At 72.4% G+C, this 56,680-nt stretch carries 52 protein-coding genes, 2 tRNA genes and 2 pseudogenes (2 of these 56 running past the window's edge); 45 read left to right on the top strand and 11 right to left on the bottom strand.

What is annotated here, in order from left to right:
* The 5 genes from proB to ACGFQ9_RS27550 form a co-directional block, all read left to right on the top strand.
* Positions 1–3: the end of a glutamate 5-kinase gene (gene proB, locus ACGFQ9_RS27570; protein ID WP_393577420.1), read on the top strand. The gene continues 1,131 nt to the left of window position 1, outside the view; only the last 3 of its 1,134 coding nucleotides appear in the window; its start codon lies off the left edge, out of view; the stop codon is at positions 1–3.
* Between the two features lie 42 nt (positions 4–45).
* Entirely contained in the window at positions 46–483 is a 438-nt protein-coding gene (locus ACGFQ9_RS27565) for a hypothetical protein (RefSeq protein WP_393577571.1), read from the top strand.
* Between the two features lie 206 nt (positions 484–689).
* Positions 690–1,970, top strand: coding sequence for a glutamate-5-semialdehyde dehydrogenase (locus tag ACGFQ9_RS27560; protein ID WP_393577418.1), 1,281 nt, complete (start codon positions 690–692; stop codon positions 1,968–1,970).
* Positions 1,971–2,047: 77 nt separating this feature from the next.
* Complete coding sequence (locus ACGFQ9_RS27555; RefSeq protein WP_393577417.1) at positions 2,048–2,605, top strand: hypothetical protein; 558 nt, start codon at positions 2,048–2,050, stop codon at positions 2,603–2,605.
* A gap of 34 nt (positions 2,606–2,639) precedes the next feature.
* Positions 2,640–3,845, top strand: a complete 1,206-nt coding sequence (locus ACGFQ9_RS27550; RefSeq protein ID WP_393577415.1) for a hypothetical protein — start codon at positions 2,640–2,642, stop codon at positions 3,843–3,845.
* A 10-nt stretch (positions 3,846–3,855) separates the two neighbouring features.
* Here the strand turns inward: ACGFQ9_RS27550 and ACGFQ9_RS27545 are convergent, their stop codons facing one another.
* Positions 3,856–4,926, bottom strand: a complete 1,071-nt coding sequence (locus ACGFQ9_RS27545) for a M48 family metallopeptidase (protein WP_393577413.1) — start codon at positions 4,924–4,926, stop codon at positions 3,856–3,858.
* A gap of 141 nt (positions 4,927–5,067) precedes the next feature.
* On the opposite strand from ACGFQ9_RS27545, the gene ACGFQ9_RS27540 reads away from it, so the two are divergent.
* The 14 genes and pseudogenes from ACGFQ9_RS27540 (at position 5,068) to ACGFQ9_RS27475 (ending at position 19,695) form a co-directional block, all read left to right on the top strand.
* The gene (locus tag ACGFQ9_RS27540; RefSeq protein WP_393577411.1) at positions 5,068–5,235 is read left to right on the top strand and encodes a hypothetical protein; all 168 of its coding nucleotides are present in this window, start codon (positions 5,068–5,070) and stop codon (positions 5,233–5,235) included.
* Between the two features lie 50 nt (positions 5,236–5,285).
* Positions 5,286–5,903 (top strand): nicotinate-nucleotide adenylyltransferase, encoded by a 618-nt coding sequence (gene nadD / locus ACGFQ9_RS27535; RefSeq protein ID WP_393577409.1) that lies wholly within the window; start codon positions 5,286–5,288, stop codon positions 5,901–5,903.
* A 24-nt stretch (positions 5,904–5,927) separates the two neighbouring features.
* Positions 5,928–7,646 carry an LCP family protein gene (locus ACGFQ9_RS27530; protein WP_393577407.1) on the top strand — a complete coding sequence of 573 codons (1,719 nt, stop codon included), beginning with the start codon at positions 5,928–5,930 and terminating at the stop codon, positions 7,644–7,646.
* A gap of 98 nt (positions 7,647–7,744) precedes the next feature.
* Entirely contained in the window at positions 7,745–8,191 is a 447-nt protein-coding gene (gene rsfS / locus ACGFQ9_RS27525; RefSeq protein WP_393577406.1) for a ribosome silencing factor, read from the top strand.
* 26 nt (positions 8,192–8,217) lie between these two features.
* Positions 8,218–8,874: a histidine phosphatase family protein gene (locus tag ACGFQ9_RS27520; protein WP_393577404.1), complete on the top strand. Its 657-nt coding sequence runs from the start codon at positions 8,218–8,220 to the stop codon at positions 8,872–8,874.
* Positions 8,875–8,992: 118 nt separating this feature from the next.
* Positions 8,993–9,065 (top strand) — tRNA-Ala (locus ACGFQ9_RS27515).
* A gap of 148 nt (positions 9,066–9,213) precedes the next feature.
* Positions 9,214–9,447, top strand: a complete 234-nt coding sequence (locus ACGFQ9_RS27510; protein WP_393577402.1) for a hypothetical protein — start codon at positions 9,214–9,216, stop codon at positions 9,445–9,447.
* A gap of 127 nt (positions 9,448–9,574) precedes the next feature.
* Positions 9,575–9,647 (top strand) — tRNA-Ala (locus ACGFQ9_RS27505).
* Between the two features lie 258 nt (positions 9,648–9,905).
* Positions 9,906–12,776 (top strand): leucine--tRNA ligase, encoded by a 2,871-nt coding sequence (leuS, locus tag ACGFQ9_RS27500; RefSeq protein WP_393577401.1) that lies wholly within the window; start codon positions 9,906–9,908, stop codon positions 12,774–12,776.
* Positions 12,777–12,901: 125 nt separating this feature from the next.
* Entirely contained in the window at positions 12,902–13,636 is a 735-nt protein-coding gene (locus tag ACGFQ9_RS27495) for a hypothetical protein (protein ID WP_393577399.1), read from the top strand.
* 426 nt (positions 13,637–14,062) lie between these two features.
* On the top strand, positions 14,063–14,908 hold the full coding sequence (locus tag ACGFQ9_RS27490; protein WP_393577397.1) for a DegV family protein: 846 nt from the start codon (positions 14,063–14,065) through the stop codon (positions 14,906–14,908).
* Between the two features lie 590 nt (positions 14,909–15,498).
* Positions 15,499–16,059: a helix-hairpin-helix domain-containing protein gene (locus tag ACGFQ9_RS27485; protein ID WP_393577395.1), complete on the top strand. Its 561-nt coding sequence runs from the start codon at positions 15,499–15,501 to the stop codon at positions 16,057–16,059.
* A gap of 224 nt (positions 16,060–16,283) precedes the next feature.
* Positions 16,284–18,671 (top strand): annotated as a pseudogene (locus ACGFQ9_RS27480) (ComEC/Rec2 family competence protein); the annotation flags it as partial.
* 142 nt (positions 18,672–18,813) lie between these two features.
* Complete coding sequence (locus ACGFQ9_RS27475) at positions 18,814–19,695, top strand: YceI family protein (protein WP_393577393.1); 882 nt, start codon at positions 18,814–18,816, stop codon at positions 19,693–19,695.
* 69 nt (positions 19,696–19,764) lie between these two features.
* On the opposite strand, the gene ACGFQ9_RS27470 is transcribed toward ACGFQ9_RS27475, so the two are convergent.
* Positions 19,765–20,007: a hypothetical protein gene (locus ACGFQ9_RS27470; protein WP_393577391.1), complete on the bottom strand. Its 243-nt coding sequence runs from the start codon at positions 20,005–20,007 to the stop codon at positions 19,765–19,767.
* A gap of 56 nt (positions 20,008–20,063) precedes the next feature.
* Between ACGFQ9_RS27470 and holA the strand changes: the two genes are divergently transcribed.
* Positions 20,064–21,062 carry a DNA polymerase III subunit delta gene (gene holA / locus ACGFQ9_RS27465; RefSeq protein WP_393577569.1) on the top strand — a complete coding sequence of 333 codons (999 nt, stop codon included), beginning with the start codon at positions 20,064–20,066 and terminating at the stop codon, positions 21,060–21,062.
* Between the two features lie 194 nt (positions 21,063–21,256).
* On the opposite strand, the gene rpsT is transcribed toward holA, so the two are convergent.
* Positions 21,257–21,517 carry a 30S ribosomal protein S20 gene (gene rpsT, locus ACGFQ9_RS27460; protein ID WP_393577389.1) on the bottom strand — a complete coding sequence of 87 codons (261 nt, stop codon included), beginning with the start codon at positions 21,515–21,517 and terminating at the stop codon, positions 21,257–21,259.
* Positions 21,518–21,715: 198 nt separating this feature from the next.
* On the opposite strand from rpsT, the gene lepA reads away from it, so the two are divergent.
* The 4 genes from lepA (at position 21,716) to ACGFQ9_RS27440 (ending at position 27,710) form a co-directional block, all read left to right on the top strand.
* On the top strand, positions 21,716–23,581 hold the full coding sequence (lepA, locus tag ACGFQ9_RS27455) for a translation elongation factor 4 (RefSeq protein WP_393577388.1): 1,866 nt from the start codon (positions 21,716–21,718) through the stop codon (positions 23,579–23,581).
* A gap of 212 nt (positions 23,582–23,793) precedes the next feature.
* The gene (locus tag ACGFQ9_RS27450; protein ID WP_393577387.1) at positions 23,794–25,683 is read left to right on the top strand and encodes an AMP-dependent synthetase/ligase; all 1,890 of its coding nucleotides are present in this window, start codon (positions 23,794–23,796) and stop codon (positions 25,681–25,683) included.
* 116 nt (positions 25,684–25,799) lie between these two features.
* Positions 25,800–27,032 (top strand): radical SAM family heme chaperone HemW, encoded by a 1,233-nt coding sequence (gene hemW / locus ACGFQ9_RS27445; protein ID WP_393577385.1) that lies wholly within the window; start codon positions 25,800–25,802, stop codon positions 27,030–27,032.
* A 99-nt stretch (positions 27,033–27,131) separates the two neighbouring features.
* Positions 27,132–27,710 carry a Uma2 family endonuclease gene (locus tag ACGFQ9_RS27440; RefSeq protein ID WP_393577384.1) on the top strand — a complete coding sequence of 193 codons (579 nt, stop codon included), beginning with the start codon at positions 27,132–27,134 and terminating at the stop codon, positions 27,708–27,710.
* Here ACGFQ9_RS27440 and ACGFQ9_RS27435 read toward each other — a convergent pair.
* Both ACGFQ9_RS27435 and ACGFQ9_RS27430 read right to left on the bottom strand, forming a co-directional pair.
* Complete coding sequence (locus ACGFQ9_RS27435) at positions 27,688–28,500, bottom strand: DUF3097 domain-containing protein (RefSeq protein WP_393577382.1); 813 nt, start codon at positions 28,498–28,500, stop codon at positions 27,688–27,690. The two genes, ACGFQ9_RS27440 and ACGFQ9_RS27435, sit on opposite strands and share 23 nt — an antisense overlap.
* 54 nt (positions 28,501–28,554) lie before the next feature.
* Positions 28,555–29,286 carry an MBL fold metallo-hydrolase gene (locus ACGFQ9_RS27430; protein ID WP_393577381.1) on the bottom strand — a complete coding sequence of 244 codons (732 nt, stop codon included), beginning with the start codon at positions 29,284–29,286 and terminating at the stop codon, positions 28,555–28,557.
* A 191-nt stretch (positions 29,287–29,477) separates the two neighbouring features.
* Between ACGFQ9_RS27430 and hrcA the strand changes: the two genes are divergently transcribed.
* The 13 genes from hrcA (at position 29,478) to ACGFQ9_RS27365 (ending at position 41,029) form a co-directional block, all read left to right on the top strand.
* Entirely contained in the window at positions 29,478–30,494 is a 1,017-nt protein-coding gene (gene hrcA / locus ACGFQ9_RS27425; RefSeq protein WP_393577380.1) for a heat-inducible transcriptional repressor HrcA, read from the top strand.
* Entirely contained in the window at positions 30,495–31,631 is a 1,137-nt protein-coding gene (dnaJ, locus tag ACGFQ9_RS27420; RefSeq protein ID WP_393577378.1) for a molecular chaperone DnaJ, read from the top strand.
* Positions 31,632–31,754: 123 nt separating this feature from the next.
* On the top strand, positions 31,755–32,840 hold the full coding sequence (locus tag ACGFQ9_RS27415) for a nitronate monooxygenase (RefSeq protein WP_393577376.1): 1,086 nt from the start codon (positions 31,755–31,757) through the stop codon (positions 32,838–32,840).
* Positions 32,837–33,580: a 16S rRNA (uracil(1498)-N(3))-methyltransferase gene (locus tag ACGFQ9_RS27410; RefSeq protein ID WP_393577375.1), complete on the top strand. Its 744-nt coding sequence runs from the start codon at positions 32,837–32,839 to the stop codon at positions 33,578–33,580. The genes ACGFQ9_RS27415 and ACGFQ9_RS27410 overlap by 4 nt, the downstream gene beginning before the upstream one ends.
* A gap of 166 nt (positions 33,581–33,746) precedes the next feature.
* Positions 33,747–34,106: a histidine triad nucleotide-binding protein gene (locus ACGFQ9_RS27405; RefSeq protein WP_393577373.1), complete on the top strand. Its 360-nt coding sequence runs from the start codon at positions 33,747–33,749 to the stop codon at positions 34,104–34,106.
* A gap of 148 nt (positions 34,107–34,254) precedes the next feature.
* Positions 34,255–35,160 carry a ribonuclease Z gene (locus ACGFQ9_RS27400; protein WP_393577371.1) on the top strand — a complete coding sequence of 302 codons (906 nt, stop codon included), beginning with the start codon at positions 34,255–34,257 and terminating at the stop codon, positions 35,158–35,160.
* Between the two features lie 162 nt (positions 35,161–35,322).
* On the top strand, positions 35,323–36,468 hold the full coding sequence (locus ACGFQ9_RS27395) for a PfkB family carbohydrate kinase (protein ID WP_393577370.1): 1,146 nt from the start codon (positions 35,323–35,325) through the stop codon (positions 36,466–36,468).
* A 168-nt stretch (positions 36,469–36,636) separates the two neighbouring features.
* A complete protein-coding gene (locus tag ACGFQ9_RS27390) occupies positions 36,637–37,656 on the top strand; it encodes a PhoH family protein (protein ID WP_393577369.1) in 1,020 nt (339 codons plus the stop codon).
* 11 nt (positions 37,657–37,667) lie between these two features.
* Positions 37,668–38,165 (top strand): rRNA maturation RNase YbeY, encoded by a 498-nt coding sequence (ybeY, locus tag ACGFQ9_RS27385; RefSeq protein WP_393577368.1) that lies wholly within the window; start codon positions 37,668–37,670, stop codon positions 38,163–38,165.
* Positions 38,162–39,466: a hemolysin family protein gene (locus ACGFQ9_RS27380; protein WP_393577366.1), complete on the top strand. Its 1,305-nt coding sequence runs from the start codon at positions 38,162–38,164 to the stop codon at positions 39,464–39,466. The genes ybeY and ACGFQ9_RS27380 overlap by 4 nt, the downstream gene beginning before the upstream one ends.
* On the top strand, positions 39,463–39,819 hold the full coding sequence (locus ACGFQ9_RS27375; protein WP_393577364.1) for an MmcQ/YjbR family DNA-binding protein: 357 nt from the start codon (positions 39,463–39,465) through the stop codon (positions 39,817–39,819). Before ACGFQ9_RS27380 ends, ACGFQ9_RS27375 begins: the two co-directional genes overlap by 4 nt.
* Positions 39,820–39,957: 138 nt before the next feature.
* Positions 39,958–40,593, top strand: coding sequence for a hypothetical protein (locus ACGFQ9_RS27370; RefSeq protein ID WP_393577362.1), 636 nt, complete (start codon positions 39,958–39,960; stop codon positions 40,591–40,593).
* Between the two features lie 82 nt (positions 40,594–40,675).
* The gene (locus ACGFQ9_RS27365; RefSeq protein WP_393577361.1) at positions 40,676–41,029 is read left to right on the top strand and encodes a cytidine deaminase; all 354 of its coding nucleotides are present in this window, start codon (positions 40,676–40,678) and stop codon (positions 41,027–41,029) included.
* Positions 41,030–41,356: 327 nt separating this feature from the next.
* Here ACGFQ9_RS27365 and ACGFQ9_RS27360 read toward each other — a convergent pair whose 3' ends face one another.
* Complete coding sequence (locus ACGFQ9_RS27360) at positions 41,357–42,649, bottom strand: MFS transporter (protein WP_393577359.1); 1,293 nt, start codon at positions 42,647–42,649, stop codon at positions 41,357–41,359.
* Positions 42,650–42,852: 203 nt separating this feature from the next.
* Here ACGFQ9_RS27360 and ACGFQ9_RS27355 point away from each other — a divergent pair, with 203 nt between their 5' ends.
* From ACGFQ9_RS27355 to era, 4 genes and pseudogenes are all read left to right on the top strand, one after another.
* On the top strand, positions 42,853–43,899 hold the full coding sequence (locus ACGFQ9_RS27355; protein WP_393577568.1) for a GlxA family transcriptional regulator: 1,047 nt from the start codon (positions 42,853–42,855) through the stop codon (positions 43,897–43,899).
* Positions 43,900–43,964: 65 nt separating this feature from the next.
* Positions 43,965–45,266 (top strand): beta-xylosidase, encoded by a 1,302-nt coding sequence (locus ACGFQ9_RS27350; protein WP_393577357.1) that lies wholly within the window; start codon positions 43,965–43,967, stop codon positions 45,264–45,266.
* Positions 45,263–45,799, top strand: a pseudogene (locus ACGFQ9_RS27345) (WxL protein peptidoglycan domain-containing protein); the annotation flags it as partial. The gene ACGFQ9_RS27350 and the pseudogene ACGFQ9_RS27345, both read left to right, overlap by 4 nt.
* 555 nt (positions 45,800–46,354) lie before the next feature.
* Positions 46,355–47,305, top strand: coding sequence for a GTPase Era (gene era / locus ACGFQ9_RS27340; protein WP_393577566.1), 951 nt, complete (start codon positions 46,355–46,357; stop codon positions 47,303–47,305).
* Between the two features lie 106 nt (positions 47,306–47,411).
* Here era and ACGFQ9_RS27335 read toward each other — a convergent pair whose 3' ends face one another.
* Positions 47,412–48,086, bottom strand: coding sequence for a class I SAM-dependent methyltransferase (locus ACGFQ9_RS27335; protein WP_393577564.1), 675 nt, complete (start codon positions 48,084–48,086; stop codon positions 47,412–47,414).
* 140 nt (positions 48,087–48,226) lie between these two features.
* On the opposite strand from ACGFQ9_RS27335, the gene ACGFQ9_RS27330 reads away from it, so the two are divergent.
* Positions 48,227–49,030 (top strand): GNAT family N-acetyltransferase, encoded by an 804-nt coding sequence (locus ACGFQ9_RS27330; protein WP_393577356.1) that lies wholly within the window; start codon positions 48,227–48,229, stop codon positions 49,028–49,030.
* 16 nt (positions 49,031–49,046) lie between these two features.
* Here the strand turns inward: ACGFQ9_RS27330 and ACGFQ9_RS27325 are convergent, their stop codons facing one another.
* The gene (locus ACGFQ9_RS27325) at positions 49,047–49,331 is read right to left on the bottom strand and encodes a protealysin inhibitor emfourin (protein ID WP_393577355.1); all 285 of its coding nucleotides are present in this window, start codon (positions 49,329–49,331) and stop codon (positions 49,047–49,049) included.
* Positions 49,332–49,340: 9 nt separating this feature from the next.
* Entirely contained in the window at positions 49,341–50,411 is a 1,071-nt protein-coding gene (locus tag ACGFQ9_RS27320; RefSeq protein ID WP_393577353.1) for a M4 family metallopeptidase, read from the bottom strand.
* Between the two features lie 381 nt (positions 50,412–50,792).
* Here ACGFQ9_RS27320 and leuA point away from each other — a divergent pair, with 381 nt between their 5' ends.
* Positions 50,793–52,559, top strand: coding sequence for a 2-isopropylmalate synthase (leuA, locus tag ACGFQ9_RS27315; protein ID WP_393577352.1), 1,767 nt, complete (start codon positions 50,793–50,795; stop codon positions 52,557–52,559).
* A gap of 209 nt (positions 52,560–52,768) precedes the next feature.
* Here leuA and tnpA read toward each other — a convergent pair whose 3' ends face one another.
* Positions 52,769–53,197, bottom strand: a complete 429-nt coding sequence (gene tnpA, locus ACGFQ9_RS27310; RefSeq protein ID WP_393577350.1) for an IS200/IS605 family transposase — start codon at positions 53,195–53,197, stop codon at positions 52,769–52,771.
* Between the two features lie 241 nt (positions 53,198–53,438).
* Positions 53,439–54,197: an SDR family NAD(P)-dependent oxidoreductase gene (locus ACGFQ9_RS27305; RefSeq protein ID WP_393577348.1), complete on the bottom strand. Its 759-nt coding sequence runs from the start codon at positions 54,195–54,197 to the stop codon at positions 53,439–53,441.
* 161 nt (positions 54,198–54,358) lie between these two features.
* Between ACGFQ9_RS27305 and ACGFQ9_RS27300 the strand changes: the two genes are divergently transcribed.
* Positions 54,359–55,060 carry a TerB family tellurite resistance protein gene (locus tag ACGFQ9_RS27300; protein WP_393577347.1) on the top strand — a complete coding sequence of 234 codons (702 nt, stop codon included), beginning with the start codon at positions 54,359–54,361 and terminating at the stop codon, positions 55,058–55,060.
* Positions 55,061–55,712: 652 nt separating this feature from the next.
* On the top strand, positions 55,713–56,680 hold the 5' portion of the coding sequence (locus ACGFQ9_RS27295; protein ID WP_393577345.1) for a nucleobase:cation symporter-2 family protein. It continues 583 nt past the right edge of the window; the window shows 968 of its 1,551 coding nt (coding positions 1–968); it begins with the start codon at positions 55,713–55,715; its stop codon lies off the right edge, out of view.

Below are 56,680 nucleotides of genomic sequence, written 5' to 3'. Positions count from 1 at the left end.
TGAGGTTCTGCAAAACCGCCGCGAAACGGTCCCGGGACTGGTCAACTGTGGGTAACGGGCAGGCACGCAGGGCAGAGGAGCCGACTGGTGGGACGAGCGCTGACCAGCGTCGCGGGGGGCGGCGGTGAGGACGAGGACCATCAGTCCCGGCTGTGGCACGTCACCCTGAGCGTTTCCGGCAAGCCGGTGCCGCTGACCGAGGTCCGCCGCGGCCTCGAACAGCTGGCGCACGACCACCCCTTCCTCCTCACCAGCCGGTACGCCGACGACCACGCGGAGATCCGCTACTGGGAGGAGGCCCGCGACCTCCACGACGCCGCGGCCGTCGCCCTGCGGCTCTGGGGCGAACACCGCTCCTCGGCGAGGCTGCCGGCCTGGGAGATCGTCGGCCTGGAGGTCATCGACCGCGCGACCTACCACCAGCGCGTCGCGGAAGGCTACGGCCCACCCCCGGCCCACCCGGTCGGCGTCCACCCCTACTGACGCCTCCGAGGTGTGGGCAGGCGTTCCGCAGGGCGGAACGGGTGGGCACACGCCGGAGGAACGGCCGACCCGCCCGCCACGGCCGAGGCAACGGCCGGCACCCACACGGCAGGGCCCGTACCTCGGCGGCACCGCCCGGCGCGGCTCCCGTCTCGCGGGGTGGAAGCGCGCCGGTCAGGTGAAGGACGCGCACTACCCTGGACGGCATGACCTCGCTGAAGGAAGCCGCCGTCTCGCCCGTCACCGCCACCGCCCAGCGCGCCCGCACCGCCGCCGCGGACATCGCCCCGCTCCCGCGGTCCGCCAAGGACGCCGCCCTGCTGGCCATCGCCGACGCGCTGGAGGCCCGTACCGCCGAGATCGTCGAGGCGAACGCCCAGGACATCGCCAAGGCCCGGGCCGCCGGCACCAGCGAGACCGTCATCGACCGCCTCACCCTCACCCCCGACCGCGTCCGCGCCATCGCCTCCGACGTCCGCGACGTCGTCGCGCTCCCGGACCCGGTCGGCGAGGTCGTCCGCGGCTCGACCCTCCCCAACGGCATCGACCTGCGCCAGATCCGCGTCCCCCTCGGCGTCGTCGGCATCATCTACGAGGCCCGCCCGAACGTCACCGTCGACGCCGCCGCGCTCTGCCTGAAGTCCGGCAACGCGGTCCTGCTGCGCGGCAGCTCCTCCGCGTACGCCTCCAACACCGCCCTCGTCGGCATCCTCCGCGACGCCGTGGCGTCCACCGGCATCCCCGCGGACGCGATCCAGCTCGTGCCCGGCGAGTCCCGCGACTCCGTCCGCGAGCTGATGCGCGCCCGCGGCCTCGTCGACGTGCTCATCCCGCGCGGCGGAGCCTCCCTCATCAAGACCGTCGTCGAGGAGTCCACCGTCCCCGTCATCGAGACCGGCACCGGCAACTGCCACGTCTACGTGGACGCGCAGGCCGACCTCGACATGGCCGTGGACATCCTGATCAACTCCAAGGCGCAGCGGCCCTCCGTCTGCAACTCCGCCGAGACCCTCCTGGTCCACCAGGACATCGCCGCCGCCTTCCTGCCGCGCGCCCTCGACGCCCTCGCCGAAGCCGGCGTCACCGTCCACGGCGACGCGCGGGTCCTCGCCGCGGCGGAGGACAGCAAGGTCACCGCGCTGCCCGCGACCGACGAGGACTGGGCCGCGGAGTACCTCTCGTACGACATCGCGGCCGCCGTGGTCGGCTCCCTCGACGAGGCCGTCGGCCACATCCGCCGCTGGACCTCCGGCCACACCGAGGCCATCGTCACCACCTCGCAGGCCGCGGCCCGCCGCTTCACCCAGCTGGTCGACTCGACCACGGTCGCCGTGAACGCCTCCACCCGGTTCACCGACGGTGGCCAGTTCGGCTTCGGCGCGGAGATCGGCATCTCCACCCAGAAGCTGCACGCCCGCGGCCCGATGGGCCTCCCGGAGCTCACCTCCACCAAGTACATCGTCACCGGCGACGGTCACGTGCGGTAATCCCCTTCCGGACTCCGCGTGGCCGAATTCCGGCTTACCGCCTGCCCAAAACCCCTGCCCAGGTCTACGCTGGACCCGTGCCGGACGACGTGGGGGGCAAGCCGTTCCCGGACGACGGGGTGCCCGACGACGACCGCGGAGGCGCGGATCAGGACTTCGCCTCCGTGGTGTTCGACGAGGACTTCGTCCGGAACGCCGAGATCCATGAGCCGAGCGCGGCCGAGCGGCTGCGCGAGGCCGAAGCCGCCCGCGCGGCGGTCGCGGGCGGCCGCACGGCCGACGAGGACCCCTTCGAGGGGTACCCGTACGGGTGGCCCGACGGCCTGTCGGACGGTTACGGCCCCGACGACCTCCCGTACGGCGACAACGACGGCCCCTACGGTCACGCTTACGGCCCCTACGGCGGGTCCATGCGCCCCTACCGGGGCCGGTCCAGGTGGCTGCGCCCGGTGGCCTGGGTGCTCGCCGTGGTCATGGGCATCGGAATGGTCGCGCTGGCCTTCATCGCCGTCTACCGTGGAGCCTCGGGCAGCTCGGGCGACCCCGGACAGACCCCGCCCCCCGCGAGCAGGACGCCCCTGACGGAAGTCGGCGGCGGTGGCGCGTTTACGCACCCCGCCGTACGCCAACCCTGAAGGTACGACCTCCTCCCGGAGCAGGGAGACGCGCATGGCCGTGCCACGAGATCCACATGACGCCACCCCCGATCCCTTCGGCGGGGGCGAGGACGATTTCCGGTCGGACGAATACCGGTCGGTGGTGTTCGACGAGGGCTTCGTCCGGGCTGCGCGCCTCCAGGAGTTCTCCGCCGACGAACGCATGGGCGAACACGCCCGTGCCGTCCGCAGCCGCTCCGTCTGGTCCACCGGACGCAGCCGCACCAGCACCCCGGGCCGGGCCGCCCGCCAGGGCATGGTGCTGGTCCTGCTGATCGCGCTCGCCTTCGGCGCGGCCGTCTGGATGGGCCTGCGCAACCCCTACGTCGCCCCGCGCGGGAACCGACCCGAGGCGCTGACCAGCACGATCGTCCCGCTGGCCCCCGCCGGGACGGTGCCCGGCGGCCGGCCTTCCGAGCTGTTCGCACACAGCCCCGCGGACCAGTACCGGGTCGGCGCGGCCGGGATCACCCTTCCGGCGGTGCGCCGCACCCCGCACTTCACCGACACCCAGGTGGTCGCCGCCCTGAGCATCGCCAAGGACTACCTGGTGCAGTCCTCGCTGGACCCGGACGTGCTCGCCGGGGTGGCCTCCCGCCCGGTGCGGATCCTGCTCGACCCCGACCAGCTGGACCAGTTCGACCGCAGCATGACCTCGGTGGGCGGCGACGCGCGGCACGCCGCCACCGGCTGGCTGGTCCGCTTCGACCCCGGCACCGCCGTCGTGGCCGACTCCCGGGTCCGGGTGAAGGGCACCCTCGCCTTCGACGAGGTCGCCCCCGGGGTGCTGGAGGTGATCTCCGACCACACCTTCGTGTACGCGGTGCGTCCGGTCGACGCCGGCCAGGCCGCCACGGACGGCGCCTCGCTGTTCAGCGTCCGGCGGGAACTGCGGATGCGCTTCGACCGGGACGACCTGGTGGCCCGCCGCACCGAGCTGCTGGCCGCGTACGTGCAGGCCGGGCCGCACGACTGCGCCGCCGAGCCGTACACCGGCTTCAAACCGCTGCTCGCCGGGGCCGCGGCCACCGCCACGGGCCCGTCGGCCACCGACCCGTTCGCGGACGGCCGGGAACGGCGGGCGGGCGGGCTGTGCGGCGCACTGGCCACCCGGAACCCGACCGCGGCCCCGACGACGGAGCCGCAGCCTCAGGGCCCGGGGGTCCCGCAGGCCCCGGCTCCGGCCGGTTCCGTCCCGGCCGGAGCCACCGCCCCGTAGCAGCCGGAGGTCAGTCCCGCGCCGTGCCGCCGCCGTCCGCGGAGCCCTTCCCGTCCCGGCCGGCGCCCGCGAACTTGTCCCGCAGCGAGCCGGCCAGGTCGCCCGCCCCGCCCGCGATGTCGGTGACCAGCTTCATCAGCGGGTCCGAGCTCGTCCGCACCGAGTCCGCGTAGTGCGAGGCGGACTGCCGGAAGGAGTCCGTGACCGAGGTGTCCTTGTCCTCCTCGCGCCGCGGGTAGTGGCCGTCCATGATCCGCTGGAAGTCACGGCTCTCCGACCACTTCTTCAGCTCGGCGGCCCGCACCGTGGTGAAGGGGTGCGTCCGCGGCAGCATGTTGAGGATCTTCAGCACCGAGTCGCGCAGGTCGCCGCCCGCCTCGTACTCCTCGGCCTGCGCCAGGAACGCGTCCACGTTCATCTCGTGCAGGTGGTTGCCGCCGGCCAGCTTCATCAGGCCGCGCATCGAGGCCCGTACGTCCTGCCCGACCAGCAGCCCGGCCCGGTCGGCCGACAGCTCCGACTTCCGGAACCACTCCCGGAGCGCCGTCACGATCGCCGTCACCGCCACGTTGCCCAGCGGGATCCAGGAGACCTTCACCGCCAGGTTGGTCAGGAACAGCAGGACCGTCCGGTACACCGAGTGGCCGGACAGCGCGTGGCCCACCTCGTGGCCCACGACCGCCCGCATCTCCTCCTCGTCGAGCAGCTCCACCAGACCGGTGGTGACCACGATCACCGGCTCGTCCAGCCCGATGCACATGGCGTTCGGCCGCGGGTCCTGCTGCACGTACATCCGCGGGACCTTCTCCAGGTCCAGGATGTAACAGGCGTCCCGCAGCATCGCGTGCAGGTGCGCGAACTGGGTCTCGCCCACCCGCACCGAGTCCGACAGGTACAGCAGCCTCAGACTGCGCTCCGGCAGCAGCCCGCTGAGCGCCTTGAACACCGTGTCGAACCCGCTCAGCTTGCGCAGCGCCACCAGCGCGGACCGGTCCGCCGGATGCTCGTACGCCCGCGAGGAGATCCCCGGGAACCTCTTGCGGTCCCTTGCGGGCACCTTCTCGAAAGCCGTGTCTGCCATTGCGCCTCCCCCTTGATCGGACAGCCCTGCCATACGTCTATCCTCTCCAACGCCTGAGTCGGCGTGAGCGTGCCCCAGGCACCCGCATACGATGTGAGCGAAGTCTCGGCCCCGCTCCCCGACCCGATAGGTATCTGCCTGATGAGCCTCCACACGACCGCCCAGAACCTGGTTCTCCTCGCCTCGGAGGGGGCCGAGAACCACGGCGGCAACCACGACAGCCTGAACCCGTACCTGACCGGTGGCGGTGCGCTCTTCGTGCTGCTCCTGATGCTGTGGGTCACCACGCGCCTCAACCGCGACCGTTAGTCCGACCGCGGCAGCTGCACCCCGGCCCCGGGCCGGTATGGTCTGCGCTCATGGGAGAGCAGGAAACGCCTACCGGTCCGGTCAAGCGCAGGCTCGGCGTGATGGGCGGGACATTCGACCCGATCCACCACGGACACCTGGTGGCCGCCAGTGAGGTGGCCGCCCTCTTCCACCTCGACGAGGTGGTGTTCGTACCGACCGGCGAGCCCTGGCAGAAGTCGGAGCGGGCCGTGTCGCCCGCCGAGGACCGCTATCTGATGACGGTCATCGCCACGGCCTCAAACCCGCAGTTCTCGGTGAGCCGCATCGACATCGACCGCGGCGGCCCGACGTACACCATCGACACCCTGCGGGACCTGCGGCGCCTCAACGACGACGCCGACCTCTTCTTCATCACCGGCGCCGACGCCCTGGCCCAGATCCTCACCTGGCGCGACGCCGAGGAACTGTTCTCGCTCGCGCACTTCATCGGGGTCACCCGGCCCGGCCACCTGCTCACCGACGACGGCCTGCCCGAGGGCGGCGTCTCCCTGGTGGAGGTCCCGGCTCTGGCGATCTCCTCCACCGACTGCCGCGCGCGGGTCGCCGCCGGGGACCCGGTCTGGTACCTGGTGCCCGATGGTGTGGTGCGGTACATCCACAAGCGAGAGCTGTACCGGGGAGCCTAGCTTCCGCACGAGAGGGGCACCGCGGTGAACGACCCACAGGAACCGCAGTTCATCGGCTACGACGAGTACGGTCGGCCGGTGTACCGCCAGGTGCCCGCCGCGCCCCCGCGGCAGTACGGCCAGTACCCGCAGCAGTACCAGCAGCAACCGTATGGCCACAGCGGACACGACGCCTACGGGCAGCCGGTCGCCCGGCCCCAAGCACCCCAGCAGTACCAGCAGCAGCCGCAGGCCGCCCAGCAGTACTACGGCCGCGACGGCTATGACGGCTACGACGGCTATGACACGGGGCAGATGCCGCAGATGCGGCAGATGTCCCCGCAGATGCCGCAGCAGGCCGGCGGGCAGTGGATTCCGCAGCAGGCACCCGCCCCCGACCCCGACTTCGACCCGGACTTCGACCCGGAATCCGAGTTCGACGAGGGGCCCGGGGCCGCTTCCGGGGGCGCCCAGGTGCCCGGACCGCGCAGCGCCCCGGACTACCGGACCGAGCAGTTCGCCTTCCTCGACCAGCCCGACGAGGACACGGACGACGTCATCGACTGGCTCAAGTTCACCGAGAGCCGCACCGAACGGCGTGAGGAGGCCCGCCGCCGCGGCCGCAACCGGGTGATCGCCCTGATGGTCGTCCTCGCGCTGTTCGTCGCCGGTGGCGTCGGCTACCTCTGGTACGCGGACAAGCTGCCCTTCCTCGGCCGCGACGGCTCGGGCAAGGGAGCCGCCGCGGACACCGGACCGCAGAAGCGCGACATGGTCGTCGTCCACCTGCACAACACCAAGAGGGGCGGCACCTCCACCGCCCTGCTGGTCGACAACGTGACCGCGAAGAAGGGCGCCACCGTACTGCTGCCGAACACCATGACCGTGCCCCGGGACGACGGCACCTCGGTGGCCCTCGGCAAGTCGGTCGAGGAGGACGGCCTCGGCGGCACCCGCGAGGCCCTCGACGCCATGCTCGGCACGCACATCGGCGGCACCTGGCGACTGGACACCCCCTACCTGGAGAACCTCGTCCAGGCCGTGGGCGGCATCGAGGTCGACACCGACACCGCCGTGCCCGCCGACGACAAGGCCAAGACCCCCGCCGTGGGCCAGGGCCAGAAGCAGAGCCTGACCGGGGCCATGGCCGTCGCCTACGCCACCCACCGCGCGCAGGGCGAGCCCGAGGCCAAGCAGCTGGAGCGGTTCGGCAAGGTCATGTACGCCACCCTGCGCAAGATGCCCAGCGACGAGCACTCGGCGGTGCTCACCGTGGAGTCCCTCGGCCAGATCCTCGACCCCTCCCTCACCGACCGCGCGCTGGGCGGTTCGCTGGCCCGGCTGGCCGAGCACGCCAAGCTCGGCGCGTACCGCACGGACGTGGTCGCGGTGAAGCCGGACGGCACCATGGCCGACGAAGCCGGGCGGACCGTGGTCAAGGAGATCCTCGGCGGCAGCCTGACCGCCCCGCCGGGCGCCTCCGCGGCCCCGCGGGTGGGGCTCAAGGACGCCACCGGCAGCGAGAAGGCCCTCACCGCGGCCAGGGCCGCGCTGGTCAACGGCGGCTACACGTTCGTGGACGGCGGCAAGGCCGGACAGAGCCAGGCCGGCACCCAGGTCACGTACCAGGACGACGCGCAGCGGGAGAAGGCGGTCGAGGTCGCCAAGACCCTGGGCCTGCCCGAGACCGCGGTGAAGAAGGCCGCGAGCACGGTCAACGCGGACGTCGTGGTGGTGCTCGGCAAGGACTACAAAACGCCGTAGCCCCGGGAGGGGGCGGGCCGGGGGGGAAAGGCGTGGGCGGTGTCGGCCGCCCATGAGACCCTTGTATGGATCTGCCCTCGACCCGAAAGCATGGCTCAGTGACCGCCACGGACCGCTCCATCGAGCTCATCACCACCGCCGCCCAGGCGGCGGCCGACCGGCTCGCGCACGACATCATCGCGTACGACGTCAGCGACGTGCTGTCGATCACCGACGCCTTCCTGCTCGCGTCGGCGCCCAACGACCGCCAGGTCAAGTCCATCGTCGACGAGATCGAGGAGCGGCTCCTCAAGGAGCTCGGCGCCAAGCCGGTGCGCCGTGAGGGCGACCGCGACGCCCGCTGGATCCTGCTCGACTACGTGGACATCGTCGTCCACGTGCAGCACAGCGAGGAGCGCGTCTTCTACGCGCTGGAGCGGCTGTGGAAGGACTGCCCCGAGATCGAGCTGCCCGAGGACGCGAAGCTGACCAAGGGCAAGGCGGAGGAGCACGCCAAGCTGCGCGCGACGCAGGGCGACGACGACCTGGACGGTGATCTGTTCTGAGCGCGACCAGCACGCCGCCGAGTGCGGTGACGGGCGGCAGCGCCGGGCGTCCCGGTCGCAAGATCGTGCTCTGGAGGCACGGCCAGACCTCGTGGAACCTGGAACGCCGCTTCCAGGGCTCCACGGACATCGAGCTGACCGGGACCGGCGTGGCACAGGCCCGCCGGGCCGCCCGGCTGCTCGCCTCGCTGCGTCCGGCCGCCATCGTGGCCTCCGACCTGAAGCGGGCGGCGGCGACGGCCGCGGAGCTCGCCGGCATCACCGGGCTGCCCGTCACGCACGACGAGGCGCTGCGGGAGACGTACGCCGGCGAGTGGCAGGGTCTGACCCACGACGAGATCGTGGCGAAGTACGGCGAGCAGTATGCGGCGTGGAAGCGCGGCGAGCCGGTACGGCGCGGTGGCGGAGAGCTGGAGACCGAGGTCGCCGACCGGGCGGCTCCCGTGGTCCTGGAGCACGCCGGCCGGCTGGAGGAGAACGCCACCCTGGTCGTGGTCAGCCACGGCGGCACCATCCGGACCACCATCGGCCGGCTGCTGGGGCTCGACCCGTCCTCCTGGGAGAGCCTCGGCGGGCTCTCCAACTGCTGCTGGTCCGTGCTGGGCGAGGGTGCGCGGGGCTGGCGGCTGCTGGAGCACAACGCCGGCACCCTGCCGGAACCGGTGCTCGGCGACGACGACTGACGGACGGCGGCTGACGGGCGCGCGGCAGCGGATTTCACTTTCCGGCTGGTCACAGGCTATGGTTCTTCTTGTCCGCAGGGAACACCGCAGAAAACAGCGGGGGAACGGCGGAGAGCAAGGGGCTATAGCTCAGTTGGTAGAGCGCCTGCATGGCATGCAGGAGGTCAGGAGTTCAATTCTCCTTAGCTCCACAGCGGTAAGGATCCCATCCCCGGCAGGGGGTGGGATCCTTCGCGTTTGTCACCTGCTGCACGCCCGACCGCCTGCATGGCAGAATCGGACGGCCGGAGGGGGAGACGACGGCCCGGCCGGCCCTGAACGGGAGGGAGTCGCTCACGGATGGGTGCACACCGGCGGCGGTGCGACTGGTGCGACAACGGCACGCCGATCGTGCGGGACATGGACCCGGTCAATCCCGAATACCAGTACTGGTGCGAGGAATGCGCGCGGGCGCTGATCATAAAAGGCGACCCCATCGAGACGTACCGGGAGCTCGAAGGGGAGCCGATCTATGGCCGTCTCCTGGACGAGCACTGCACGCTGAAGCGCTTCTACCAGTTCGCCCGAGCATGACCTTCCGCCCAAAACGGACACCGGTGAAACCGGTTTTTGGTCCTGGGCCATGACCGTGTAATGTTCTGGATGTCGCCAGGGGGAACCGGCAAGGGAAACCGAGCAAGGGCCCGGCGGCAAGAAGCAAGGGGCTATAGCTCAGTTGGTAGAGCGCCTGCATGGCATGCAGGAGGTCAGGAGTTCAATTCTCCTTAGCTCCACAGTGAAGAAGAGGGCCACCCGGATCGGGTGGCCCTCTTCTCGTTGTGTGGTCAGCCGAGCGGCGGCGGAGGCCGCTGCGGTACCCTGACGCCATGCGTGCCGTACGCCTTCTGCTTACCGAGCCGCGCTGAGCAGCCTCGACCCGCTGGTCCCCGGGATCACGGTCGAACTCGGCGCGGCGTCCCCTCCTGTGCGAGGGGATTTTTCATTTGGGCAGGCAGAGACGGCAGAGACGATCGATGGAGCTTGTAGGAATCATGAGCGAGACGAACACCCCGGCCCCCGAGGCGGCCGAGGCGCACCGTTACACGGCCGTCCTGGCCGCCGACATCGAGGCACGCTGGCAGGACGTATGGGACGCGGAGGGCACCTACGAAGCGCCCAACCCGACCGGTGACCTGGCCGGCGACCCGGCCCTGGCCGCGCGGCCCAAGAAGTTCATCATGGACATGTTCCCGTACCCCTCCGGTGCGGGACTGCACGTCGGTCACCCGCTGGGGTACATCGCCACCGACGTGTTCGCCCGCCACCAGCGGATGACCGGCCACAACGTCCTGCACACCCTGGGGTTCGACGCCTTCGGCCTGCCCGCCGAGCAGTACGCCGTGCAGACCGGCACCCACCCCCGGGTGTCGACCGAGGCGAACATCGAGAACATGAAGGTCCAGCTGCGCCGGCTGGGCCTGGGCCACGACAAGCGCCGCTCGTTCGCCACGATCGACCCGGACTACTACAAGTGGACCCAGTGGATCTTCCTGCAGATCTACAACTCCTGGTACGACACCGAGGCGAAGAAGGCCCGCCCGATCGCCGACCTGGTCGCCGCCTTCGAGGACGGCTCCCGTGAGGTCCCCGGAGGCCGCGCCTGGGCCGCCCTGACCGCCGCCGAGCGGGCCGACGTACTGAACGACCACCGGCTGGCGTACGCCTCCGACGCGCCCGTGAACTGGTGCCCCGGGCTGGGCACCGTCCTGGCCAACGAGGAGGTCACCGCCGACGGCCGTTCCGAGCGCGGCAACTTCCCGGTGTTCAAGGCCAAGCTGAGCCAGTGGAACATGCGCATCACCGCGTACGCCGACCGGCTGCTGGACGACCTGGACGCGCTGGACTGGCCCGAGGCCATCAAGCTGCAGCAGCGCAACTGGATCGGCCGCTCCGAGGGCGCCCGCGTCGACTTCGCCCTGGGCGACGACGCCGTCACCGTCTTCACCACCCGCCCCGACACCCTGTTCGGCGCCACGTACATGGTGCTGGCGCCGGAGCACCCGCTGGTGGAGAAGTTCCTGCCGGCCGCCTGGCCCGAGGGCACCCACGAGGTGTGGACCGGCGGACACGCCACCCCGGCCGAGGCCGTGGCCGCGTACCGCAAGCAGGCCGCCTCCAAGTCCGACGTCGAGCGGCAGGCCGAGGCCAAGGACAAGACCGGTGTCTTCACCGGTGAGTACGCGGTCAACCCGGTCAGCGGCGCCAAGGTCCCCGTCTTCATCGCCGACTACGTGCTGATGGGCTACGGCACCGGCGCGATCATGGCCGTCCCGGCCCACGACAGCCGCGACTTCGAGTTCGCGCGCGCCTTCGAGCTGCCCATCCGCTGCGTGGTCGAGCCGACCGACGGCCGCGGCACGGACCCGGCCGAGTGGGACGAGGCCTTCGTCTCCTACGACGCCACGCTGATCAACTCGTCCGGCGAGGGCATCTCCCTGGACGGACTGGGCGTGGTGGAGGCCAAGGCCGCCATCACCGACTGGCTGACCGAGCGCGGCATCGGCGAGGGCACCGTCAACTTCCGCCTGCGCGACTGGCTGTTCAGCCGCCAGCGCTACTGGGGCGAGCCCTTCCCGATCGTCTATGACGAGGACGGCGTCGCCCACTCCCTGCCCGAGTCGATGCTGCCGCTGGAGCTGCCGGAGGTCGAGGACTACTCGCCGCGCACCTTCGAGCCGGACGACGCCGACTCGCAGCCGGAGACCCCGCTGTCCCGGAAGTCCGACTGGGTCAACGTCGAGCTGGACCTGGGCGACGGCCGCGGCGTCCGCCCGTACCGGCGCGAGACCAACACCATGCCGAACTGGGCCGGCTCCTGCTGGTACGAGCTGCGCTACCTGGACCCGCACAACGGGTCCGCGCTGGTCGACCCGGAGATCGAGAAGTACTGGATGGGCCCGCGGGACGGCGCCCCGCACGGTGGTGTCGACCTGTACGTGGGCGGCGCCGAGCACGCGGTGCTGCACCTGCTGTACGCCCGCTTCTGGTCGAAGGTCCTGTTCGACCTGGGCCACGTCTCCTCCGTCGAGCCGTTCCACAAGCTGTTCAACCAGGGCATGATCCAGGCGTACGTCTACCGTGACGAGCGCGGCTTCCCGGTGACGGCCACCGAGGTCGAGGAGCGCGACGGGAAGTTCTTCTTCGAGGGCGAGCCGGTCAAGCGCGAGCTGGGCAAGATGGGCAAGTCCCTGAAGAACGCCGTCACCCCGGAGACCATCTGCGAGGAGTACGGCGCCGACACGCTGCGCCTGTACGAGATGGCGATGGGGCCGCTGGACGTCTCCCGGCCGTGGGACACCCGCGCGGTCGTCGGCCAGTACCGTCTGCTGCAGCGCCTGTGGCGCAACATCGTCGACGAGGAGACGGGCGCCGTCACCGTCGTGGACGGCGAGCCCGACGAGGCCACTCTGCGCGCCCTGCACAAGGCGATCGACGGCGCCGGCGGTGACATGGCCGGCCTGCGGTTCAACACCGCCATCGCGAAGATCACCGAGCTGAACAACGCGCTGACCAAGGCCGGCAAGCCGCTGGAGCGGTCCGTGGCGGAGCGGCTGGTCCTGCTGGTGGCGCCGCTGGCCCCGCACATCGCGGAGGAGCTGTGGCACCGGCTGGGCCACACCGGCTCCGTCGTCCACCAGGACTTCCCGGTGGCCGACCCGGCGTACGTGGTCGACGAGGCCGTCACCTGCGTCGTCCAGATCAAGGGCAAGGTCAAGGCCCGCCTGGAGGTGCCGCCGGCCATCGCCGAGGATGACCTGGAGAAGCTGGCGCTGGCCGACGAGGCGGTCGTGGCGGCGCTGGGCGGGGCGGAGATCCGCAAGGTGATCGTCCGAGCCCCGAAGCTGGTGAACATCGTCATCTGAGCGGGGCGGTAGGGGTTTCCCCGTACGGGCAGGTTGGGGGTTCCGTTTGGAACCCCTGGCCTGTCCGTTGCGTTTACGGTGGAGATGAGCGAGTGCTCGCTCTCGACCAGGGGAAGGGGCCCGTCATGGAGGCCGCGTTGATCATCTTCGCGCTGATGCTGCTGGCCTTCGTCGGCCTCGGCGCGTACGCCACGGTCAAGGTGGTCGGGGCGGCGAAGCGGGGGGTGGAGCGGACGGTCACCCAGGCGCGGCGCACGGTGGAGGACACCGCGCTGCGGGCCAAGAGCCTCGGCCAGGTGGGTGTCGCCGGAGCCCTGGCACAGCTGCGGCTGGACCTGCGGAACTCGATGCGGGCCACCCAGCAGGCGCTGCAGGAGGGCGCCCGCACGGACGCGTCACTGCAGGAATCCCTGTCCCTCTTCGAACAGCTGAGCCGGCACGGCCGGGAGCTGGACGACGAACTGAAGCGGCTGGAGGCGGACCCGGACAAGGGCCGGGTACAGGCCGCGCTGCCGGAGCTGCGCGCGCGCACGCGGCGCGTCACCGAGTCCGCGGACTCGCTGCGCTGGGCCGCCCACGAGCGTGCGCGCCGGCTCGCGGAGGACGACCTGTCCGTCCTGTCCGACCGGATCGGCATGGAGTCGGACGCCCTGCGCGACTGGTCCCGCCCGTCCACCCTGGACGAGGACCTCGCGGCCGCGGCATCCCAGGCCCAGACCGCCCACCCGCAGCCCCAGGACCGTTCCGCCGAGCCGGAGACCCGGACGGGTCCCGCCCAGAACACCACCGCCCTCCCGCCCTCCGGCGCGGCAGCACCGTACCCGTGGCAGAAGACGCCCCGTCCGGAGGCCACGACCTGATCGGCGGGGGAAGAACCAGAGCGGCTGGCTGCGGCCTGCTGAGCCATGGCCTGAGCGAGTTGCGCGGCGTGGCTCCGGGAAGCCGGGGCGCACGGGGCCACGGGCCTGGCCCCGAGGGGGCCGGGGCGTAGCCCCGGTTTCGGGATGGGGGTCCCCCCGGACGGAGGCTGGGGGAGGGCGGGGTGGGGGATTGCTCCGCGCAGCAGCCCGTGCCGGCCGCACCCCGCACGCACCGCGCTACCGGGGCTCCGTGCCGTGGCGCTGCGAAGCCCGGCCGCTGCCTCGCGTCCGTGCCGCGCAGCCCGGCGGCCGCCGACCGCCGCCGCGGGCCTGGCGTGCCACCCAGGGCGGCCTCCATCGGGCGCCAAAGGCGCCAAAGGCGCCCTAGGCTGCCGCCGCACCCCCACTAGGGGTAACCTCCGCCTCATGTCCCGCCATGTCGCGATCATCACCGATTCCACGGCCTACCTGCCCCATCAGGCAATGGCGCGGCACGGGATCACCGCTGTACCCCTCACCGTCGTCCTCGGCGGCGAGGCCCTCGTCGAGGGCACCGAGATCTCCGCCCGCAGCCTCGCCCTCGCCCTGCAGAAGCGCCGCCCCGTCACCACCTCCCGCCCCAGCCCGGAGGACTTCGTCCGCGCCTACCGGGCGGCCGCGGAGGACGGCGCGACCGGCATCGTCAGCCTGCACCTGTCCGCCGAGTTCTCCGGCACCTACGACGCCGCGGTCGTCGCCGCCCGGACCGCCCCCGTCCCCGTCCGCGTGGTCGACACCGGCATGGTCGCGATGGCCCTCGGCTTCTGTGCTCTCGCCGCCGCCGAGACCGCCGAGGCGGGCGGTACGGCCGACGAGGCCGTGGCCGCGGCCGAGAAGCGCGCCTCGGGCATGTCCGCCTTCTTCTACGTCGACACGCTCGACTACCTCCGCCGCGGCGGCCGCATCGGAGCCGCCCAGGCCCTGCTCGGCTCCGCCCTCGCCGTGAAGCCCCTGCTCCAGCTGGACGGCGGCCGCATCGAGATGCTGGAGAAGGTACGGACGGCCTCCAAGGCCATCGCCCGTCTCGAAGACCTCGCCGTGGAACGCGCGGGGTCGGGCGGAGTGGACATCGCCGTGCACCACCTCGCCGCCCCGGAGCGGGCGGAGAAGCTCGCGGAACGACTCCGTGAACGTGTCCCCGGCCTGGCCGAACTGCACGTCAGCGAGGTCGGTGCGGTGATCGGCGCACACACCGGGCCGGGGCTTCTGGCCACCGTCATCTCGCCGCGCTGATCACCCCTGAGGGTGAGCCGGTTGTCCACAACTGCCCGGCAGCCCACAGGAATGGATGGTTCCGCACGTGATTCCGGCTGCGTTCCTACCGTCGTGGCATGACTTCGGAAACGCAGCCCACGCCCACGACGCCGCGTACCACGCCGCGCATGACCCTGCCCACGACGCCTTCGCCGCGCACGACTCGCACCACACGTCCGTCCACGCCCCGCAGTGCGGTGCCGACCGCGGGCGGGACCGGCAGTGGACCCGGCCGCCCGGCAGGCTCGGACAGCCGGTTCCGCAGCCGCAGGATCCGCCGACGCCGTCGGCACCTCCCCATCGACCACGACGCGCTACGCCGCCGGGCCGAGGCGCTGCTGACCGGTTCCCCGGCCGCCATCCCCCCTCCGCCACCTCCCGCACCCGCGCTCGTGCCCGTGGCGGCGGCTCCGGTTCCGGCGGAGGAACCGGCTCGGGCCGGGTCGGAAGGGGCCGGGTCGGAACCGGCCGGGCTCGGTCCGGGTGCCGCGCGCGGACTCGCGGTGCGGGAGCGGCTGCCCCTGTGGCTGCAGGCCCGGTGTGGGCCGACGCCCCGCTCGCTCGCCGCAGTGACGGTCGTGCTCGTGGCCGGACTCGGCTTCGCGGCCCAGCAGTACTGGTCGGCCCGCCCGGAGCCGGTGACGGCCACGGTGACCGCTCCGGTTCCGGTGGCCGCCCAGACGCCCGCGACCTCCGCTTCCACCGGCCCCCGCGTCGTCGTGGACGTCGGCGGGAAGGTACGCGCGCCCGGGGTGCTGAGGCTCCCCGCCGGATCGAGGGTGGCGGACGCCCTGGCCGCCGCCGGGGGAGTCCGGCCGGGCACGGACACCACCGGCCTGAACCGCGCCCGGATCCTGGTCGACGGTGAGCAGGTGCTCGTCGGCGCCCCTGCCCCGCCCGGCGCGTCCGCCGCCGCGCCGGGCGGCCTTGCCCCCGCCGCCCCGCTCAGCCTCGGCACGGCCACCGTCGAACAGCTCGACGGGCTGCCGGGAGTCGGCCCGGTGCTCGCCCGGCACATCGTCGACTTCCGCACCGTTCGCGGCGGCTTCCGCTCGGTCGAGGACCTGCGCCAGGTCAACGGAATCGGCGAACGGCGGTTCGCCGATCTGCGCGCGCTGGTGCGGCCGTGAACCACCCCACCACCGGCAGCCGGGACACGCGGGCGTCCGGAGCGGGACCACCGGGTATCGGGGGCGCGGGTACCGGAAGCGCGGGCGGGGGAAGCCGCGCCGCCGGGAGCAGGCCCGGCGCGGGGTCTGAGGACCGCATGCCTGAAGACCGCGAGCCCGAAGACCGCGCATCCGAGGACCGCGCGCCTGGGGACAGCCGTCCGCTCGATCTGCGGCTCGCCGTCATGGCCGGGGCGGCATGGGCCGCCGCCGCGGTCGCGCTGGATGCCCCGGGGTACTGGACGGCCGTCGCGGCCGGGCTGGCGAGTGGCGTGGCCGGAGCGCTGCTGTCGGCCGGGTGGCGGCGGACGAGGCCGTGGCCGTGGCCGACGAGGCTGCGGCCTGCGAGAACCGGGCGTGCGGCATGGCGGCGGGCGGAGCCGCGGTGGGTCGCGGGGACGGCCGTGGCGGCCGCCCTGCTCGGTGCGGCCGCCGGTGCCGGTGTGGCCGGCCTGGCCAGGGCCGAGGCGCGGGCGGGGCCAGTGCCCGGGCTGGCAGGGGCGTACGCCCGGGTCGAGGCGGAGCTGACCGTGACCTCCGACCCTCGCCGCAGCGGGGCGGGGCCCCCGGGAGTGGTGCTGGACGCCGTACTGACCGAGGTGACCGGCCAGGACGGGCGCGGCAGCCGGGTGAGGACTCCGGTCGTGGTGCTGGCCAGGCACGAGGGTTGGGCCCGGCTGCTGCCGTCGACCCGGGTCGTGGTGTCCGGCAGGCTCGCCCCGGCCCGCGGTGCCGGGCCGGCCGTGGCCGTGCTCCGGGTGCCGGGGGAGAGTCCGCCCCGCCCGGTCGGCGGCCCGGACACCGCGCAGCGGCTCGCCGGTGCTCTGCGGGCCGGGCTGCGGGAGGCCACCGAGGGCCTGTCCGCGGACGCCCGGGCGCTGCTGCCCGGCCTGGTGGTCGGCGACACCTCACGGGTGCCGGACGACCTCCGTGACGCGTTCCGCACCACCGACCTGCTGCACCTGCTCGCGGTGTCCGGCTCCAACCTCACCGTCGTCCTGTTCCTGCTGATCGGACCGCCCGGCAGCGCCCAGTACGCGGAGCGGCGCGGACTGGCGCCCCGGATCGGGCTCTCCCTGCGGGGCACCGCCCTGGCCGGGGCGGCCCTGACCCTCGCCTTCGTCGTGGTCTGCCGGCCCGAGCCGAGCGTGCTGCGGGCCGCTGCCTGCGGGTCCGTCACGCTGCTGGCCATCGGCACCGGCAGGCGCAGATCCCTGATCCCGGCGCTGGCCGCGGCCGTCCTGCTCCTGCTGCTGTACGACCCGTGGCTGGCCCGGAGCCCGGGGTTCCTGCTCTCCGTCCTGGCCACCGGGTCCCTGCTGACCCTGGCCCCGTGCTGGAGCGCGGCCCTGCGGCGGCGCGGGCTGCCGCCCCGGTTGGCGGAGGCGGTCGCGGCGGCCGCCGCCGCGCAGGCGGTGTGCGGGCCGGTGGTGGCGGTGCTCTCGGCCCGGGTCAGCCTGGTCGCCGTACCGTGCAACCTGCTCGCGGAGCCGGCCGCGGGCCCGGCCACCGTGCTCGGGTTCGCCGCGCTGGCCGTGGCTCCGGTGTGGATGCCGGCCGCGGAAGTCCTGGCCCACTGCGCCGGGCTGCCCGCCGGGTGGATCGCCCGGGTGGCCCGGACCGGCGCCGCGCTGCCCGGCGCGGAGCTCGCCTGGCCGGGCGGCTGGGCGGGAGGGCTGCTGCTGGCCGCCGCCACCGTGTCGGCCGTCCTGTTCGCGGCCCGCGCCGTGCGGGCCCCGTGGGTGTGCGCAGCGGTGGCCCTGGTGCTGCTCGTGGCGGTGCTCCGGCCGCCCCTGCTGGTCCGGACGCTGACCGGGTGGCCGCCGCCGGGCTGGCGCTACGTCCAGTGCGCGGTCGGGCAGGGGGACCTCGGCGTACTGGCCGTGGGCCCGGGCACGGCGGTGGTGGTGGATGCCGGCCCGGAGCCCGGCCCGGCCGACCGGTGCCTGGGTTCCCTCGGTGTGAAACACGTCCCACTCCTGCTGCTCACGCATTTCCACGCGGACCATGTGGGCGGCCTGCCGGGGGTGCTGCGGGGGCGCTCCGTGGGGCTGATCCAGACCACCGTCCTGGAGGAGCCGCCGGCCCGTGCCCGGTGGGTCCGGCGGGCCGCGGAGGCCGCGCGGATCCCCGTCCTGCCGGCCCTCGCGGGGGAGCGGCGGACGGCGGGGCCGGTGGACTGGGAGGTGCTCTGGCCCCCGTCGGCCGGAGCGGTCCCGGAGAGCCCCAACGACGCCAGCGTGGCCCTGCTGGTCCGCTCCGCCGGCCTGACCCTGCTCCTGCCGGGCGATCTCGAACCACCCGCCCAGCGGGCCCTGCTGACGCGGCATCCGGGGCTCGGACGGGTCGATGTGCTCAAGGTCGCCCACCACGGTTCCGCCCATCAGGACCCGGCCCTGCACGAGCGGGTACGGCCGCGGATCGCCCTGGTCCCGGTCGGCGCGGAGAACCGCTACGGGCACCCCTCGCCGTACACCGTGGGGCGGCTGGCGGAGGCGGGTGCGGTGGTCCTGAGGACCGACACGGACGGCTCCGTGGCGGTCACCGGGGCCGGACCGGGAGTGCGGGCGGTTCCGTCCGGGCGGAGGCGCCCGCGCCGGGCCGGGCGGAGGCTCGCCGGGCTGAAAGCGTTCTGTTTGCCCGCATCCCTCCGCCATGATCGAATGCGTCTTCGCAAGCGGGGAGTACGTTTACACAGCACGGGGGTGCATCATCATGTTCGGTCGCCGACGGGGGTTGGAGACGGCCGGGAGTGCCGGTCGGTCCACATCCGCGACACTGACCCTGCCGCCCGCGGCAGGTCTCCTTTCCTGCCATGTCCTCGATACGGTCCACCAGCCGGTACGGCAGGCCCGGTTCGAGGTCACGGACCCGATCGGCCGCCGGATCGTCACCGGCGAGACCGATCCGTACGGCAGTTTCACCGCGCTCCTCCCGGAGGGCGAGTACCGGATGACCGTGACGGCCGAGGGCTACGCGCCCTTCCACGGGGCGACCCTGGTCGGCGACGGAGCCCAGCCCGGGGCCGCGGAGATCATCCTGGAGCCGGTGGAGCCACCGCTCCTGCCGCAGCCGGGCCACTGGGAGCTCGATCCGGGCCACTCCTCGATCGCCTTCACGGCCCGTCACATCGGATTCGCCCGGATCCGCGGCCGGTTCAACACCTTCGCCGGGGCGGTCCGGATAGCCGACCGCATGGAGGACTCCTCCATGCACGTGATCATCGACGCGGCGAGCATCGACACCGGTGTGAAGCTGCGCGACGACCACCTGCGCTCGGCGGACTTCCTGGACGCGGCCCGGTATCCGACGGTGGAGTTCTACAGCGAGCGGTTCATCCACCGCAGTGGCAGCAAGTGGGCCGTCGCCGGGGCCCTCACCCTGCACGGCACCAGCCGCTCGGTCACCCTGGACACCCAGTACCTGGGCCTCGGCACGGGCCTGGAGGGCGAGCCCCGCGCGGCCTGCCGGGCCACCGCGGAGCTGCACCGCGAGGACTTCGCCCTGAACTGGCAGTCGATGCTCGCCCAGGGCGTTGCGGCGATCGGTTCGAGCGTCGAGGTCGAACTGGACGTACAGATCGTCCGCAAGGCCTGAGCCCGCCGCTCCGCCGCCGCCCCGCCGCGCGCCGAGACCGCCTCGGCGCGTGCGGGGTGCGGGCAGGGGCTACGGGGCTTCGAGCCAGCCCTCGTGCTCGTCGGCGAGGGCGTCCAGGGCCTGTGGGTCGTAGCGGCCGTCCGGGTCCTCGACCACGACCAGCCACTGGGCGTCCTCGGCGTCGTCCTCGCCGGCCAGGGCGTCCCGCACCAACTGCGGTTCCTCGGCGAGGCCGAAGCGGTCGGCGAGTTCTCCGGCCACTTCCTCGGCGGCGTCGCGATCGGGCAGGACCAGTACATGTCGCAGGTTCACGGCACCATTCTCGGGCACGCGGAGGAGTGTCGGTCCGCCGTGGGATGCTTGAGCCGATGGCCACCAGGAAGAACTCCACCGATGATCCGCTCGCCCCGCTCACCCTCGCGGTGGGGCAGGAGGAGCTGCTGCTCGACCGCGCGGTGCGGGAGGTCGTGGCGGCGGCCCGGGCCGCCGACCCCGACACCGACGTACGCGACCTGACCCCGGACCAGCTGCAGCCCGGCACGCTCGCCGAGCTGACGAGTCCGTCGCTCTTCGCCGAGCGGAAGGTCGTGGTCGTCCGCAACGCGCAGGACCTGTCCGCGGACACGATCAAGGACGTGAAGGCGTACCTCGACGCGCCGGCCGAGGAGATCATCCTCGTGCTGCTGCACGCGGGCGCGGCCAAGGGCAAGGCCCTGCTGGACGCGGCGCGCAAGGCGGGCGCGCGGGAGGTGGCCTGCCCGAAGATGACGAAGGCGGGCGACCGTCTGGCGTTCGTCCGGGGCGAGTTCCGCACGCTCGGGCGCTCGGCCACGCCGGAGGCCTGCCAGACCCTCGTCGACGCGATCGGCAGCGACCTGCGCGAGCTCGCTAGTGCGGCCGCCCAGCTCTGCGCGGACGTCGAGGGCACCATCGACGAGGCCGTCGTCGGCCGCTACTACACGGGCCGCGCCGAGGCCTCCAGCTTCGAGGTCGCCGACCGGGCGGTCGAGGGCCGGGCCGCCGAGGCCCTGGAGGCGCTCCGCTGGTCGCTGGGCACCGGCGTCGCCCCCGTCCTGATCACCAGTGCGCTGGCCCAGGCGGTCCGCGCCATCGGCAAGCTGGCCTCCGCCCCGCGCGGTGCCCGCCCCGGCGACCTCGCCCGGGACCTCGGCATGCCGCCGTGGAAGATCGACCGGGTCCGCCAGCAGATGCGCGGCTGGTCGGCGGACGGAGTCTCCGACGCCCTGCGCGCGGTCGCCGAGGCCGACGCCGGCGTCAAGGGCGGGGGCCAGGACCCCGAGTACGCCCTGGAGAAGGCAGTGGTGGCCGTGGCCCGCGCCGCCCGCCCCCGCCGCCCCGCCCACTGATCCCGGGAAGACCGTGGCATGACGAAGGCCCCGGCCGGCGCCCTGGGGAAGGGCGGCGGCCGGGGCCTTCGCTTGGATCCTGTGCGCCGCACCCGCGTGGCGAACGCAGGCCGCGTGCGGCGCGTGGTGCCGGTCAGGAGCGGATGAGAGGGCCCGCTGGGTCCCTTCCGGCGATCACATCGAAGTGCTCAGGCTCAGAGAGCGGCAACCTTGGTGGCCAGCGCCGACTTCTTGTTGGCGGCGGCGTTCTTGTGGATGACACCCTTGGAGACAGCCTTGTCCAGCTTCCGCGACGCGGCACGGGCGGCAGCGGTGGCCTTCTCGGCGTCACCGGCGGCGACGGCCTCGTTGGCCTTGCGGATGAAGGTACGGAGCTCGGACTTGACCGACTTGTTGCGAAGGCGGGCCTTCTCGTTGGTCTTGTTCCGCTTGATCTGGGACTTGATGTTCGCCACGAAAGAGCCTTTTCAGGTTCAGAGGTTGATCTTCGGATTGCGTCCGACAGGCTGAGAGGGCACGTCAGACACAGCTGCCCACGTTACCAGGCGCCCATTGGACGGCCCAAACCGAGCACACCGGCGCAGGCATGGGACGATGGTGGCCTGCGTAACGTTCCGAATTGAGACCCGAGAACCCGAGAATCAGGACACTGCGTGCCCGCCATCCCCAGCCACGTGCCCGAGCCGAGCCGTACCGACCCGGCGCTGATCCGCAATTTCTGCATCATCGCGCACATCGACCACGGCAAGTCGACCCTCGCCGACCGGATGCTCCAGCTGACCGGCGTCGTCGACCAGCGGCAGATGCGTGCCCAGTACCTCGACCGCATGGACATCGAGCGTGAGCGCGGCATCACGATCAAGTCGCAGGCGGTCCGTCTGCCCTGGGCGCCCACCGCGGGCGAGGGCCAGGGCAGGACCCACATCCTGAACATGATCGACACCCCCGGGCACGTCGACTTCACCTACGAGGTCTCCCGGTCCCTCGCCGCGTGCGAGGGCACCGTCCTCCTGGTGGACGCGGCCCAGGGCATCGAGGCCCAGACCCTCGCCAACCTCTACCTGGCGATGGAGAACGACCTCGCGATCGTCCCCGTCCTCAACAAGATCGACCTGCCGGCCGCCCAGCCGGAGAAGTTCGCCGAGGAGCTGGCGAACCTGGTCGGCTGTGAGCCGGACGACGTCCTGCGGGTCTCCGCCAAGACGGGTCTGGGCGTGGAGGCCCTGCTGGACCGCGTCGTCGAGACCGTCCCGGCCCCGGTCGGCGTCAAGGACGCCCCCGCCCGCGCGATGATCTTCGACTCGGTATACGACTCGTACCGCGGCGTCGTGACGTACGTCCGTGTGGTCGACGGCACGCTCAACAAGCGCGAGCGGATCCGGATGATGTCCACCGGCGCCACCCACGAGCTGCTGGAGATCGGCACCAACTCGCCCGAGATGCTCCCGGCCGACGGTCTCTCCGTCGGTGAGGTGGGCTACCTGATCACCGGTGTGAAGGACGTCCGCCAGTCCAAGGTGGGTGACACGATCACCCAGATGACCGGCGGCGCCACCGAGGCCCTCGGCGGCTACAAGGACCCGAAGCCGATGGTCTTCTCGGGTCTGTACCCGCTGGACGGCTCGGACTACCCGGAGCTGCGCGAGGCCCTGGACAAGCTCCAGCTCAACGACGCCGCCCTGGTCTACGAGCCGGAGACCTCCGCCGCGCTCGGCTTCGGCTTCCGCGTCGGCTTCCTCGGCCTGCTCCACCTGGACGTGATCCGCGAGCGCCTGGAGCGCGAGTTCGGCCTCGACCTGATCGCCACCGCGCCCAACGTGGTCTACCGCGTGGTCCTGGAGGACAAGAGCGAGGTCACGGTCACCAACCCGAGCGAGTTCCCCGAGGGCAAGATCTCCGAGGTGTACGAGCCGGTCGTGCGCGCCACGATCCTCGCGCCCACCGAGTTCATCGGCTCGATCATGGAGCTGTGCCAGACCCGGCGCGGCACCCTCCTCGGCATGGACTACCTCTCCGAGGACCGGGTCGAGATCCGCTACACCCTCCCGCTCGCCGAGATCGTCTTCGACTTCTTCGACCAGCTGAAGTCCAAGACCCGCGGTTACGCCTCGCTCGACTACGAGCCCACCGGCGAGCAGGCGTCCAGCCTGGTCAAGGTGGACATCCTGCTGCACGGCGACAAGGTCGACGCGTTCTCCGCGATCACCCACAAGGACGCCGCCTACGCCTACGGCGTGCGCCTGGTCGCCAAGCTGCGCGAGCTCATCCCGCGGCAGGCGTTCGAGGTGCCCATCCAGGCGGCCATCGGTTCCCGCGTCATCGCCCGCGAGACCATCCGCGCCATCCGCAAGGACGTCCTCGCCAAGTGCTACGGCGGTGACATCTCCCGTAAGCGGAAGCTGCTGGAGAAGCAGAAGGAAGGCAAGAAGCGGATGAAGATGGTCGGCTCCGTGGAGGTCCCGCAGGAGGCCTTCATCGCGGTGCTGTCCAGCGACGAGTCCGGCGCGAAGAAGAAGTAGCCGCAGGGCGGGGGCCGGTCACCGGTCCCCCGCCGGTCGGACGCCGACTCGTCACCGCTCATCCGGAATTGGCCCCCGCGCCCTGGCGCGGGGGCTTCTTTCGTTATGAATCGGCCGCACGCGGGCCCTTACGCACCGGCCGGGCGGCCCCTACCCTGATCACTGGTTACTCGCCAGTTACACAAGCCCTGCCGCGTGGTCCGGAGGATGTCGTGAGCGACACACAGACGATGATCGAGAACCGCCCGCCCTCCGTGGCGGCCCTCTTCCTTGAGCGTGTCGCAGCGACCCCCGATGCCGAGGCGTACCGGTACCCGGTCCCCTCGGCCACCGGCCAGGGACCTGATGACTGGAAATCGCTCAGCTGGGGAGAGGCCGCCGAGCGGGTCTTCGCCATCGCCGCCGGCCTGATCGAGCTCGGCGTCGGCCCCGAGGAGCGGGTCGCCCTCGCCTCCGGCACCCGGGTCGAGTGGATCCTCTCCGACCTGGGCGTGATGTGCGCGGGCGGCGCGGTCACCACGGTCTACCCCAGCACCAACGCGGACGAGTCGGCCTTCATCCTCTCCGACTCCGACAGCCGGGTGCTGATCGCCGAGGACGCCGCCCAGCTGGCCAAGGCCCGCGAACACCGCGCCGCCCTGCCCTCGCTGCACCACGTGGTCGTCATGGAGGCCGCCGACGCCGTACCCGCCGAGGGCGACCCCGACGGCTGGGTGCTGTCCCTCGCCGACCTGGAGAAGCGCGGCGCGCAGTACCTGGCCAAGCACCCGTCGGTGGTCAAGGAGCGCGTCTCGGCGATCACCGCCGACCGGCTCGCCACCCTGATCTACACCTCCGGCACCACCGGCCGCCCCAAGGGCGTGCGGCTGCCGCACGACAACTGGTCGTACATGGCCAAGGCCATGGTGGCCACCGGCCTGATCGGCAAGGACGACGTCCAGTACCTGTGGCTGCCGCTCGCGCACGTCTTCGGCAAGGTGCTGACGTCCGGCCAGATCGAGGTCGGCCACGTCACCGCCGTGGACGGCCGGATCGACAAGATCATCGAGAACCTGCCGGTGGTCCAGCCGACCTACATGGCCTCCGTCCCGCGCATCTTCGAGAAGGTGTACAACGGCGTCGCGGCCAAGGCCCGCGCCGCCGGCGGCGCCAAGTACAAGATCTTCCAGTGGGCGGCCGAGGTGGCCCGCGAGTACGCCAAGGTCAGCCAGGACAACTTCCACCGCACCGGCAAGGCCGGCGCGCCCTTCCCGCTCTCGGCCAAGCACAAGATCGCTGACAGGCTCGTCTACGCCAAGATCCGCGACGCGTTCGGCGGCAACCTGCGCGCCTGCGTCTCCGGCGCCTCCGGCCTCGCCCCGGAGATCGGCTACTTCTTCTCCGGCGCCGGCATCCACATCCTGGAGGGCTACGGCCTCACCGAGTCCAGCGCGGCCTCCTTCGTCAACCCCGGCGAGGCGTACCGCACCGGCACGGTCGGCAAGCCGCTCCCCGGCACCGAGGTCCGCATCGCCGACGACGGCGAGATCCTGCTGCGCGGCCCCGGCATCATGGAGGGCTACCACAACCAGCCGGAGAAGACCGCCGAGGTCCTCGAATCCGACGGCTGGCTGCACACCGGCGACATCGGCGAGCTCTCCGCCGACGGCTACCTGCGCATCACCGACCGCAAGAAGGACCTGATCAAGACCTCCGGCGGCAAGTACGTCGCGCCGACCGAGATCGAGAGCCAGTTCAAGGCGATCTGCCCGTACGTCTCCAACCTCGTGGTGCACGGCGCCGACCGGAACTACTGCACCGCCCTGATCGCCCTGGACGAACCGTCCATCCTGGGCTGGGCCGCCGAGAACGGCCTCGAGGGCAAGTCCTACGCGCAGGTCGTCGCGGCCTCCGAGACCAACCGGCTGGTCGAGACCTACGTCCAGACCCTCAACGAGGGCCTGCAGCGCTGGCAGACCATCAAGAAGTTCCGCGTCCTCCCGCGCGACCTGGACGTCGAGCACGGCGACCTCACGCCCAGCCTCAAGCTGAAGCGTCCGGCCGTGGAGCGCGAGTTCAAGCACCTGATCGAGGAGATGTACGAGGGCGCCCGCGAGGCTTAGCACACAGCGCGGCGCGGGCCCGAACGGGGGAGCCGGGCGGGTCCGCGCCGCGCCGCCGTTCCCATGGGCGCGCCGCGCGGCCATGGGCACGCCGGGCGGTGCGGGACAATGGACCCATGCCTTCCGCACTGCCCGACGGTGAGACCGTTCCCGAGGACGGGTCGCTGCCGTCGCACGCCCTGGAGGGCGCGGCGGCGCGGCCGCTCGGCTTCTACCTGCACGTCCCCTACTGCGCCACGCGCTGCGGGTACTGCGACTTCAACACCTACACCGCCACCGAGCTGCGCGGCACCGGCGGCGTGCTGGCCTCCCGGGACAACTACGCAGACACCCTCACCGACGAGGTCCGCCTCGCCCGCAAGGTGCTGGGCGACGACCCGCGCGAGGTGCGGACCGTGTTCGTCGGCGGCGGTACGCCGACCCTGCTCGCGGCCGGGGACCTGGTCCGGATGCTCGGGGCGATCCGCGACGAGTTCGGGCTGGCCGACGACGCCGAGGTGACCACCGAGGCCAACCCGGAGTCGGTGACCCCGGAATACCTGGCCGAGCTGCGGGCCGGGGGCTTCAACCGGATCTCCTTCGGCATGCAGAGCGCCCGGAAGCACGTGCTGCAGGTGCTCGACCGCACGCACACCCCGGGGCGGCCGGAGGCGTGCGTGGCCGAGGCGCGGGCGGCGGGCTTCGAGCACGTCAACCTGGACCTGATCTACGGCACCCCGGGTGAGTCCGACGACGACTGGCGGGCCTCGCTGGAGGCGGCGATCGGGGCGGGTCCCGACCACGTCTCGGCGTACGCGCTGATCGTCGAGGAAGGCACCCAGCTGGCCCGCCGGATCCGGCGCGGCGAGGTCCCGATGACCGACGACGACGTGCACGCCGACCGCTACCTGATCGCGGACGAGACCCTCGCCGCGGCCGGCTACGGCTGGTACGAGGTGTCCAACTGGGCCACCACCGAGGCGGGCCGCTGCCTGCACAACGAGCTGTACTGGCGCGGTGCCGACTGGTGGGGCGCCGGTCCCGGCGCGCACAGCCACGTCGGCGGCACCCGGTGGTGGAACGTGAAGCACCCCGGCGCCTACGCGGCGGCGCTGGCGGAGGGCCGCTCGCCCGGTGCCGGTCGTGAGGTCCTCTCCGAGGAGGACCGGCGGGTGGAGCGGATCCTGCTGGAGCTGCGGCTGGTGGACGGCGTCCCGCTGTCCCTGCTGGCCCCGGCCGGGCTCGCGGCGTCCCGGCGGGCGCTGGCCGACGGGCTCCTGGAACCGGCGCCGTACGAGGCCGGGCGGGCCGTGCTGACCTTGCGGGGGCGACTGCTGGCCGACGCGGTCGTGCGCGACCTCGTGGACTGATCACTCGCCGGAGTGAATCCCCGCGGATCCCGACCCGCGCTGCCTACGCTGTTCGTAGGCTGCCGCTGTGGCACGCGGCTGATGTGGAGGACCACTGAGATGACCGCTGTGTACGAGCAGATCAACGCCGTGTTCGATGAGCGCCCCGAGCTCTTCGGCCGCTTCAAGATCGAGCTTCTGCGGGGGGACATTGTGATGATGGCGGGGCCCGACGTGGTCCACAACGACATCGTGGAGGCGGTTCAAGACCAGATTCCACGGACGAGTTGGCGACGCCTTCAGACGCAGGACATTGCCATCCTCGAGGAGACCAGTGAGCCCCAGCCGGACCTCGTGGTGGTGGAGCGAGGAGTGGGGCCGGAAGTCGGACGGCTGATGCCATCTGAGGTCATCACTCTCCTGGTGGAGGTCGTCTCCAAGTCGAGCATCGACCAGGACTACGGCCTGAAGCGTGGGATGTACGCAGCAGGCCGGGTGCCCGCCTACCTGATCATCGACCCCTTCTTCGCGGGCTGCCTCTTGCTGACCAAGCCGCAGGGGCGTGGAGACGAGGCCGACTACCAGGAGGAACTCCGAGTGCCTTTCGGGCAGTCCCTCCCGCTGGACGTGCTCGGTATCGAGCTGGACACCAGCGAGTTCGGCACCCTCCCCAAGTTCAAGCGGCACCGCCGACCGTAACGAAGTCGATCAGCTCCTCCACCCGCCCCAGCAGCGTCGGCTCCAGGTCCCGGTACGACGAGACCCGCGACAGGATGTGCTGCCAGGCCGCGCCCGTGTTCTCCGGCCAGCCCAGGGCCCGGCACACGCCCGTCTTCCAGTCCTGGCCCGGCGGGACGACCGGCCAGGCCGGGATGCCCAGGGCGGACGGCTTCACCGCCTGCCAGACGTCCACGTACGGGTGGCCCACCACCAGGACGTCCGGGACCGAGGAGACCCGCTCCGCCAGCCGGGACTCCTTCGAGCCGGGCACCAGGTGGTCCACCAGGACGCCGAGGCGGGCGTCCGGCGCCGGGCCGAACTCCGCGACGATCGCCGGGAGGTCGTCGATGCCCGACAGGTACTCCACGACCACCCCCTCGATGCGCAGGTCGTCGCCCCAGACCCGCTCCACCAGCTCGGCGTCGTGCCGGCCCTCCACGTAGACGCGGCCCGCCCGGGCCACCCGCGCCCGGGCCCCCGGCACCGCGATCGAGCCCGACGCCGTACGGGCCGGGGCCGCGGGCGCGCGCCCCGGCCGGACCAGGGTCACCACCGCCCCGTCCAGCAGGAACCCGCGCGGCTCCAGCGGGAACACCCGGCGCTTGCCGAAGCGGTCCTCCAGGGTCACGGTGCCGGCCTCGCAGCCCACCACCGCCCCGCAGAACTCCGTACCCGCCACCTCGACCACCAGATCGGGCTCGGCCGCCACCTCCGGCACCGGCTTGGGGCGCTTCCACGCGGGGGTCAGGTCGGGGGAGTACTCACGCATCCGGCCGAGGGTAGGGGCAACCGCCCGGAGATCAAGCCGACACGCCGGAGCCGATCAAGGTGACACGCCGAAGCGCTCGGCCAGCGCGGCGCGCTGGGCACGCACGAAGGCCGCGTCGACCACCGCCCCGTGCCCCGGCACGTACAGCGCGTCCTCGCCGCCCAGGGCGAGCAGCCGGTCCAGAGCCGCCGGCCACTGCCGCGGCACCGCGTCCGGGCCCGCCAGCGGCTCCCCGGACTCCTCGACCAGGTCCCCGCAGAAGACCACCTCGCGGCCGCCGCCCGGCACGAACACCGCCAGGTCGTGGCGCGAGTGCCCCGGCCCCACGTTCGCGAGGAGCACCTGCACCCCGCCCAGTTCCAGCGTCCACTCGCCCGACACCAGGTGCCGCGGTGCCTGCAGCAGCTCGGCCGACCCGGCCGCGTCCTCCTCCGGCAGCCCGTTCCGCACCGCGTCCCCGCGCAGCTCCTCCCGGCCCGCTGCGGTGCCCAGCAGTCCGTCCAGCCCGACCGCGCCGAAGACCTCGGCCCCCGCGAACGCCGCCGCCCCCAGCACATGATCGAAATGCCCGTGGGTGAATGCGATATGGGTCACCCGCCGACCCGTCAGCCGCTCCGCCTGCGCCCGCAGCTCCGCGCCCTCGCGCACGCTCGAACCCGGGTCCACCAGCAGCACCGCGTCGTCGCCCACCACCAGCCCCACCGTGCAGTCCCACACCGGGAGCCGCCGCCTCCCGGCGCGCCCGGTCAGCCGTTCCCAGCCCGCCTCTTCCCAACGCACGTCCATGGCGCGACGCTACCTTGACGGGCGGAGGGGACGAGGGCCCGACGGGCGAGCGTGACGAGCGCCGCGACGAGCTCCCTTGCCTCGGGCGTACCTGCCCGCCGTACACTGACCGGGGGGATCTCTGGCACTCGCACCGCGTGAGTGCCAATCACGGAACGCAAACGGACGCTCACAGCTGGAGGTGGCACGCAATGCTCAGCGAACGCAGACTCGAGGTGCTGCGCGCCATCGTCCAGGACTACGTCGGGACGGAGGAGCCGGTCGGCTCCAAGGCGCTCACCGAACGGCACAGGCTCGGCGTGTCGCCCGCCACGGTCCGCAACGACATGGCCGTGCTGGAGGAGGAGGGCTACATCGCGCAGCCCCACACCAGCGCCGGCCGCATCCCCACCGACAAGGGCTACCGCCTGTTCGTCGACAAGCTGGCCGGGGTCAAGCCGCTGTCGACTCCCGAGCGCCGCGCCATCCAGAACTTCCTCGACGGGGCCGTGGACCTCGACGACGTCGTCGGCCGCACGGTACGGCTGCTCGCGCAGCTGACCCGGCAGGTCGCCGTCGTCCAGTACCCCTCGCTGACCCGTTCCACCGTCCGGCACGTCGAGCTGCTCCTGCTCGCCCCGGCCCGCCTGATGCTCGTCCTGATCACCGACACCGGCCGGGTCGAGCAGCGCATGGTCGACTGCCCGGCGCCGTTCGGCGAGCAGTCGCTGGCGGACCTGCGGGCCCGGCTCAACGGCAAGGTCGTCGGCCGCCGCTTCGCCGACGTGCCGCAGCTGGTGCAGGACCTGCCGGAATCCTTCGAGGCCGAGGACCGCGTGACGGTCCAGACGGTCCTCGCCATCCTCCTCGAAACCCTGGTCGAGGAGACCGAGGAGCGGCTGATGATCGGCGGTACCGCCAATCTGACCCGCTTCGGACACGATTTTCCCCTGACCATCCGGCCGGTGCTGGAAGCACTCGAGGAGCAGGTCGTGCTCCTCAAGCTGCTCGGCGAGGTCAACGAGTCGGGGATGACCGTACGCATCGGCCACGAGAACGCCTACGAAGGACTCAACTCCACGTCCGTCGTCTCGGTCGGCTACGGTTCGGGCGGCGAAACAGTCGCCAAACTCGGCGTGGTCGGCCCGACCCGCATGGACTACCCCGGAACGATGGGAGCGGTACGCGCAGTGGCACGTTACGTCGGACAGATCCTGGCGGAGTCGTAAGTGGCCACGGACTACTACGCCGTACTCGGCGTGCGCCGCGATGCATCGCAGGACGAGATCAAGAAGGCGTTCCGCAAGCTCGCGCGCGAGCTCCACCCGGACGTGAACCCCGATCCCAAGACGCAGGAGCGTTTCAAGGAGATCAACGCCGCGTACGAGGTGCTGTCGGACCCGCAGAAGAAGCAGGTCTACGACCTCGGCGGCGACCCGCTGTCCGCCTCCGGCGGCGGTGGCGCGGGCGGTTTCGGAGCCGGTGGCTTCGGCAACTTCTCGGACATCATGGACGCCTTCTTCGGACAGGCGTCGCAGCGCGGCCCGCGCTCGCGCACCCGGCGCGGCCAGGACGCGATGATCCGCCTCGACCTGGAGCTGGACGAGGCCGCCTTCGGCACGACCAAGCCCATCCACGTCGACACGGCGATCGTCTGCACCACCTGCTCCGGTGAGGGTGCCGCGCCCGGCACCTCCGCGCAGACCTGTGACATGTGCCGCGGCCGCGGCGAGGTCTCCCAGGTGACGCGGTCCTTCCTCGGCCAGGTCATGACCTCCCGCCCGTGCCCGCAGTGCCAGGGCTTCGGCACCGTGGTCCCGACCCCCTGCCCGGAGTGCGCGGGCGACGGCCGGGTCCGGTCCCGCCGCGACCTGACGGTCAAGATCCCGGCCGGTGTGGAGAACGGGACCCGGATCCAGCTCGCCGGCGAGGGCGAGGTCGGCCCCGGCGGAGGACCCGCCGGCGACCTGTACGTGGAGATCCACGAGCTGCCGCACCCGGTGTTCCAGCGGCGCGGGGACGACCTGCACTGCACGGTGACGCTCCCGATGACCGCGGCCGCGCTCGGCACCAAGTGCCCGCTGGAGACGCTCGACGGCATGGAGGAGGTCGACATCCGGCCCGGCACCCAGTCCGGCCAGTCGATCCCGCTGCACGGCCGCGGCGTCACCCACCTGCGCGGCAACGGACGCGGCGACCTGATCGTCCACGTCGAGGTGCAGACCCCGGCCAAGCTGGACGCCCAGCAGGAGGACCTGCTGCGGCAGCTGGCCAAGCTGCGTGGCGAGGAGCGGCCGATGGGCCAGTTCGCGCCGGGCCAGCAGGGCCTGTTCAGCCGGCTCAAGGACGCCTTCAACGGCCGCTGAGCCGCGAGCCGCCGCCGCGGCGTTCCCCGCCGCGGCGCGGCGCCTGGCCGGTTGCGCAACCGGACTATGCCAGGCGAATGGAACGATTCGGTGAGGTGCGGGGGACATGGCACGATGCAGCTCATGTCCTCCGCACTGAACGGTCTCTTCCACCCGATCGTGCAGGCCCCCATGGCGGGCGGAGCGTCCTGCCCGCCGCTCGCCGCCGCCGTGTCCGAGGCCGGCGGGCTGGGCTTCCTGGCCGGCGGCTACAAGACCGCCGACGGCATGTACCAGGAGATCAAGCGGCTGCGCGGGCTCACCCGGCGGCCCTTCGGCGTCAACCTGTTCCTCCCGCAGTACGGGCACGCCGACCCGGCCGCGGTCGAGGTCTACCGGGGCCAGCTGGCCGGTGAGGCCGGCTGGTACGAGGTGTCGCTCGCCGCGGAGGACACCACCGGCACCACCGACGACGCCTACGACGCGAAACTGGCCATTCTGCTGGAGGACCCGGTCCCGGTCGTCTCCTTCACCTTCGGCTGCCCGCCGGCGGCCGCGTTCACGTGTCTGCGCGGCGTCGGTACGTTCACCATGGTCACGGTCACCTCGGTCGCCGAGGCCCGCGCCGCCCAGGACGCCGGCGCCGACGCCCTCTGCGTCCAGGGCATCGAGGCGGGCGGCCACCAGGGCACCCACCGCGACGACCCGAAGGCAGACGGTACCGGCACCGGCCTGCTCGCCCTGGTCGGCCAGGTACGGGAGGCGGTCGCGCTGCCCATGGTCGCGGCGGGCGGACTGATGCGCGGCTCGCAGATCGCCGGGGTGCTCGCGGCCGGCGCGGACGCGGCCCAGCTGGGCACGGCGTTCCTGGCCTGCCCCGAGTCGGGGGCCCATGCCCTGCACAAGAAGGCGCTGACCGACCCGCTGTTCACCCGTACGGAACTCACCCGGGCGTTCTCCGGACGTCCGGCCCGCGGCCTGGTGAACCGGTTCATGCGGGAGCACGGACCGTACGCGCCGGCCGCCTACCCCCAGGTCCACCACCTGACCGCGGGGCTGCGCAGGGCCGCGGCCGAGGCGGGCGACCCGCAGGGCATGGCACTGTGGGCGGGACAGGGACACCGGCAGGCCCGGTCGCTGCCGGCCGGTCAGCTGGTGGAGGTCCTGGCGGCCGAAGTGGCCGAGGCGCAGAGTGCGTTGCAGGCGGTGCGGAGAAGGAGTGCGTCATGACGGCCCCGGTGTTCGTGGTCGAAGAGGTCCCGGCGGGACCGCGGTTCGTGCTGGACGGCCCGGAGGGCCGGCACGCGGTCTCCGTGAAGCGGCTGGAGCCCGGGGAGGCGGTGGTCCTCACCGACGGCCGTGGCGGCTGGGCGGACTGCGTGGTCACCGCGGCCGAGGGCAAGGACCGGCTGCACGTCGACGTGACCGGGGTCTTCGCCGAAGCGGAGCCCCCGGTGCGGATCACGGTGGTCCAGGCGCTGCCCAAGGGGGACCGGGGCGAGCTCGCGGTCGAGACGATGACCGAGACCGGGGTGGACGCGGTCGTCCCCTGGCAGGCCGCCCGCTGCATCACCCAGTGGCGCGGCGACCGGGGCGCCAAGTCGCTCGGCAAATGGCGGGCCACCGCCCGGGAGGCGGGCAAGCAGTCCCGGCGGGTCCGGTTCCCGGAGGTGGCGGAGGCCCTGTCGACCAAGCAGGTGGCCGCGCTGCTGGCGGAGGCGGACCTGGGCGTCGTCCTGCACGAGGACCGGGAGCACCCCTCGGGGGCGCTCGCCACGGCGGAACTCCCCGCCTCCGGATCGATCGTCGTGGTGGTCGGCCCCGAGGGCGGTGTCTCCCCGGAGGAACTGGCCGCGTTCGCGGAGGCCGGCGCCCGCCCGTACCGGCTGGGCCGCTCGGTGCTGCGCACCTCGACGGCGGGCACCGCCGCGGTCGCGGTGCTGCTGGCCCGTACCGGCCGCTGGGCGTGATCCGGCCCGATACGATGCGAGGCGTGGTGATCACGCGGCCGGGCGCGCACGCGCGGCGGTGACCGGGGCAGGACCGGAACCCGCGATGCCGGACCCGGAACGGGACCCGGCAGAAGCACCAGCACCAGACCCAGCACCAGGACCAGGAACACGGGAGGCGACGGCCATGGCCGGGGAACCGCAGGCGGACTGCCTGTTCTGCAAGATCGTCACGGGTGAGGTGCCCGCGACGATCGTCCGCGAGACCGACACCACCGTCGCCTTCCGCGACATAAACCCCCAGGCGCCGACGCACGTGCTGGTGATCCCCAAGGTCCACTACCGCGACGCCGCGGACCTCGCCGCCGGCGACCCGCAGGCCATGGCGGACGTGCTGCGCGAGGCCGGAGAGGTCGCCGCGCAGGAGAAGGTCGACGAGCACGGCTACCGGATCGTCTTCAACACCGGCGCCGGCGCCGGCCAGACGGTCTGGCACACCCACGCCCACGTGCTGGGCGGCCGCGGCTTCAACTGGCCGCCCGGATAGGAACGGACCGGGCGGTGCGCGGCGCGGGCCGCGCACCGAGAAGGACCGGCCGCAGCAGAGGACCGGCCGCAGTAGAAGACCGGCCGCAGCAACGGACCGGCGCAGTAAAAGAATGGCCGCAGTACCGGAACCGGCGTAGGAATCAGGCATGTCCGCACGTGAATTCGTCGTCCTCGGCACCGCCAGCCAGGTGCCCACGCGTCACCGCAACCACAACGGCTACCTGCTGCGCTGGGACGGCGAGGGCATCCTCTTCGACCCCGGCGAGGGCACCCAGCGTCAGATGCTCCGGGCCGGCGTGGCCGCGCACGACATCAACCGGATCTGCGTCACGCACTTCCACGGCGACCACAGCCTCGGCCTCGCCGGGGTGATCCAGCGGATCAACCTCGACCGGGTCCCGCACCCGGTCGCGGCGCACTACCCGGCCTCCGGCCAGAAGTTCTTCGACCGGCTGCGGTACGCCACCGCGTACCGCGAGACCGTCCTGCTGGACGAGGAACCGGTGACCGGGGACGGCGTCCTCGCGACCGGGCCCTCCTACGTGCTGGAGGCCCGCAGACTGTCCCACCCGGTGGAGTCCTTCGGCTACCGGCTCACCGAGCCCGACGGCCGGCGGATGCTGCCCGAACTGCTCGCCCGGCACGGGATCACGGGCCCGGACGTCGGCCGCATCCAGCGCGAGGGCGAGCTGAACGGCGTCACCCTGGAGCAGGTCAGCGAGCACCGGCGCGGCCAGAGCTTCGCCTTCGTGATGGACACCCGGGTGTGCCCCGGCGCCGCCGAGCTCGCCCGGGACTGCGACGTGCTGGTGATCGAGTCCACCTTCCTGGACGAGGACGAGCACCTGGCCGTCGAGCACGGCCACCTGACGGCCGGCCAGGCCGCCCGGATCGCCGTCGACGCAGGCGTCCGGCACCTGGTGCTCACCCATTTCTCGCAGCGCTACGGTGACCCCTCCGAATTCGAGCGCCAGGCCCGCCGGGCCGGCTTCGAAGCGGACCTCACCGTCGCCGCCGACCTCATGCACGTCCCCTTCCCCAAACGGGGCTGACAGGCCGCGGTCCCTGCCGGCCGGCGGGCAGGCCGGACCGCGCTTCCGACGCGTCAGGGGCGGGCGGGGCGGGCATGTCCCGAGTGACGTGGGACACACTGGGTTTGCACAGCCGCCGGGCGGGCATGGCTGACAGCTTTCCACCGAGAAGGGGGAGCCGAAGTGACGGGTCGGACGAGCAGGAACGGTTCACACGCAGTCCCGCGCGCGGCCTCGCTGGACCCACTCGGTGCGCTGCGCACGCCACAGGACCCGGACTGCGACGTCTTCCTCACCGGCACCGTCTTCCTCGACATCATCTTCACCGGCCTGGACTCCGCCCCGGTGATCGGTACGGAGTCCTGGGCGCGCGGCATGGGATCCAGCCCCGGCGGCGTGGCCAACATGGCCACCGCCCTGGCCCGCCTCGGTCTGCGCACCTCGCTGGCAGCCGCGTTCGGCGACGACCACTACGGCGAGTACTGCCGGGACGCCCTCGAACAGGGCGAGGGCATCGACCTGTCGATGTCCCGGACCGTCCCCGGCTGGCACAGCCCCGTCACCGTCTCCATGGCCTACGAGGGCGAGCGCACGATGGTCTCCCACGGGCACGAGGCCCCTCCGCCGGACGGCCCCGGCGCCGTCCCCGACGGCCCGCCCCGTGCCCGCGCCGCGGTGGCCTCGCTGGTCCCCGGCCGCCGCGAGGGGTGGATCGCCGAGGCCGCCCGCGGCGGGGCCCGGGTCTTCGCCGATGTCGGCTGGGACGAGAGCGGCGTCTGGGACCTGGACGCCCTGGTGGACCTGGAGCACTGCGAGGCGTTCCTGCCGAACGCCGGGGAGGCCATGCGCTACACCCGGACCGGCTGTCCGCGCGCGGCCGCCCGGGCGCTGGCCGAGCGGGTGCCGATCGCCGTGGTCACGCTGGGCGCGGAGGGCTCGTACGCGGTGGACGGCCGTACCGGGGAGACGGCGGAGATGCCGGGCATCACCGTCGACGCCCTCGACCCGACGGGCGCCGGGGACGTGTACGTGGCCGGCTTCGTCACCGGGACCCTGGCCGGCTGGCCGCTCGCCGACCGGCTGGCCTTCGCCGGCCTGACCGCCGCCCTCTCGGTGCAGGAGTTCGGCGGCTCGCTGTCCGCCCCGGGCTGGGAGGAGGTCGCCCACTGGTGGCGGTCCTCGCCGGAGCACCCCGCCCGGTACGCCTTCCTCGAGGACCTGCTCGGCGAGGAGCTGCCCGGGCGGGCCGACGGCGTACCCGCGGTCCCGGCAGGGGCTTCGGTGCGCCGGCGGGCGGTGCCCACGATCGGCTTCCGGCACTCGGCGTAGCGGGGCGGGCACGCGGCCGGGACCGGGGCGGGCCGGGCGGGGGCCGGGCGGGGGGCCCGGGAAAACCTCTCGGGCAACGCCCGGGCGCGTCGTACCCTTGGTACTCCAGAGGTCGTCGACTGGCGAGACCCCGCAACGGGAGGTATGTGCAGGCCACAGGGCCGGCCCATGACGCAGACACCCACAGACCGGACCCCGCTCCTGCCGGGGCAGGCACGCGCCGAATTCAGCGTTCCGGCCAAGCACCCGATGGTCACGGTGCTCGGCTCGGGAGACTCGCTCCTGCGCGTGATCGAGAACGCCTTTCCGCAGGCGGACATCCACGTCCGGGGAAACGAGATCAGCGCGGTCGGCGACGCCAAGGACGTCGCTCTGATCCAGCGCGTGTTCGACCAGATGATGCTGGTGCTCCGCACCGGGCAGCCGATGACGGAGGACGCAGTGGAACGGTCGATCGCGATGCTCCAGGCCGGCGAGAACGGCGGCGGCCCGCAGGAGACGCCCGCAGAGGTGCTCACCCAGAACATCCTCTCCAACCGCGGCCGCACCATCCGCCCCAAGACCCTCAACCAGAAGCGGTACGTCGACGCGATCGACAAGCACACGATCGTCTTCGGCATCGGCCCCGCCGGTACCGGCAAGACCTACCTCGCCATGGCCAAGGCGGTCCAGGCCCTGCAGTCCAAGCAGATCAGCCGGATCATCCTGACCCGGCCCGCCGTCGAGGCGGGCGAGCGGCTCGGCTTCCTGCCCGGCACGCTCTACGAGAAGATCGACCCGTACCTGCGCCCGCTGTACGACGCGCTGCACGACATGCTCGACCCGGATTCCATTCCGCGTCTCATGGCGGCGGGCACCATCGAGGTCGCCCCGCTCGCCTACATGCGGGGCAGGACGCTCAACGACGCGTTCATCATCCTCGACGAGGCGCAGAACACGAACCCCGAGCAGATGAAGATGTTCCTCACCCGGCTCGGCTTCGACTCCAAGATCGTCGTCACGGGTGACATCACCCAGGTCGACCTTCCCGGAGGCACCAAGTCCGGCCTCCGCCAGGTCCGGGACATCCTGGAGGGCGTACCGGACGTGCACTTCTCGCTGCTCACCTCCCAGGATGTCGTCCGGCACAAGCTCGTCGGCCGTATCGTCGACGCGTACGAGCAGTACGACATCCGAAACGGGAAGTAGCCGAACAGCACATGTCGATCGACGTCAACAACGAGTCCGGAACCGAGGTCGACGAGCAGGCGATCCTCGACATCGCCCGCTACGCGCTCACCCGGATGCGGATCCACCCGCTCTCCGAGCTCTCCGTGATCGTCATTGACGCGGACGCGATGGAGCAGCTCCACATCCAGTGGATGGACCTGCCCGGACCGACGGACGTCATGTCCTTCCCGATGGACGAGCTCCGGCCGCCGGCCAAGGACGACGAGGAGCCCCCGCAGGGGCTCCTCGGCGACATCGTGCTCTGCCCCGAGGTCGCCAAGAAGCAGGGCGAGGACGCCCCGACGCGGCACTCCATGGACGAGGAGCTCCAGCTGCTCACCGTCCACGGGGTGCTGCACCTGCTGGGCTACGACCACGAGGAGCCCGACGAGAAGGCCGAGATGTTCGGCCTCCAGGCGGCCATCGTGGACGGCTGGCGGGCCGAGCACGGCCTGACCGGCCCCTCGCCGGCTCCGACCGTCTCGTGACTCCCGGCCAGCTGATCACGGGGGCGGTCCTGCTGGTCATGGTCGCCTGGCTGGCGGCCTGCGCCGAGGCGGGCATCGCCCGCGTCTCCAGCTTCCGCGCCGAACAGGCCGTACGGGAGGGCCGGCGCGGCAGCGCCAAGCTGGCACAGGTCGCCGCCGACCCCACCCGGTACGTCAACGTGGCGCTGCTGGTCCGGGTCACCTGCGAGATGGCGGCCGGTGTGCTCGTCACCTACGTCTGCCTGGACCACTTCGGCGAGAACTGGACGGCGCTGCTCGTCGCGATCGCAGTGATGGTGCTGGTGTCGTACGTGGCGGTGGGCGTCTCGCCCCGGACCATCGGCCGCCAGCACCCGCTGAACACCGCGACCGCGGCCGCCTACGTCCTGGTCCCGCTGGCCCGAATCATGGGGCCGGTCCCGCAGCTGCTGATCCTCCTCGGCAACGCGCTCACCCCCGGCAAGGGCTTCCGGAAGGGACCCTTCGCTTCGGAGGCCGAGCTGCGCGCGATGGTGGACCTGGCGGAGAAGGAGTCGCTGATCGAGGACGAGGAGCGCCGCATGGTGCACCAGGTCTTCGAACTCGGCGACACCCTGGTCCGCGAGGTGATGGTGCCGCGCACCGACCTGGTCGTCATCGAGCGCTTCAAGACGATCCGGCAGGCGACCACCCTCGCCCTGCGGTCGGGCTTCTCGCGGATCCCGGTCACCGGCGAGAACGAGGACGACATCGTCGGGATCGTGTACCTGAAGGACCTCGTCCGGAAGACCCACATCAACCGGGACGCCGAGTCCGACCCGGTGTCCACGGCGATGCGCCCGGCGACGTTCGTGCCCGACACCAAGAACGCCGGTGACCTGCTGCGGGAGATGCAGCAGATCCGCAACCACGTCGCCGTCGTCATCGACGAGTACGGCGGCACCGCGGGCATCGTCACCATCGAGGACATCCTCGAGGAGATCGTCGGGGAGATCACCGACGAGTACGACCGCGAGCTCCCGCCCGTGGAGGAGCTGGGCGGGGACCGCTACCGGGTGACGGCGCGGCTGGACATCACCGACCTCGGCGAGCTCTTCGGCATCGAGGCCTTCGACGACGAGGACGTGGAGACCGTCGGCGGCCTGCTGGCGAAGGCACTGGGCCGGGTGCCTATCGCCGGTGCGACGGCGCTGGTGGAGCTGCCCGACGGCCGCTCCCTGCGGCTGACCGCGGAGTCCCCGGCGGGCCGCCGGAACAAGATCGTCACGGTGCTGACGGAGCCGGTCCCGGCGCCGGCCGACGAGGAGGAGACGGCGGGATGACACCGGCGGAGCTGCGCGCCTTCTGCCTCGGACTCAACGCGGCGGCGGAGGAGTTCCCCTTCAACCCCGAGACCTCGGTCTTCAAGGTCCTCGGCAAGATGTTCGCGCTGTCCCAGCTGGATGGGGAGCCGCTGAAGGTCAGCCTGAAGTGCGATCCGGAGGAGGCGGTCCGGCTGCGCGCCGAGCACGAGGCCGTCGCACCCGGCTGGCACCTCAACAAGCGGCACTGGAACACGGTGACCGTGGACGGCAGCCTGCCGGACCGGATGGTCCGCGAGCTGATCGAGGACTCCTACGACCTGGTGGTCGCCGGCCTGCCGCGCGCGGAACGGCTGCGGCTGGACCGGCCGTAGGGCGCCGGGCGGAAAGCCTCGGCGGGGACGTTTCGCCACCCCGCCGGGGCGCCTATGCTGTCGCGACCCCGCACGCCACGCGACATCCCCGGAGTACCCGTGTCCGTCCGTACCGCCCGTGTGGCGACAGCCGCCCTGATGACGTCGATACTCCTCACCTCGTGCGACGGCGGCGGCTCCGGGAACGCCTCGGCGGCGCCGCTGACCCCCGCGAAGGCGGTCCTCGCCGAGGCGGACCTGCCCGAAGGCTGGAGCCCGAGCACTTCACCGGTGCAGAGCGCCTCCGACTCGGCCGACAGGCCGGACTGCCAGGTGCTGGTGGACCTGGTGGACGCGGGCCGGCCCGCGCGGGCCGAGCGGGGTTTTGCGGGAGCGAGGATGGAGAACGCCGGCGGGACGTCCTACGAGACGACCGTGTTCGAACTCGGCGAGGCGGACGCGGCCGGGTTCCTGAAGGACGTCGAGAGCGCCGTGGGCGCCTGCGCCGCGTTCTCCGTCACCGGGGAGGCAGACGGCGGCGCGGAACCGGCGTTGCCGGTGCACGCCCGCCCGCTCACGGCGGCCTCTGCGGGTGACGGCAGCTACGGATTCTCCGCGGAGACCGTCCTCGACGACATCTCGATGTACACGCACGTGGTGCTCGTCCGCCGGGGCGGTCTGATCGCCACGTCCCGCAGGGAGTCCGTCGACGTACCGCCGGACGCGAAGGAATTCCGGCAGTTCACCGGCCTGGTCGCGGAGAAGCTGACGGGGCGGGTCGAGCAGTCGCAGTGAACGGCGGAGCCGGACTCCCCCCGACGGAGTCTGGGGGAGGTCGTTGCGCGGCCCCGCCGCGGCGCTCCTTATGCTTTCGACCATGACCGACACCACAGCGCTCGACCCCGAGGACAGCAAGATCATCACGCTGGCGCGCAGCGCCCGCGCCCGCAACGGGGTGCCCGAGGGCGCGGCGGTCCGGGACGAGACGGGCCGCACCTACGTGGCGGGCACCGTGGACCTCGACTCGCTCAAGCTCAGCGCCCTCCAGACGGCCGTCGCCATGGCCGTGGCCAGTGGTGCGCAGTCGCTGGAGGCCGCGGCCGTGGTCAGCGCCGCCGACGCCCCCGCGGACGCCGACCGCGCCGCCGTCCGCGACCTGGGCGGCCCGGACACCCCGGTCCTCCTCGCCGCCCCCGACGGCACCCTGAAGTCCACGACGAAGGCGGGCTGACCGCCCCGGCGTGACCGACCGTCCCGGCCCGCCCGGTGTGGGCAGGCGTCCCACCCGGTGTGGGCAGGCGTCCCGCAGGGCGATGGGGGTGCCCCCTGCTCGAGCGAAGCCGAGAGCTTGGGGGTGGGGGTCCCCCCGGACGGAGTCTGGGGGAGGTGGGCACACCGGGACACCCCGCCCGGCATCCGCACCCCGCCCCGCCGGAGCCCGCTCACCGCGCCGACCCACCCGTGATCCCCGGTCGGGCCGGAGCCCCGCTCCCACGCGGGCCGGAGCCCTGCCCGGACACGGGCCGGGGCCCGCTCCCGGCGTGGCCGGAGCCAAGAGCTACATCGCCGAGCCCGGCGCAGCCGCAGGCCGGCGCCGGATGACCATCGCCATCAGCGCAGCCATCGCGCACAGCGCGCCCGACGCGTACCAGACCACGTCGTACGAGCCGAACACGTCCCGGGCCACCCCGCCCAGGAAGGCCACCAGGGCCGCGCCCACCTGGTGCGAGGCCAGTACCCAGCCGAACACGATCGCGCTGTCCTCCCCGTACTGCTCGCGGCACAGCGCGATCGTCGGCGGCACGGTGGCCACCCAGTCCAGGCCGTAGAAGACGATGAAGAAGACCATCGGCGGGTGCACGGCCGGCGCCAGCAGCATCGGCAGGAAGAGCAGCGAGATCCCGCGCAGCGCGTAGTACACCGCCAGCAGACGGCGCGCGTCGAACCGGTCGGTGAACCAGCCGGAGGCCACCGTGCCGACCACGTCGAAGACCCCGATCACCGCGAGCAGCCCGGCGGCCGCCGTCACCGGCATCCCGTGGTCGTGGGCGGCGGGCACGAAGTGGGTCTTGACCAGGCCGTTCGTGGAGGCCCCGCAGATCGCGAAGGTGCCCGCCAGCAACCAGAACGGTCCGGTCCGGGCCGCCTTGAGGAGCACCGTCACCGCCCGCCGCGCCGCCCCCGGCACCGGATCGGGCCTCGCCGCGTACTCCCCGCCGTACGGTGCCAGCCCCAGGTCCGCCGGGTGGTCGCGCAGCAGCAGCCAGACGAAGGGCACCACGGCGAGCGCGGTCAGCGCCACCGTCACCGCGGCGGGCCGCCAGCCGTGCTCGGTCACCAGCCAGGACAGCAGCGGCAGGAACACCAGCTGGCCGGAGGCGCCGGCCGCGGTCAGGATGCCGGTGACCAGTCCGCGCCGGGCGGTGAACCAGCGGTTGGTGACGGTCGCCGCGAACGCCAGCGCCATCGAGCCGCTGCCCAGCCCCACGAGCACGCCCCAGAACAGCACCAGCTGCCAGGCCGCCGTCATCCACACCGTGGCCAGCGAACCGGCCGCGATCACGATCAGCGCGCAGGCCACCACCCGGCGGATGCCGAAGCGGTCCATCAGGGCGGCGGCGAACGGCGCGGTCAGCCCGTACAGCGCCAGATTCACCGAGATGGCGAAGCCGATGGTGCCCCGCGACCAGTCGAATTCCGTGTGCAGCGGCTCGATCAGCAGACCGGGGAGCGAGGCGAAACCCGCCGCGCCGATGATCGTCACGAAGGCCACGGCGGCGACGGACCAGGCACGGTGCCATCTGCCTGCCGGCGCGGAGGGGGGAGCGGATGTCGGGGCTGTCTGAGTCACGTGCCCCAGCTTCGGGGCGGCCGACTCACCGCTCCAGTGGCCTGAATGCCAGCGTTCGGTACGATCGGGCCATGCCGAAAACGACCGGCGCTGCCGCGCCGAGGCCCGGAAGAAGGGCTGACGCCCCGGCGCAGGAGTCGGCCGGCCCCGCGTCGGCGGAGTCGGGCCACACCGGCAATCCGACGCCCGCCGGGCAGGTCGGTATGCGGCTCGGCCCCGCCGGGCAGCCGCAACCGCACCGGGTGGTGGTCTTCGCGCTGGCCGGACTGCTGCCCTTCGAGCTGGGGATCCCGCACCGGATCTTCGGGCGGGCCAAGGACGCCGCCGGTCGGCCCCTCTACGAGATCCTCACCTGCGGACTGGCTCCGGGCCCGGTGCAGACCGACGCCGACTTCGCCGTCGCCGTCGAGCACGGCCCGGAGCTGCTGGCCACCGCCGACACCGTGGTGGTGCCCGCCTCGTACGAGCTCGGGCCGGTCCACAGCGAGGGCCGGCTCACCCCCGAACTGGCCGCCGCGCTGGCGCACGTCCGCCCCGGCACCCGGCTCGTGTCCATCTGCACGGGCGGCTACGTCCTGGCCGCCGCCGGCTTCCTCGACGGCCGCCGCGCCACCACCCACTGGGCCTCGGCCGAGCACTTCCAGCGGCTCTTCCCCGGGGTCCGGGTGGACCCCGGCGTGCTCTACACCGACGACGGCGACGTACTCACCTCCGCCGGGGTGGCCGCCGGCATCGACCTCTGCCTGCACATCGTGCGCCGGGACCACGGCGCCGCCGTCGCCAACGAGGTGGCCCGGCGGACCGTCGTACCGCCCCACCGGGACGGCGGCCAGGCGCAGTTCATCGAGCGGCCGGTGCCCCGGCCGGAGGTGGCCGGCACCACCGCGGCCCGCGCCTGGGCCCTGGACCGGCTGCACGAACCGCTGCGGCTGGTGGACATGGCCCGCCAGGAGTCGATGTCCGTACGGACCTTCACCCGCCGGTTCCGCGAGGAGGCCGGGGTCAGTCCCGGGCAGTGGATCGTTCATCAGCGCGTCGACCGGGCCCGGCACCTGCTGGAGACGACCGGGCTGTCGATGGACCAGGTGGCCCGGGAGACCGGCTTCGGCACCGCCCAGTCGCTCCGCAAGCACCTGCAGGCGGTGCTCGGGGTGAGCCCGACCGCCTACCGGCGCACCTTCCGCGCCGCGGCGGCCCCCAACATCCCATCAGCTGATGGGCCATCAGTTGATGGGGGAGCCGCGCATTGACTTCTGCGGCCGCCCGCCCGTGAATGGCGCCCACAGGCGCACGGGCGGGACCGGGGGGTGGGGCAATGCGCAGACGGACCTGGGCGGGAGCGGCCACGGGGATGGCCGTCCTCGCCGCCGCGAGCGGGGCCATGGGTGCGGCCGCGGCCGACGGCCCCGCCGGACCGCCGCCCGGCCAGGTCGCGTTCCCCACCCAGTGCCTGCCTCCGCAGGAGGCCGGACAGCCGCCCGCCGACGGCCCCACCACCGCCGTGGTCGCCGTGGACAACCCCGCGCCGCGGGTCGGCGACACCGTCACCGTCACCTACCGGGTCACCCGCACCCCGGCCGTGAACCCGCTGCCCACCGGCCTGCCCGCCGACGTGCTCACCCCCGCCGGAACGCTCGACCTGGGCGGCGCGCAGACCGGCCGGGTCACGGTCACCGGCATCCGGCGCAACGACCCGGTCCAGCCCGGCGGGACACTCGGCACCTTCCTGATGACCGGCACCTTCACCGTCACCGTGCCCGGCGAGACCACCCTCACACCGGCCGGCTACTCCCTCGGCGACACCACCTGCACCCCCGCCGGCCCCGTCCCCGTCCCCGCCCGCCTGACCGCGGCCCCGGCACCCACCGCCAACCTGCGGTACGTCGCCCTCGACGCGCCCCGCGGCGGACCGGGCGACCGGGTGAAGGCGACCGCGGGCGGCTTCACCCCCGGCGCCGCCGTCACCGTCGCCGGCCGGGCCGGCACCGCACGGACCGCCGACCGGGCCACCGCCACCGCCGACGACCGCGGCTTCCTCGCCGTCGAGCTGGCGGTGAAGGACAAGGCGACCACCGCCGTGGTCGCGTACGAGGGCCCCGCCTGGACGGCGGCCAAGGGCTCGGGGCCGGCCGCCTACTCCGTCCTCGAACCCGTTCCGGTGCCGTCGGCGAACCGGCGGATCACCGCCACCGTCGAACCGGGCGCCCTGTCGATGACCCAGTCGGGCGAGGACATCGCGCTGGGTGCCGTCCCGTACGGCGAGGGCGGCGGCGCGGCCGGGAAGATCGGCACCGTCACCGTCAAGGACGCCCGCGGCGGCCCGGCTGGCTGGTCCCTGGTCGGCAAGGTCACCGACTTCTCCGGACCCGGCGGGCACCGCATCCCCGGCGCCTCCCTCAGCTGGACCCCGTCCTGCGCCACCGCTCCCGGCAGCACCGTCAGCTGTGCCCCGGGCAGCCCCGGCACGGTCGGACCGGACGGGGCCGTCCTCGCCTCCGCCCCCGACGCCGAGGCGGTCGGCGGCACCTTCACGGTGGACGCCGGGGTCACCCTCCAGGTGCCGCCGTACGCGGCGCCCGGCGCGTACACGGCCACCCTGACCCTGACCCTGTCGTGACCCGGCGGCCGACCGGGCGGCCGAGCCCGTGGCCGAGGCGGCAGCCGAGCCGGTGGCCGGCCCGGCGGTCGGCCCGAGGGCGTCCGCCGCGGCGGACGCGCCGGGCGGCAGCCGTCCACAGGGCCGCCCGGGCAGGGCTCGCGGTGCTGGCAGCGCTGGCCGCCCTGCTCCTCGGCCCCGCCGGTCGGGCACTCGCCGCGGACAACGGCCAGTGGGCCGTACTGCCCGCCGCCGGCCGGGCCGGACTGCGCTCCTACTTCTACCTCGCGACCGCCCCCGGCGGGACCGTCACCGACACCGTCACCCTCACCAACCGGACCGACCGGCCGCTGACCCTCCACCTCTACGCCGCCGACGCCCACAACACCGCGCGCGACGGGGGCTTCGCCGTACGCGGCCCGGAGGAGCCGCGCCGGGCCACCGGGGCCTGGACCCGGCTCGGCCGGGACCGGGTCACACTGCCGCCCCGCAGCACCCTCGACGTCCCCTTCACCGTGGAGGTCCCCGACCGGGCCGAACCCGGCGACCACCCCGGTGCGGTCGTGGCCCGGGAGGAGACCGCGCGCGGCACGGCGCAGGGCATCGGCGTGCTGCAGGCCGTCGCCGCCCGCGTGTACCTCCGGGTCACCGGGCCCACCGCACCCGCCCTGGCCGTGGAGGACCTCGCCGTACGGGACCGGGCCGGCCGGGCGGAGATCACGTACACCCTCCACAACCTCGGCAACGTCACCCTCCGCCCGCGGATCACGGTCACCGCCAGCGGCCTCCTGGGCCGGCCGCTGCTGCGACGCCCGGCCGGCGGCCCGTCCACCGAACTGCTGCCCGGGCAGCGGGTCCGGATGAGCGAACCGTGGACCGGCCCGCCGGCCCTGGACCGGACCGAGGTGACGGTCCGGGCCGAAGCCGCAGGCACGGAGGGGACGGCGACCGCCGCCCACGCCGTCCACCCCCACCTGGTGTCCGGCCTCGCCGGGCTGCTCCTGCTGCTCGCTCTCGGGCCCGCGCTCGGCCCTGCTCTCGGCCCGGGCACCGGCCTGGCGGGCCGGGTGGCCGCCGTCTGGTCGGCGCGGGCGGCGGCATCGGGGAGAATGGCCCGTATGAGCGATCGTTCCCCCGAGCCCACCGCCCCGCACCGTGCGGGTTTCGCCTGCTTCGTCGGCCGCCCCAACGCGGGCAAGTCGACCCTGACCAACGCACTGGTGGGCACGAAGGTAGCGATCACCTCCAACCGGCCGCAGACCACCCGGCACACCGTCCGCGGCATCGTGCACCGCCCCGACGCCCAGCTCGTCCTCGTCGACACGCCCGGCCTGCACAAGCCGCGCACGCTGCTGGGCGAGCGGCTCAACGACGTCGTGCGGACCACCTGGGCCGAGGTCGACGTCATCGGCTTCTGCCTGCCCGCCGACCAGAAGCTCGGCCCGGGCGACAAGTTCATCGCGAAGGAGCTCGCGGGGATCAAGAAGACCCCCAAGATCGCCATCGTGACCAAGACCGACCTGGTCGACTCCAAGGCGCTGGCCGAACAGCTGATCGCCATCCAGAAGCTGGGCGCCGAGCTCGGCATCGAGTGGGCCGAGATCGTGCCCGTCTCGGCCGTCGGCGACAAGCAGGTGCAGCTGCTCGCGGACCTGATCGCCCCCATGCTGCCGGAGAGCCCGCCGCTCTACCCGGAGGGCGACCTCACCGACGAGCCCGAGATGGTGATGGTCGCGGAGCTGATCCGGGAGGCCGCGCTGGAGGGCGTACGGGACGAGCTGCCGCACTCCATCGCGGTGGTGGTCGAGGAGATGCTGCCGCGCGAGAACCGGCCGAAGGACCGCCCGCTGCTGGACATCCACGCGAACGTCTACATCGAGCGGCCCAGCCAGAAGGGCATCATCATCGGCCCCAAGGGCTCGCGCCTGAAGGAGGTCGGCATGAAGTCGCGCAAGCACATCGAGGCGCTGCTCGGCACGCCGGTCTTCCTGGACCTCCACGTGAAGGTCGCCAAGGACTGGCAGCGCGACCCCAAGCAGCTGCGCAAGCTCGGCTTCTGACCTCCGCCGGGCCCTGCTGACCTCTGCCGGGCCCTGCTGACCTCAGCCGGGCCCCGCTGACTCCAGCTGGGCCCGGCTGATCTTCCCCGGGCCCGGCCGGCCCCGGTCAGGCCAGGCGGCGGACCTTGAGCGTGTTGTCGTAGCCGTGCCCCGGCCGGTCGGCCTCGGCGCCCACCCGCTCGTGCTCCGCGCAGACCAGCACCTCCCAGCCCCCGTCCGGCAGCTCCAGATCCGCCAGCACCTCCTGGGGGGTGGGGAAGTGCAGGTCAGGGTGCGGGTTCTCGGTCCCGGGCGCCGCGCCGCCGTGACCGGCCACCAGCAGGACGCCGCCCGGGGCGACGGCTGCCGCGGCGGTCCGCAGGATCCGCTCGCGGGGCATGTCGCCCGGACTGTGCAGGAAGCAGGCGGACACCAGGTCGAACTCGCCCCCGGGGAAGGACTCCCCGAGGTCGTGGCGTTCAAAGACGATCCGGTCGGCCACCGCCGCGCCGGCCGCGTGCTCGGCCGCGCGCTCCAGGGCCACCGCCGAGATGTCGGTGCCGGTGACCCGCCAGCCCTGCCGGGCCAGCCACACGGCGTCGCCGCCCTCGCCGCAGCCGAGGTCCAGGGCCCGGCCGGGGGACAGCCCCTCGGCCTCCCGGACCAGAACGGAATTGGGATTGCCGCTCCAGATCCGGTCGCTCTCGCGGTAGCGGGAGTCCCAGAACTCCTCCTCCGAGGCGTGCGCCCCGTGCGTGCCGTGCTCGTGGGTGTGCGGCTGGGTGTGCGGGTGTCCGGCCATCGGCTGCCTCCGGTTCGCTGGGCGGGTACGCATCCGATGCTCCGCCCGCCCTCCGGACCAGGCCAAACATCCTTGCCGTTTCGGCAAACGCGGCGCCAAAAGGACGTGCCGTGGCGGGGCCCGCTTGCTTGGATGACCCGGTGACGATTCTCAATGATCTTGAGCGCTACTACGACACCGTTCCCCGCACGGGCGGCGCCCGCACCGAGGACCTCGGCCCGCTGACGCTGTTCGTGCAGGAGGGGAGCGGCTGGCCGTACTACGCCCGGCCCGCCCTCGGCGGCGACACCGTGACCGCGGACGACGTCCTGCGGGCGCGGGAACGCCAGCGGGAGCTGGACGTGCCGGAGGCGTTCGAGTGGGTGGCGGAGACCACCCCCTCGCTGGAGGCGGCGGCGCGGGCCGCCGGACTGCACGTGCACGCGCACCCGCTGATGGTGCTCGACCCGGGCGCCGAGGCCCTGCCCCCGCACCCGGAAGTACGGCTGCTGGACGCCACCGACCCGCTGCTGCGGGCGGCCGTGACGGTGCCGGCGCTGGCCTTCGCCGCCCCCGGCACGGCGCTGGGCGAGGCCGGCCCGGCCGAGCTCGCGACGGCACTGGCGGACCCGTCGACGGCCGGCCGGGCCGCGATGGTTTCCACCAAGATCAGCTCGGGCCGGTCCGCCATGGCGGCGGCCGTACGGGACGGGATCGTGCTCTGCTCCGGCATGTACAACCCGGTCGACGGGGTGGCCGAGATCGTGGGCGTCGGCACGCTGCCCGCCGCACGGCGCCAGGGCCTCGCGCTGGCCGTGACCGCGGCCCTGGTCACCGACGCCCGGGAGCGCGGCGCGGGCCTGGTCTTCCTGTCAGCGGGCGACGAGGACGTGGCGCGGATCTACGGCCGCGCCGGGTTCCGCCGCGTCGGCACAGCCATGATCGCGGAGCCGGCCGCCGAATGACCGGCCCGGGGTCCGCTCAGGCGCCTTCCTTCAGCACCCGGGTGATCAGCTCGCGCTGCGCGTCCGTCAGGTGCGGGTCGGCGCACCGGACCGTACGGCCGTCGACCGTGATGACGTAGCTGAACCCGTCAGGCACGCCCCGGTGCCCGGTGGACGGCACCGGGGCCGCCGGATGCAGCGGGGCGAGCGCACGCTCGGCGAGCGCCTGCCACACGTCCGCGTCCGGCCGCCCCTCCGTGTCCACCTCGGCCCGCCGCTCGATCCCCGCGAAACCGCCTGTCCGGTGCACCTCGATCCGCATGGATCCTGTCTACCGTGTCCGGTCGGTCTCCACACCCACTTGGGACCACGCCTTGAGCACCGCCTCGTGCTCCTCGCCGCCGTCCCCGAACCGGGCCCCCGCCGCCGCCACCGTCAGCGACGCGAAGTCGGTGAACTTCGCGTCGACCGCCAGCTCGCCGCCGGTCAGCGTGTCGTACCAGATCCGGCCGGCCCGCTCCCAGGCCTTGCCGCCGAGCGCGGTCGCCAGCAGGTAGAAGGCGTGGTTGGGGATGCCCGAGTTGATGTGCACCCCGCCGTTGTCCCGGCTGGTCTGCACGTAGTCGTCCATGGTGGCCGGCTGCGGGTCCTTGCCCAGCTCGTCGTCGTCGTACGCGGTGCCCGGCGCCTTCATCGAACGCAGCGCGACGCCGCTGACGTCCGGCCCGAGCAGCCCGGCGCCGATCAGCCAGTCCGCCTGGTCCGCCGACTGGTCCAGGGTGTACTGCTTGATCAGTGAGCCGAACACGTCCGACATCGACTCGTTCAGCGCGCCGGCCTGCTTGTAGTACTCCAGATTGGCCGTGTACTGGGTGACCCCGTGCGCGAGCTCGTGCCCGATGATGTCGACCGAAACGGTGAAGTCGAGGAACAGGTCGCCGTCCCCGTCGCCGAAGACCATCTGCCGGCCGTCCCAGAACGCGTTGTTGTACTCCTGCCCGTAGTGGACGGTGGCGTCCAGGGGCAGCCCCGCGTCATCGATGGAGTGCCGCCCGAACGCCTGCAGGAACAGCTCGAAGGTGGCGCCCAGCCCCGCGTACGCGCGGTTCACGGTCGCGTCCTGCCCGGGCTCGGACCCCTCGGCGCGCACCTTGGTCCCGGGCAGCCGGGTCCGGTGCTGGGCGTCGTAGATCGTGCGCTCCGGCCGGTCGGGGGCCGCGGCGGCCAGCGTGGGGACGACCCCGCGCGCGGTGGTGATCCGGCGCCGGGCGCGCTGCAGGGAGTCGTGTTCGAGGGTGCGCTGCGCGATGTCGGCGCGCCGGACGTTCTCGGACAGCACGATCCGGTCGAGCAGGTGCGGCGGCACGATCGTGCAGAAGACGGGGTGACGGTTGGCATCCATGCCCGGCAATGTGGCAGTGGGTCATGCCGGTGTCACTACCCGTGACCATGATTCATTCGGTTGTCTGAAAGCGATCGCGTCCCGTTGACGGATTGAACGGACTTCTCGCCCGGAGTGGAGTCAGGCGTCACAAAGGGGTGCAAATCGGACCATGGGGTCTTGCATACTGAAACGGCAACGCGCCCCCGTCGCGGTCTCCGTTAGGCTGCGGATCATCATGCGTTTCGGGCTGCTTCTTCTTAGCTGCCGCGGCGAGGGCCTGTAGTCGTAGGCCGACCCCCTCCCCGCGGAGTTCGGTGTTGCGCCGTCCTCAGCACCTTGAGGCACGACCTGTCGGCCGTTCCAGCGAACTACACGCGGACACGCGAGGAGCCCTACGCCATGAGCCAGCAGCACAGCTACGCCGGTCGCCCCACGCCCATCACCAACGCGACCCACACCCAGAAGTCCTCCGGGATGCCGATCCACAAGTACGGCGCGTACGAGCAGGTGGACATCCCCGACCGGACCTGGCCGAACGCCCGCATCACCAAGGCTCCCCGCTGGCTGTCCACCGACCTGCGCGACGGCAACCAGTCGCTGATCGACCCGATGACCCCCGCCCGCAAGCGCGAGATGTTCGACCTGCTGGTACGCATGGGCTACAAGGAGATCGAGGTCGGCTTCCCGTCCTCCGGCGAGACCGACTTCGCCTTCGTGCGCGCCATCATCGAAGAGGGCGCGATCCCGGACGACGTCACCATCAGCGTGCTGACCCAGGCCCGCGAGGACCTGATCGAGCGGACCGTCGAGTCGCTGCGCGGCGCCAAGCGCGCCACCGTGCACATGTACAACGCGACCGCCCCGACCTTCCGCCGGGTCGTCTTCCGCGGCTCCAAGGAGCAGATCAAGCAGATCGCCGTCGACGGCACCCGCCTGGTCATGGAGTACGCCGAGAAGATCCTGGGCGACGACACGGTCTTCGGCTACCAGTACAGCCCCGAGATCTTCACCGACACCGAGCTGGACTTCGCCCTGGAGGTCTGCGAGGCGGTCTGTGACGTCTGGCAGCCCGGCCCCGGCCGCGAGATCATCCTGAACCTGCCGGCCACCGTCGAGCGCTCCACCCCGTCCACGCACGCGGACCGCTTCGAGTGGATGGCCCGCAACCTGACCCGTCGCGAGCACGTCTGCATCTCCGTGCACCCGCACAACGACCGCGGCACCGCCGTCGCCGCCGCCGAGCTGGCCCTGATGGCCGGCGCCGACCGGATCGAGGGCTGCCTGTTCGGGCAGGGGGAGCGCACCGGCAACGTCGACCTGATCACCCTGGGCATGAACCTGTTCTCGCAGGGCGTGGACCCGCAGATCGACTTCTCGCAGATCGACGAGATCCGCCGGACCTCCGAGTACTGCAACCAGATGGAGGTCCACCCGCGCCACCCCTACGCGGGCGACCTGGTCTACACGGCCTTCTCCGGATCGCACCAGGACGCGATCAAGAAGGGCTTCGACGCCATGGAGGCGGACGCGGCCGCCGCCGGCAAGACCGTCGACGACATCGAGTGGGCGGTGCCGTACCTGCCCATCGACCCCAAGGACGTCGGCCGCTCCTACGAGGCGGTCATCCGGGTCAACTCGCAGTCCGGCAAGGGCGGCATCGCGTACGTCCTGAAGAACGACCACAAGCTGGACCTGCCGCGCCGCATGCAGATCGAGTTCTCCCGGATCATCCAGGCCAAGACCGACACCGAGGGCGGCGAGGTCACGCCGAAGGCGATCTGGGACGTCTTCCAGGACGAGTACCTGCCCAACCCGGAAAACCCGTGGGGCCGCATCCAGCTGCGCTCGGGCTCGACGGCCACCGACAAGGACGGCACCGACACGCTGACCGTCGAGGCGGTCGTGGACGGCGCCGAGACCGTGCTGAGCGGCACCGGCAACGGTCCGATCTCGGCCTTCTTCGACGCGCTGGCGAGCATCGGCGTGGACGCCCGCCTGCTGGACTACACCGAGCACACCATGAGCGAGGGCGCGTCCGCGCAGGCCGCCTCGTACATCGAGTGCGCGATCGACGGCCGCGTGCTGTGGGGCATCGGCATCGACGCCAACACCACCCGGGCCTCGCTGAAGGCGGTCATCTCGGCCGTCAACCGCGCGGGCCGCTGACCCCCGCGCCGGCCCACCGGACCGGCCACGACGGCCCCCGCCGCTCCCTTCCCGGAGCGGCGGGGGCCGTCGCCGTTCACGCGGTCCGCCGCCGGGTCCCGTCTACCTCTGATCTTGCGCAGTGCTCCGTCCCTTAGGGCGGAGGTGAAGCGCACCCCTGGCCCGGAGGCGCGGAGCGCCGAAGCTCGCTGGGTCTCCTTCGGTGACGGTCAGACGGGCCGTTTCTGGTTCTCGATGTACTGGCGGACGACGGTCAGGGGTGCGCCGCCGCAGGAGCCTGCGAAGTAGGAGCCGGACCAGAAGTGGCCGCCCCACAGGTACCGGCGGACATGGCTGTCGTATTCCTTGCGCAGCAGCCGGGCTGAGACGCCCTTGAGGGAGTTGACCAGCTTGGAGAGCTGGACCTTCGGCGGGTAGTGCACCAGGAGGTGCACGTGGTCGTCCTCCCCGTTGAACTGCTCCAGCTCGGCCTCGAAGTCGGCGCACACCTCCCGCATGATCTCCTCGCACCGCGTCAGCATGGCGTCCGTCATGGCCTTTCGCCGGTACTTCGTGATGAAAACCAAGTGGACGTGCAGGTTGTAGACGACGTGACGTCCTGTGCGTACGTCGGGATTGGGATTCCACCTCGGTGACATGAACCAAACGATAGAGTGATCGCGTGAACTCGGAACTCGGTCTGGTCAAGCGACAGTTCGGGCATCGCGCCCGTCTGGCGCTGTCGCCTGCCGAGGCCGACCTCCCCGCCTCCCCGACGGCACCTCCGACCGGGGCCCGGCTGCCGGGAGGGCAGTCGTCAGGCGCACTCGCGGCGTCAAGCCCGCCACCGCAAGGTAGTCGGGAATCTCCTTCCTGAGCTTGCGAAGGGAGGAGAGCACTTCAACGGGCGAGGTAGCCGCCGTCGACGGGCAGCACCACACCGGTGACGAAGGAGGCCGCGTCCGAGGCCAGGAAGGCGATGACCCGGGCCACTTCCTCCGGCTCGCCGATGCGGCCCATGGGGTGGGCACGGGTGATCTGCTCCAGGTACTCCGGTCCGCCCGGCTCGTCCGGCAGGGCCCGGACCCGCTCCGTACGGATGGTCCCCGGGGCCACCGCGTTGACCCGGATGCCGTGCGGCGCCCATTCCACCGCCAGGTGCCTGGTCAGGCCCGTGGCGACGAACTTGGCCGGCCCGTACGCCGCCTGCCGGGCCTGGCCGGCCAGCCCCGAGATGGAGGACACGCAGACCAGCGCGCCCCCGGCCGGCTGCTGGGCGGTCATCGCCTCGATGGCGTACTTGCAGGTCAGGAACATGCCGCGGCCATCGACGGCCATCACGTGGTCCCAGATCTCCGGGGTGGTCTCCCGGACGTCCGAAAGGGGGATCACGCCCGCGTTCGCGACGGCCACGTCGAGCCGGCCGTAGGCCGCGACCGCGGCCGCGATCATGGCCCGGTTCTCCTCGGGGTCGGACACGTCGCCGGTGACGGTCTCGACCGCGAGACCTTCCCCGGCCAGTTCCGTACGCAGGGAGGCGAGGCCGGGGGTATGGATGTCGGCCGCGGTGACGCGGGCGCCGGAGCGGGCCAGGAGCAGGGCGGTGGCCCGGCCGATGCCGCTCGCGGCACCGGTCACCAGACAGGACTTCTCGTGCACGGCGGTGAGGATAGGGGGCGCGGGGTGGTGAACGGGGGCGCGGATCGGCCAACTCCGCGCGCCGTGGGATGTTGTCCTGTCACACGACTGACGGATCCTCACCGATGTGGCTAACATCACGCCAACGCGGCGACGTCGTCGCTGGTTTACGGAGGTGGGACGTGCTGCCAGTGCGGGGTGGGACCAGCCGGAAGCTGATGCTCTGGGGCATCCGAACCACCTGGACCACCGTGGGCGACGGGGAGTTCTTCTGCCCCGGCTGCGGCGGGGACCGGAACTACCGCCGCCGCACCGGCCGGCGCCGTTTCACCGTGCTGGGCGTGCCGCTGCTGCCGCGCGGCCAGGTCGGGCCCGCGGTCGAGTGCGCCGCCTGCCGCGAGCGCTTCGCCACGGACGTGCTCGACCACCCGACCACCGCCCGGTTCTCCGCGATGCTCCGGGACGCGGTGCACACGGTCACCCTGGCCGTCCTCGCGGCCGGCGGAGCCGGCTCCCGCTCCGCGCTGGAGGCCGCCGCGGGCGTCGTACGTTCGGCGGGCTTCCAGGACTGTGCGGAGGACCAGCTGGCGGCCCTGGTGGAGACGCTGACCTCGGACACCGGGCGCCTGCCCGGCCTCTACGACGGGCCCGAGTGCTGCGGCGCGGCCCTGTCGATCGAACTGCACGAGGCGCTGGAACCGCTCTCCCCGCACCTGGCCGCGCCGGGCCGGGAGTCGCTGCTCCTGCAGGGGGCCCGGATCGCCCTCGCCGACGGCCCGTACACGCCGGCGGAGCGCGAGGTGCTGTCGACGGTCGGGGCCGCGCTGAGGCTGGACTCCGACGAGATCTCCCGCCTTCTGGCGGCCGTACGCGCGGCCGGCTGAGCCCCGCGCACTCCTTCGCGCCCCCTCCGCGCCCTTCCCTTTTCTCCGAGCGCCCTGTCCGCCGGCCCGCAGGCCGGTTCGGCCGACAGGGCGCTACGCGCGTTTCACCCCTGACGGGTCCGGCGAACCTGCACGTCGCGCTGTACGGAACCGGGGCAAAAGCCGCTCCACCCGCATAACGATCCGGCCTCGGGGTGGCCATTACTCGCCCGTACGATCCACGGAAGGATGTCGTCCACAGTCGGGTGATCAACCAAGCGAACCTCCGGAAGTATGAGCTCCCGTTTGCGGACTCGAACTGATGTCTGGAGCGTTTCCGCAGCTCAGACGGCATCTGATTCGCGACAGTGCGGCCGGAAAGCGATCGTCCGCCAACCCCTCCGCATAGTCCTCCGGCTCCTCGGCCACCAGTGGAGAAACCTACAGATTCGACATCTCCATACGTCAACACTTTGTGTAAGTCGACGATAGGTGTGGCGCCCCCCACAGGCTTTCAATTCCGGTCACACGACGAGACGCCTGCTGTAACACAGCGCGGCTTCGATCCACGTGAATGCACTGACAACCCTGGCGGAACCACGCACCACGATCCGCGCCTTGCCAGGGATAACCAGATCTCCTCTCATTTACCTCCCCGAAGGGCAAGGCAGAGATGGCACGTGTCGCCGCCCGGCTTTCCGACGGAAAGCAGAGCTCGCACCCGGTCGACGAGGTGCTCCCCGTCCCCAAGCTGGCGCTCTATGGCTTCCAGCACGTACTCGCTTTCTACGCCGGCGCGGTGATCGTCCCGATCATCGTGGGCAGCGCGCTGGGCCTGAATGCCGAGCAACTGGTCTATCTGATCAATGCGGACCTGTTCACCTGCGGTATCGCATCGATCATCCAGGCATGGGGCATCGGCCGGATCGGTGCGCGCCTGCCGCTGATCCAGGGCGTGACCTTCACGGCCGTCTCTCCGATGATCGCCATCGGCCTCGGCGCCGGCGGCGGAACCGCAGCCCTCCTGGTGATCTACGGAGCGGTCATCACGGCCGGTCTCGCCACCTTCGCCTTCGCCTGGCTGCCGCCCAAGGCCTTCCGCACCGTCATGCGGCTGTTCCCGCCGGTGGTCACGGGCACCGTGATCACGGTGCTCGGCCTGGTCCTGATCCCGGTGGGCCTCAGGGACGCCGTCGGCGGCGCCCCCATCGTCGGGAAGGGCGGCGACCCGACCCACCTCGCCTATGCGGCCGGCACGATGGCCTTCATCCTGATCCTGATGAAGTTCGGCGGGCCCTTCCTGCGCAGCATCAGCATCCTGCTCGGCCTGGTCGGCGGCACCGCCGCGGCCTTCGTCCTCGGCGACGCGAAGTTCGGAGGTGTGAGCGACGCGGACTGGGTCGGCATCACCACCCCGTTCCACTTCGGTGCCCCGAAGTTCGAGTGGTTCCCGATCGTCCTCATGCTGATCGTCATGCTGATCACCATGGTGGAGACCACCGGTGACACCTACGCCGTCGGCGACATCGTCGGCAAGGAGGTCGACAGCGAGACCGTGGCCCGCGCCCTGCGTGCCGACGGCGCCGCCACCGCCCTCGGCGGTGTGCTGAACTCCTTCCCGTACGTCGCCTTCGCCGAGAA

This window comes from Streptomyces sp. NPDC048603 (genome assembly GCF_043199475.1).
Classification (GTDB): Bacteria; Actinomycetota; Actinomycetes; order Streptomycetales; family Streptomycetaceae; genus Streptomyces.
This window is presented reverse-complemented; position numbering and strand designations above follow the sequence as displayed.

What these genes read in the sequence shown, in the direction of transcription:
- ACGFQ9_RS27560 (WP_393577418.1), top strand. Translation starts at nt 690, where the DNA reads ATGACCTCGCTGAAGGAAGCCGCCGTCTCGCCCGTCACCGCCACCGCC.
- ACGFQ9_RS27550 (WP_393577415.1), top strand. Translation starts at nt 2,640, where the DNA reads ATGGCCGTGCCACGAGATCCACATGACGCCACCCCCGATCCCTTCGGC.
- ACGFQ9_RS27545 (WP_393577413.1), bottom strand. Translation starts at nt 4,926, where the DNA reads ATGGCAGACACGGCTTTCGAGAAGGTGCCCGCAAGGGACCGCAAGAGG.
- ACGFQ9_RS27540 (WP_393577411.1), top strand. Translation starts at nt 5,068, where the DNA reads ATGAGCCTCCACACGACCGCCCAGAACCTGGTTCTCCTCGCCTCGGAG.
- nadD (WP_393577409.1), top strand. Translation starts at nt 5,286, where the DNA reads ATGGGAGAGCAGGAAACGCCTACCGGTCCGGTCAAGCGCAGGCTCGGC.
- ACGFQ9_RS27510 (WP_393577402.1), top strand. Translation starts at nt 9,214, where the DNA reads ATGGGTGCACACCGGCGGCGGTGCGACTGGTGCGACAACGGCACGCCG.
- leuS (WP_393577401.1), top strand. Translation starts at nt 9,906, where the DNA reads ATGAGCGAGACGAACACCCCGGCCCCCGAGGCGGCCGAGGCGCACCGT.
- ACGFQ9_RS27495 (WP_393577399.1), top strand. Translation starts at nt 12,902, where the DNA reads ATGGAGGCCGCGTTGATCATCTTCGCGCTGATGCTGCTGGCCTTCGTC.
- ACGFQ9_RS27490 (WP_393577397.1), top strand. Translation starts at nt 14,063, where the DNA reads ATGTCCCGCCATGTCGCGATCATCACCGATTCCACGGCCTACCTGCCC.
- ACGFQ9_RS27475 (WP_393577393.1), top strand. Translation starts at nt 18,814, where the DNA reads ATGTTCGGTCGCCGACGGGGGTTGGAGACGGCCGGGAGTGCCGGTCGG.
- holA (WP_393577569.1), top strand. Translation starts at nt 20,064, where the DNA reads ATGGCCACCAGGAAGAACTCCACCGATGATCCGCTCGCCCCGCTCACC.
- hemW (WP_393577385.1), top strand. Translation starts at nt 25,800, where the DNA reads ATGCCTTCCGCACTGCCCGACGGTGAGACCGTTCCCGAGGACGGGTCG.
- ACGFQ9_RS27440 (WP_393577384.1), top strand. Translation starts at nt 27,132, where the DNA reads ATGACCGCTGTGTACGAGCAGATCAACGCCGTGTTCGATGAGCGCCCC.
- ACGFQ9_RS27435 (WP_393577382.1), bottom strand. Translation starts at nt 28,500, where the DNA reads ATGCGTGAGTACTCCCCCGACCTGACCCCCGCGTGGAAGCGCCCCAAG.
- ACGFQ9_RS27430 (WP_393577381.1), bottom strand. Translation starts at nt 29,286, where the DNA reads ATGGACGTGCGTTGGGAAGAGGCGGGCTGGGAACGGCTGACCGGGCGC.
- hrcA (WP_393577380.1), top strand. Translation starts at nt 29,478, where the DNA reads ATGCTCAGCGAACGCAGACTCGAGGTGCTGCGCGCCATCGTCCAGGAC.
- ACGFQ9_RS27415 (WP_393577376.1), top strand. Translation starts at nt 31,755, where the DNA reads ATGTCCTCCGCACTGAACGGTCTCTTCCACCCGATCGTGCAGGCCCCC.
- ACGFQ9_RS27410 (WP_393577375.1), top strand. Translation starts at nt 32,837, where the DNA reads ATGACGGCCCCGGTGTTCGTGGTCGAAGAGGTCCCGGCGGGACCGCGG.
- ACGFQ9_RS27405 (WP_393577373.1), top strand. Translation starts at nt 33,747, where the DNA reads ATGGCCGGGGAACCGCAGGCGGACTGCCTGTTCTGCAAGATCGTCACG.
- ACGFQ9_RS27400 (WP_393577371.1), top strand. Translation starts at nt 34,255, where the DNA reads ATGTCCGCACGTGAATTCGTCGTCCTCGGCACCGCCAGCCAGGTGCCC.
- ACGFQ9_RS27390 (WP_393577369.1), top strand. Translation starts at nt 36,637, where the DNA reads ATGACGCAGACACCCACAGACCGGACCCCGCTCCTGCCGGGGCAGGCA.
- ybeY (WP_393577368.1), top strand. Translation starts at nt 37,668, where the DNA reads ATGTCGATCGACGTCAACAACGAGTCCGGAACCGAGGTCGACGAGCAG.
- ACGFQ9_RS27375 (WP_393577364.1), top strand. Translation starts at nt 39,463, where the DNA reads ATGACACCGGCGGAGCTGCGCGCCTTCTGCCTCGGACTCAACGCGGCG.
- ACGFQ9_RS27370 (WP_393577362.1), top strand. Translation starts at nt 39,958, where the DNA reads ATGACGTCGATACTCCTCACCTCGTGCGACGGCGGCGGCTCCGGGAAC.
- ACGFQ9_RS27365 (WP_393577361.1), top strand. Translation starts at nt 40,676, where the DNA reads ATGACCGACACCACAGCGCTCGACCCCGAGGACAGCAAGATCATCACG.
- ACGFQ9_RS27355 (WP_393577568.1), top strand. Translation starts at nt 42,853, where the DNA reads ATGCGGCTCGGCCCCGCCGGGCAGCCGCAACCGCACCGGGTGGTGGTC.
- ACGFQ9_RS27350 (WP_393577357.1), top strand. Translation starts at nt 43,965, where the DNA reads ATGCGCAGACGGACCTGGGCGGGAGCGGCCACGGGGATGGCCGTCCTC.
- era (WP_393577566.1), top strand. Translation starts at nt 46,355, where the DNA reads ATGGCCCGTATGAGCGATCGTTCCCCCGAGCCCACCGCCCCGCACCGT.
- ACGFQ9_RS27335 (WP_393577564.1), bottom strand. Translation starts at nt 48,086, where the DNA reads ATGGCCGGACACCCGCACACCCAGCCGCACACCCACGAGCACGGCACG.
- ACGFQ9_RS27325 (WP_393577355.1), bottom strand. Translation starts at nt 49,331, where the DNA reads ATGCGGATCGAGGTGCACCGGACAGGCGGTTTCGCGGGGATCGAGCGG.
- ACGFQ9_RS27320 (WP_393577353.1), bottom strand. Translation starts at nt 50,411, where the DNA reads ATGGATGCCAACCGTCACCCCGTCTTCTGCACGATCGTGCCGCCGCAC.
- leuA (WP_393577352.1), top strand. Translation starts at nt 50,793, where the DNA reads ATGAGCCAGCAGCACAGCTACGCCGGTCGCCCCACGCCCATCACCAAC.
- tnpA (WP_393577350.1), bottom strand. Translation starts at nt 53,197, where the DNA reads ATGTCACCGAGGTGGAATCCCAATCCCGACGTACGCACAGGACGTCAC.